A 57,671-nucleotide genomic window follows, 5' to 3' on the forward strand; every position below is an offset into this window, starting at 1 on the left:
CAGTCCACCCGACGCCAACCGGCCCGGTCTGTGGCCCCATAGCTCATCACTCGCACCAGTCGGTTCTCCGCGTCCCACGTCAACACCCACCGCTCGTCATTGGTCATGTTTCCATCTGCATCATATCCAAAATTCTCCGGGGATTTCGCCACGAAGACGTTGCCGGTAACCGTCGCCACGATGTCCGGGTTCGCGCCCCGGTTCAGCACCGCCACGTTCGTCAACGGCAGCCACACCGGTCCGCCCCCGTTGTCCACCCCCAACTCCGCCCGCCAGTATTCCCCCTGCCGCTCCGCCCGCGCCCAGCGCTCCGCCCCGCTCCACACCGTCACCGTCGCTAGGTTCGTCGCCGTGCCCAGCACGTTCACGTAGCCCGGCACCGTCCGCGACGTGTATTGGTTCAGGCTGTTCACATTGTAGGTCGCAGGCCGAAGGTTCGCGCCACGACTGTCCCCACCGCTCCGCGTGCTCTGGCGATTGCCGATCTTGTCGAACGCATACTCGAATTGTTGCCCGGGCACGGGGGTGCCGTCGGCCCAATACCGCTTGCCCGAGGTCACCTGGCCCAGGCTGTCGTAGCTGTACACCCACCGGCTGCCGTCGGCGTGGGTCACACTGGTGCGTTGGTTGGCGGCGTTGTAGGCGTAGGCGAAGCTCGTCACGGGCGTGTCCTGCCAGCCCCACCCCTCATCCCACACCTGCACCGCGCTGGTGATGTTCGTCAGCCGGTTCAACGCATCGTACTCTTTGGTGGTCGTCATCACCGTCGTGTCGTTGGTGGCGAAGGTAATTTGGGACACTTGCGGCGCGTTGGCAAGATATTCGTAGGTGGCGCTGTGGAGGCCGTCGGCCACTAAGCGCAGCCGGGCGGCGGGGTTGCTGTAGGCGTCGGCGTAGGCGTAGGCGGTGGCCGTCAAGGGCTGCGAACTGGCCGAAAGCAGGGACAGGTTGGTGCGGCGGAGGGAGGCGTCGTAGGCCTTGGTCACGGACAGGCCGTGATGGTCTCCGGCCCGGTCAAGGGCGGCAAAATGCGTTCGGTCGGCCCCGTTTCTCCTGTGCGGTCCTTTGGGTGCGGCAGACGCGTTGCCGCTCGCCGGGGACGGCCTCGACCGGATACGGGGGAACCCTCGCGGGGTGCGGTTCTCTCAGAGTTGGCCCGGACGCACCCGCCGCCACCGGTGATCTCAGGCCGGGCCCTTGCGGGGGCTGGCGCGCCACGACCGTGAAGCAACGGGGCAAACTTGCCACTGCCGGGGCGATCCTGCCCGGCGGCCAAGTTGTTCACAAGGGCGCTGCGCTCCCGGTTGCCGGGGCGTCGCTCCGCGCCCTTGCGAACAACGTTGGGAAGGGTATCAGCGCCGCTAGAGCCTTTTCTCACCGTTTTTACGGGACAACGCTCGACCTGTTAAACTCCATCACCTCCGGTGCATTTGTTCTCTCTAGCCACAGCGTAATGCCCTCCTTGGTTATACCTACTAGGTGGTTGGTGTTGCCTTGCCACAGCATCCCAAGGATGCACTCGTAATTTGTGTTCTGAATCCTGTAATGGTTCGTGAAAGGAAACACGTCAGCTACTGCTGGGTACGGGTTGGTGATTGTTCCATGAGTCCTGTAATGCTGCCAGGCTTTTTGCAAGACGACATGCGCGTTGTACCGATAAGCTCGGTTCATTGCCTTGAAGTGAATACACACACTGATTCCGAAACCGGCTAGAATCAGCACGCACAGAATACGCACGAATAGCACCACGCCGCTGGCTACTGCGCTGTTGCCTCTTTGCCTGTTTAGAGGTTGGGACCCTCCCTCGCGGGTCATTGCGTACCTCCTTCTTCCGGTTCGTCATTCAGTTCGTGTCGCGCTGATCCGCGCGACAAACAGCATGAGGAAATAACGGTATCAACGTAATGTCTGCAATTGCGAAATGCGCCATAACGCGTTCCCTCCCAAGTGGTCTTGAAGTGATCCGCGCATTGAATTATTCTCTCAAGCGTCGCATCGCAGCATTTTCCTCCAAGCTTATCCTTGAACTTCCCCGTTTTTCGGATGCTGAGATCCCACACCGTTCTGGGCTTTGCGGTGGCCTCCCAACCGCTCGTCGTTCCGATCGAGAAAAAGAGCCTGAGTTCTTTAGGGCCGAATCCATAGCCTTTTCCACCTACTTCCAGTGCCGCATGGCCCAAACCGCCATCTGATTGGTAAGCCGCCCCGACCGTTTCTCGCCCAAGGAGATCGGTTTTGTTTACTGGAGCGTTTTCAACAAAACCGTAAAGGTTTTCCCCGCCGCGTTCCCCGATGGGGTCTCTGTTTGGCCACCGCCCCGTGCTGGGCGAGTATGCGCGGTATTCGTAGAGCACCAGGTCGGTGGTGTTGTCAGTGCGCTTGGTCGAGAACCGGAACGGGTTGCTCTTGGCCAGCGGGCCGCTAACGCGAACCGGCTCGCCAAACGGGCCGTATTCGTAGCGGGTGGTTTCCGCCCCGTCGGCCGCCGCAATCAGGGCGACAATGTTCCCGTTCCCATCGTAGGCGCAGAAGTGCGCGCCGGCAGAAGGGCCGGAATGCTGGTTCACCCACAACAACCCGCCCACGCCGCCCGCGCCGTCCAACGTGCCGCTCAGGTCCAAGCCCCACACGTAGCTCCGCACCAGCGCATTGTTCGTCGCGTTCAGCTCCACAAGTGCCGGCCGAACAGCATTGGATCGCTCACGAATTTCAGGTCCTCCGTCACCACCCAAACCCCGTTGCTCAGCACGTAGCTCGTCTGCCGGATCCGCCGGCCCAGCGCATCGTACGCCCAGTCCACCCGACGCCAACTGGCGCGATCCGCCGCCCCGTAGCTCATCACGCGCACCAACCGGTTCTCCGCGTCCCAACTGTACACCCACCGCCCATCCCGTACAAGGTTCCCATCCCCGTCATAAATCAGGGTTTCGGGAGTCTGTGCCACGAAGTCCGAGCGCACCTCCGACTGTACCCGGTCCGGACTGCCCCGCACCACCCCAGGTTCGTCACCACCACCCACACCCCGCCGCTCCGATTGTTCACCTGCGCCTCCCCGTACCAGTACCTCCCCTGCCGCACCACCGGCGCCCATTCGTTCGTGCCCCACCACAGCGTCACCGTCGCATTCGTCGCTGCCTCGCCCGAGACCGCCAGGTACGGCGGCACCGTCCGACTGGTGTACTGGTTGAGCCGATTGACCGTGTTGGTGCTCCAGTGCAGGCTCTGACCCCGTTCATCCCCGCCCCAGGCCCCGGCCGTCCGGTTCCCTATCTCATCGTGCCGACAGTCCCACCGTTGCTCAGTCCCCGGGGTCCCGGCAGGTGGATGGGCGGGGGCTCGCGTTGCACAAAGTTCCCTCCCGCATGCAGGACGACGGCGCCCGGGCTGCAGGCTAGCGGGGTGTTGCTGATCCCTTTCCGGTTCAGCCAACGCAGGCTCACGCTCCCTAGCTCACCCGGCATCGTAGCGGAAGAGCGGGCCATGATTGTTGGCAAGCCACAAAGCGGTCGAATCGCGAATGGGCGGCAATAATGGCCCCTCGCATCGGCAGGCCGTCCTTTTCCATGCGACCATTTGTCGAGAGCCTCCTGCAGGCCAGCCACCGCGACACTTCCAATACACGGAAGAGCGCCGGATGTGCGAATGTTCCACCCAACGACGGGCTGATGGTTCCACCACGCGTTGTGGGACAAGCTCAAACGTGCGTGACGGCTCCGGGGCGAACAAGGCAGGCTGCTGTTCATACTCCAAGGCACATCAATGAGCATTGTTCACCACATCTCAGGGCTCATGCTCACCGTTGAGTCAGAACGATACCATACACCCGGAGCAATATGGACAAGACAGTTTCAGCCCGGACGCATTTATCCCATTATTAGCCCTCCAGCCGTGTACCCTACCTCTCCATGTTCGATGTTCATCTGACGTGGTCCCTCCCTTCTTTGCTCCTACGGCCGCACCAAGCGGAAGAATCGCGGCTGTCGATCGATCGGTATCACTGCCCGGTAACGGTCACCGTCTCGCTGCACAGGCACGGTGCTCCGGGACCAAGTCGCTTCAGCGCCCAGCGTGCGGCTCTCCCAGAGTTCGCATCCTTCACACGGCGCCGGCCATTCCAGGCTCACCTGCCACCCATCGCGGGTTGCCTGCAACCAGGGTCTGGAATTATCCAGGTCAACATAAGAAGTAACCTTATTGTTGGCCTCCGCGGATTCATGGGAGACTCCGTCGTGCTCATATGCTACCTGCCCGATATCAACTTCCACCGTTACCGCATAGGTTCCCGGTGCCGAGGCAACGAAGGACGTTCGACGTGCCACGCGTGAACCGGGCGTCAAAGGACCATGGATCACCTCGGTCTGCTCCAGAATGCCGGTCCCACCGCCGAGGTGCTGGACCAGGATGCGGGCGTGGAATTCTTGTGGGGAATCTGCAGTACCCCGGTTGACAAGGCTCCACCGGACCTCGACGTTGCCGCCCTGGTCCGGAGTCAGAACCTGGAAGTCCTCCACCCTGAGGTCACAATAATCGGCCAACCTGATGGAGACGGGCGTGGTGATCACAGTGTCGTTGTCCGCGTCCAGGAAGAATTCGTCAACGGCGTTGGTGGCATCGGCCACAACAATCAACCAGTAGGTACCCTGGATGCCGTCCGGCAGCTTCACATTGGTCGAGCCAGCATACCCGCTGCCCGGAGCAAGTGGTCCCACTCGCGTCGCAGCGCTCAACAAGATGTCTTTCGGATCCAAGCGTCGATCGGCGGAGAGGAAGACCCAATCCTCCCAGCTGTCCCTTGTTGTAGCCACCTGTCCATGATTTACAACGCTGAAAGCAACCGCGAGAACATCCCCGCTGCGCACCACCGTGGGTCCCAACCACGACGCCACGGTAACGACAAGATTCGGATACGTTGCATTTTCGACCGGTAACAGAGCGACATCCAGCAAATAGTCTGCCGTTAGCCCTAGTGTGCCTTGTCCGTGTCTGACTACCACCTCGTAGGCTGCATTGGTTCGCACCGTGATCCTAGCCACGTCATCCCCGAAATACCCACCAGCGTCTTCTGCAACGAGGGTTGAACTCCCCGCCAGTCGGACCTCCAGCCTCGGTTCCGCAGAACTTGTTTGCAGGGGCCGGACACGCAGAAACGCCGTGGTGCCGGGCGAGAGGTAGCCCAAGCCGAATGCGTCGACGTCCAAGGCAGAAGCAATGAAGCCGCCCACGGTCGCCGTCTGTACATTTTCATTGGTGATGTACGTCAGGGCATTGACGGCCAATCCCGTACCCGAATTGGGCTCTCGCTCGGCTTGAATTCCGTTCAAGAATCTCCACACGTGGAGCTGATACGTGCCAGCCGTGGGAGATCCCTGGGAAGCGACGCGCAACGCATACGCACCCGGACCCCTAATCGTGGGAGGCAGCGCAAGCGCGTTGGTGCCAGCAACGGTCCCACTGGCCCATGCCGTCACATCCTGACGATTGGAGAGGACAAACGAAAGGGAGCCACTGCTGACCTGGGCTCCGACCATCCACGCCTCTCCGGGCCGCACCTCAAAACGCCACCAGTCCTCGTCACCAGCGGGGTTCAGCGTACCGAGCGCGGTGCCTTTGAGCACCCCGGACCCGACGGACACGAATGCGATTGAATCCTCTCCAATTCCAAAATCATTGAGTTCCTGTTCGATCGTCGTCCCTGGCAACGGGGCGACTTGAAAATGCCGTCTCCAAGTGGATGCCAATTCCACGCCTTGTGCGTCCCGCAAACCCCGGATGGTGAGCCGGTAACGTCCCGGCGGCAGCGGGCCGCGCAGGATGGTGTAGGGAACGGCCATTGCCGGAGTGGGAAGGGAGGGAGGCAACACCTGCCACAGCGTGTCGTCCATGGTGTCCCAAACGCCGTCGTTTCCGATCTCGCGCAGATCATAAGCAGAGGGATTCCGCAGCGAGCTCCCATCCATAAACTCCGAGAACCGAAGTGTGAAGCCCTCCACGACATTTGTCTCGATGGCACCCTCCGGCGGAAGACTGTCCTGCACTATGGCAGGGGCGCCGGGTTTCTCCAAGGCCACCTCAAAGCCATACAGGGACATCCATGGACTGGAAACCAAGTTCGAGGGCCCGACGATATGATATTCCGCCGGGCCAAACAGAATTCCGTGCCGTGCCAAGGGGGAACTGTCCGTGACCCGCCTTTCCGCAACATCGTCGAACCGCCACAACCCGCTGAGGCCCGTCTCACCTCCCGTCAGGCGGTTGGTGGCACGAACCCGGATCTCTTCCGGGGCCAGAGCGCGATTCCAGAATGCCACTTCATCAAACATGAGACGAGGCGGTCGGGCCTGCGCATTGGTGCTCCCCTTGCCGATATATACCAGGGCGGCCCCGGGCACCGATCCAGTGATCGAGCTGCTGGTGAGCACGGGCTGTCCGTTCGTGTAAAGTCGAAGTCGGCTCCCATCCCACGTGCCGGCCACGTGCAGCCAACGGCCACCAAACTGGCGCGTCAAGGGCTTCAACACCACCAAGCTACCTGTTCCGCGGGGCACATAGCCCACCAGAGAACCGGCATCGTATCCCAGACCCCATGCGTCCGGCAGCTCTCCGCGTCCCAAGATAAGCCTCTGATCCGTCGTAGCCCCACCCCAAACCCAAGCCTCGACAGTCCATTCGGCGCCCGGCGACCATTCGCCAAGCGCTGCATAGCCTGCCGGAAGGTTGCTCTGGAGTTGAGGCGGCACCGTCATTGATTCGGGAAGGGCCTCTGGGAGCAGAAGGACCTGTTCGAAATGATCGGAGTACCCTCGTGTCACCGGCCTGACGTTCAGGAGAAGGTTGCTGGAGACATTCGGCGGCAGTGAAATCTCCATTTCCGCGCCAGCCGACAGGAAAGCGCCCAATTGGGCGGCGGTACCATCCTGAAGGTTCACTGAAAACAACGGCACGCCGCCGAGCAATTCGTATCCGGGCAATGTCATGGTGCGGATTTTCAGCCGTTGCCCAGGCGCGGCGTTCGAAATGACGAATGGATCCCAATCATCCCCGGTGATAAACCGACCCACCGCGCGTGCGCGCGTCTCCCCGCGGTCGATGAAAAAGCGCAGGGACTGCGTGGCTCGAGGTCTCATGCCATCTTCAACTTCAGCGGTCCAGCTCGGCGGCAGAACCACCACATGCAGCCGGTATTCACAGGGGGTGGATGCCGATACAGCCAGCCCATGCCGACCCGACGAAGTGGCAAGGACAGGCGGGAACACCACGGGGGACCCGGCAGCCAACGTGCCCTGATACAATTGCGCGCCGAAGGGGTCCTTGACCTGTAAGCTCAACTGAATGGAAGGGGGCGGATTCACCACATAAGCGCTCAGGATGAGGGCGCCGCCGCTCGCCATGGAGAAGCTCCACAGGTCAACATCGTTGGTGGATGAAATGCCACCGCGAGCGAACGCATAGCCGAAAGCCGCGGCGTTGGTTTGTCCATGAAGGGGCGAGACTCCGACGCCCCACCACACCCGTAGACGCCCGGCGTCCGGAAGTGTGACTGCCAGATCACGGATGCCATCTCGGTTCCAGTCGCCCGACGCGATACTCGTAGCATTGGTTCCTCCTGCATATCGATGGGCGCCTTCAAACTGGCCGTTCCGGTTAATTGAGACCATCAAGGATTCCGGCCCCAAGCCGGCTGCGGCGAGGTCGAGCCACCCGTCGCTGTTCAGATCCTCGAGAATGACCTGGTGGAAGGGGTGTGGCAGCGCGTGAAACTGGTCGAAAAACAACCCGCCACTGCTATGCGTCTGAAGAACCCACATGCGACCTCGGGCACCACTTATCCCGACAATATCCGGAAGGGTGTCGCCGGTGACATCCCCTACGGCCAACGCGCGAGGCCGATCCAGCACAGGCAGCGTCACCGGGGCAGCCAATGCGCCTGCCCCCAGCCCCCGCAGCACGGTTATCGCCATGCCGGTTTCACATGCGACGACCACGTCGCGGTTCCCATCGGCATCAAGGTCCTCACACGCAATGTTCACCGGACCTGGCGGTGTGACGAATCGACCGACCTCCCGCAAGAAACCGTTGCCATCGCCGATAAGCACGGACACGTCGCTACTGCCGGAATTCGCAACCATAACGTCCGGGTGCGCGTCTCCGTTGACATCCCCGAGGGCGAGGGAGCGGGGAGCAATTCCCACGGGATGGGTTTGTACAACTTCAAAGCTGCCGTTTGTATGCCCCCGCAAGACCATGATCGAATTGTCGCCTTCATTCGCCACGACCAAGTCCGCCAAGCCGTCCCCGTTGAGATCTCCACTGGCCAGAGCGACCGGGCGCTGTCCGACCGGCAATCGAGCGGCCTCGGTGAACCCGCCCCGTTCATCCGCCACCCACAGGCTCAAGTCGTGGCTGCCGCAGTTTGCCGTGACCAGTCGGCCCCGGCCCCGGCTGTCAGGGGACAGATCTACAACGTAACAAGGCCGGCCTTCCACGGCGATGTCGACGCCAAGCTCAAAGGTACCTGCGGCCATGGAATGGCCGCCGACGACCAGCTGGCTGGCGGTGGATAATAGATCATTCGAAGCTTGTTCCAAGGTGAAACCTGGAACCTCCAACACTCTAAAGGACCGGACATATGCCAAATCCACCGGGTTCCCCTGCAGATCGACAAGCGAGGCGGTGGGCCGAAATCTGTACGTTCCCGGTGGTAACGGCCCGTCTTGTATGACCAGGGAGACATTAGTTCCCTGGACGAACGCCGGCACGGGCCCGACGCGGAAGCGAACATCGTCCTCCGTGTCGAACTCGCCATCGGCCCCGGCGCCTCGAAGGTCATAACTGAACGAGTTGTTGACTGCTGTTGGCAACATCGGTTCCGAGAAGCTCAGGTTGAATCGGTCCACGACGTTGGTCACTGCAGCGCCCTCGCGCGGGAGAGTGTCGGACAGGATGCGAGGGGTGACCACATCCTCGGCCAGAGTCGCCTCGATATCCAACAGGTACAAACTGTCAAATCCACCCCCTTCCAGCGTATTTACCGCAACGAACCAAGGCTCCGCATTACTTATCCCTGTAACAAGGTTCGTGCCACCCCAGAGTAGGCCTCGGACATCTCCGTTGCCACGTGGTCCGGCGCCAACCTGCAGCAGCGCAGGCGTGGCCCCAAATGAGTACACTTGGAGACGGATTTCGGACCCAACCGGCAGCAACGGCATCGGATCCGGCAAGAAAGGCTGAGCCCACTGGAGCCGGTAAACATCAATATCCTGCGGCTTGACTGCCCCAAACACGCGTACGCGTTGATTCCGGAGGTCTCCCTGCAACACAGCCGAGTTGAAATCAGAGAAGTATCCGTTGTTTTCCCTCTCGGCGGCCCATGTGGGGGGAATCAGGCTTACCCGCAGCCGGTATTCGCCAACAACGCCAGAAGACGAGATCCTAATGTAGTAGGCACCATTGTTGGTCAGAGCGATCGTGCCCAGCTCCAGGAACCTGGCCGGATTGGCATAGGTCAACTGCCTGCCCTCTGAATCCTGAAGGATCACAGCGAGCTGGGCCGTTTGGTCAGCGGCGAAACTCGTATCCGCAGCCACCATCACAGAGTGTCCGGCCCGGCCTTCGAAGACCCAGTAGTCCACGTCGCCGTTTGGGGCCAGGCTACCGCGAGCACGGCCGTGGCGAAGTCCTGTGCCGGCAGGCTCTTCGGCCAGCGCGTGGATCGAGACGTCCCAAAGGACAGTTACCTGATTGGAGTCCTGACAGACGACCGCCAGGTCGAGAGCTCCGTCAGCGTTCCAATCTCCTGTGGCCACATCGGACGGCCTCCCGGGAATCGTATAGGTCAGGGAAGTTCCCCACAGGTTCGAGGTGCACGAATTGAAGAAGATGGAAAGGCGATTGTTCGAGGGCGAAACGGCCGCCACATCCAGGCAGCCATCGGTGTTGAGATCCGTCAGGAGCAAGGCGGAGGCCCCGGACATGGCCGACGTCGATCGAATCGCATCACGCCAAGAACCGTCGCCGGCGCCTCGTAAAGCGATCAGATCTTGATGCAGCGGGCGGCCGCAAACGGCGTCCGGGACATTATCTCGGTCCAAGTCGCCCAAGCTCAAGGCCTGGAGCGGGGCTACAAGATTAGTGGTGAGCGGCCGCAAGAAGAGGCCGCCCCCGGTTCCCAACAAGACACTCAAATAGCTGCTGTAAGCTCCTCCATGGGTGACCACCATGTCCAGATGACCATCCCTGTTCAAATCGGCGGAGGCGACCTCAAGCGGGTTGGGGAGAGTGGCGATGCGCCTGACCGTTCTCAGGGAGCCGTCGCCCGCGCCCAACAGGATTGTCATGTGATGAATATCGGGGTCCGCTACCATCGCATCCGGATACCCGTCGCGGTCCAAATCCCCCAAGGCCACCGACCGGGGGCTGCTGCCCACCGGGTACGATCCTCTGACCGAAAATCGTCCTCTGCCATCGCCCAATAAAACGGTCAGTGACCCCTCGTTCTGATTTACTGTCACGAGATCCGCGCGGCCATCGCGGTTGAGATCGCCGGTGGCGAGAGCCACGGGCCCGCGGCCGACCGGCAACGCCTGTGCGAGAGTGAATCCCCGCGCACCGTCACTCAGTAAAACGGTCACGTCGTCGCTGCCGAAGTTGACCACAGCGAGGTCGGTGCCCGGACGGTCATCAAACACACCGCTGGCGACCGCGCGGGGGCTGGTGCCGACGGGCCACGCGGGCCCTATGACCCACCGACTTGCGGCCGTACCCGGCACCCCGGAGCCGAGCGAAGTCGCGGAGGAGCGCACATCGTTGGGCCCCTGCTCAAGAATCAGACCCGGCGTTGGCTGGACTTCGAATATTCGCACCACCGGAGCTGCTAACGGATTCAATTCCCAGTCCTTGAGATTGGTCGTGACCACAAAACGGTAATGACCGGCCGGCAGAGGGCTGCCGGGGTTGAGCAGGGTGACATTGGTGCCCGAGAGGTAGGGTGGCCAGACTTGCAGATCGTAGCGGATGTCGTCGGACGTGTCGAAAAGACCATCGTCTCCGGCCGAACGCAGTTCGTAGTGGGCCGGATTGTTCACCGTATCGGGAATGAGCTCCTCCGAGAATGTCAGCCGGATCATGGCGTACGCATTGGTGGTGCGCTGGCCGGCCTGAGGCAGGTTGTCCTCTACAAGCACTGGAGAGGTGGTGTCGGATGGCGTCCACGTTTCCAGTCGCAACTGGTAAGCTCCAAAGATACGATCCGAAAATGCGCTGGATCGGATTGCGACGAAGTATTGTCCTGCCGCCGGAGTTCGAAAGGTCAGGTTCGTGGCCCGGGGGGCACCCATGGCGACCACCTGGTTGCTGGCGTTCAGAATCTCCAGGAGCGGCGCAAAGCCGTCAACGGGAGCGTGCAAAAGATGGACCCTGAGCTCGCTGAGAGCCGGCAACTCAATGCCCTGCGTGGTCCAATGGGGAGGCACATAATGGAGGCGAAACACGTCCCGATCGTGGTCAGCGTCGAGAAGGCCGTAAACCCACGCAGAGGATGTTCGACCCGCCAGGTGGCGGAAGGTGGGCAGAGAAGCGCTTTCTACCTGGTCATTAGGCTCCGACTCAGGACTCCGATCCTCGGGCACCAAAATCACGCGAAATCGATACTCGTTGCTTTCGCTCCGGAGGCCCGGTGGTTGGCGGTGGACGCGGAGAAAGTAACGCCCGGTTTCGGGCAATCGCACAGGTCCTGTCCGTCCGGGTGCACCCAGTTGGGCCAGCACCGTCCCGGACGGCGATTGAAGGACGAGCTGAAGACCATCATCCGTCGGTGGGGGCTGCCGGGTAGCTACCACATCAACGATCTGGCTTTTTACCCCGCTGAACACCCAGTAGTCGACATCGCCGGAGAGCTCGAGGGCTCCCCACCCGTAGGCCTCACGAAGTCCGCTGCGGAAGCTGTCTTCGGGTAATTCGTGGATTCGTGCCCCCCACATGAAGGCGAGTTGGCTCGGGCTGGCTCGGGCGGCAACCAGGTCCCCGTAGCCGTCCTGGTTCCAATCGCCATAGGCAAGGGCCAAGGGGGCACCGGTGTTCGTCCAGGCCCAAGGGGTGTTCCAATCTCTCCCGAAGTCGCTCAGGGTGATGTACACGGTCTCGTTGATTGTGCTGGCGACCGCCCAGTCTGGCCGGGCGTCTCCGTTGAGGTCAGCGACCAGAAGGTCCTGTGTGTCTGCGGGGCTGGCGGCCGGCATCCCGGAGGGTCTGAAGCTGGGCGCTGCCAAGGTTCCATCCGCCTGGCCCAGGTAAAGAGCCACTGTACCATCGCCGGCATTCAGTACCACCGCATCCGGGGATCCGTCCGAATTCAGATCTGTCACAGCCAGCCCGCTCGGCTGTACGAGGCCCCCGTGGTAAGTCGGTGAGAGGAAGGTTCCGTCCCCGTTGCCCGTGAACACCAAGAGCCGGTCCGGATCCCGCGTGATTACAAAGAGATCCGGGCGCTCATCGCGGTTCAAGTCCCCCACCCTGGCTCTCCATACCCTTGCATGGCACGGCACCAAGCGCGGGGGGCCAAACGTGGCCTGCCCCTGGTTTAACCAGACCATGACGTTGCTGCCACTGCCATTCACGGCAAGTAGATCCAGGCGCCCATCGCGATTGAGGTCAGCTATGGCCAAGTCGGGGCGTGTCCCTCCCAGGATCATCTGACCCTGGATTGCGAAGCGCCCGTCGCCCTGGCCCAACAGGATCCATGCGCCCCCTTGTGCCGTGCCTACGGCCAGGTCGGCGAGCCCATCACGATTCAAGTCGCCAGTGGCCAAGAAAGTGGGCTCTTCAGGCAGCGCAAGATTCGTCCGGGTCGTGATACTGCCCTGCCCGTCCGGTCCCATAATGTGAAGGGAGCGCAGCGCCGGGTAAGCCACCGCCAGCCCCCAGTCCCCCGTTGCAGCCCACGGGAAGGAGATAACGGCGCTCGGGCGGGAGGCCAGGGACAGAACTGGCCCGTGCTGGAAGTACTGGGCGGGAGAATCTGGTGCGCCTGCTCCCAAGGTCGTCGCCCTGGCAGGATCGTCATTGCCCGGCCGTTCTTTTCGGAAGAGAGAATCTTCCACTACATGGAAGGTACGAGAGAACGGAGTCTCCATGATGTTTCCGACCAGGTCCCGAAGCAACGGCTTGACAACAAAGCGGGTAGTACCTGCCTGCAGCGGACTCCCGATCAGGGTTACCCTAACCCGCGTTTCCTCCATCCAGGAGACTTGCAACGGGTATGGGATGTCGTCGGGGGTGTCGAAGAGACCATCCCTGCCGGCTTGGCGGAGGTCGTAGTGGTTGGCATTGGTCATGCTGTCGGGAGCCATGGGGACGCTGAAATGGACGTCAAAAGAATAAATCAAATCCGCGGTTACGGTTTCCGAGCCGGGCAGCCCCACCATGGTCACATGAGGAGGCAGACCCGAGACGAACACGGTGAGCAAGTAACGGGCAAAGGCATTGTTCGTCTGCGAGCCCGACACGTGAAAAAGACACTCCACGGTGTTTGTCAAGGTGACGTCAATATTCGTTCCAATGGCCAATGGGGTTGCAATTTGATTGAACACGCCGTACAGGCCGATCGGAGTTTGGGCCTGGCTCAGTGAGCTGTACGGACCAGTGAACAACTGGGCCGTAATGCGCACGCGGGCAGGTAACACACCCAGCCGGTACCAGTCCCCGGCAGGGTCATCGGCGGGAAGCGCACCGGCAACCTGAAAACGGGATCCTCCGGGGGCACGTGCGGGATAAAGCTCGTTGGCCGTGGGCATCGAATCGTTGGGTTCCTGTTCCAGAGCCGGGCCCCGGCTCAGGTCTACGCGCAAGTTGTACCAAGTGTAATCCTGAGGGCTGCTGATCTGTATGGAGGCCATGCCACCAGAGGCGAAAAGGATGTTCTCGAGCGCCAGGTTCCGGGGCCAGGTCCCATCGCGGGTGTAGCGCGCAACAGGGGTATCGTTGAGGAGCACCTGAAAGTCGATTTCCCACAAATTGGTGTCAGTCCGCTCCAAATAGGCCGTCAGCCGATCGCCGCTTTGAACAAGGAAAGTCCAAAAGCGAACTTCGCTCCCCGGCCCCACCACGGACCCGATGACGTTGGCCACAAAACGTCCGCTGTCTGGCGGCGATTCGAACAACTCCAAGGGACGCGTATCGGCGCGCAGTTCCCGGGAACCGAGCAGCCAAATCAGCAGGAGGTTCGTGCAGTATGACCACCACCGCAGCCGCCCGAATCGAAGATTCCGGCTGGTCATGGAACGGCCCTTGGGCGCGGCGCGGGACGGGAGACAACTCGGCGATCGCATAACCAAATCAGGTCTTGGGCTCGGCAGCACTCCTTCACAACCGCCTTCACAAAACACACCCCGGCTTGCTAGTAAACTGCCTGTAGCCCCGGCGTCGCCCTTTGGCAAGACTTTTTTGCCGCGAAAACTCGAAGTGACAGGCCTGGCGGCCGCGCCTCGCATCACGCCACGCAGATGAGCCGCCGCGTGGGAGTCAAGGTCCCGTTTCCGCGACGGGCAACTGCGGATTTGGGTAGGTCACATGACGAGATCCGCGCGGCACCCCCCGGGCCATCCCGGAGCGGCGATGGGTTTCGCCTCGCGTCTTCTGGGGTTGGACGCTTCACGCGCTGTCGCCACGGGCATTCCATGCCCTGCACCGTGGACCATGTCCGTGTGGACCTACGCTGTGCCAACCAGAGGGACTGTCGGGTCTGGGCTCGGTCCGTCAGGCAGGAGGGCCTTTGCCAAGGATCCTTTTGTACGCAAGGCGAAATCCAGCCCGCCCGGAACGATAGACCTGGGATCCATGGCCGGAGAAGAAGCCAAGCGGCCTTTCTGTCCGAGGACCCTCCGGGAGGTTTTTCGTTTTCCCTGCGGCAGGCCAGTACAGCAAGATCAGTGCATGTTGGACGTCCATCAGACCGTGGTGGTGCTGGTAGATGTGCAGGAACGGCTGGTTCGGGTCATGCACGAGCGCGAGAGGCTGGTTCAACAGCTGCAGCGCCTGGTGCGGGGTGCCCGGGTGCTGGGCCTGCCCGTGGTGTGGGCCCAACAGCACCCGGCACGACTGGGGCCGACGGTGCCGGAGTTGCGCGAGTTACTGGCCGGCCAGACTCCGGTGACGAAGATGACCTTCAATTGTTGTGCGGACGGCGGCTTTCAGCGCGTGCTCGAGGCGGGAGCTCGGCCCCAGGTGTTGATGGCCGGAATCGAAGCGCACGTGTGCGTCTATCAGACGGCGCGAGCACTCGCGGCTGCGGGGTACGAGGTGGAAGTGGTTGCGGATGCGGTCTCCTCTCGCAATCCGGAGCACAAGGCACTTGCGCTGGCCAAGCTGCAGCAACCGGGGGTGGGATGGACCTGCGTGGAGATGGCGCTGTTCGAGTTGTTGCAGACTGCGGAGGCGCCGGCGTTCAAGGCGATTCTGGAGATTGTGAAGTGACCGCGAGGCGCCGAACGTCGGCGGCTGGGAGACTCGGCCCACAGAGCACGCCGAGAGAAAAGGCCCACAGAACACACAGAACACGCAGAAGAGAAAACAACGTTGGCCCGGTCCGCCGACGATGTCGGCGGCTACGAGTCTGCGGACGGGAAGGCCGCGGTCCGGCAGGTTGGAAACCTCCACTGCGGAGGCAGCGGGTTGGTCGATGCCAGCCCACCGCCATTGCCCATGTGCGTGCTCCATGGGCCATCCAAAAGCCCTTCTGAGTGATCTGTATGATCTATGGGCTCAGGAGAAGAATCTGGTTGGCGTCCGCCGCCTCACGGCGGCGGCTACGAGGCGCAGAGCCCACAGAGCGGACAGAAAGAAAAAAGCCCACAGAGCACACAGAACACGCAGAAGAAAAAACAATCCTGACCCGATCCGCCGACGGATGTCGACGGCTGCGAACCAGTCCACAGATCAAGCGGAGTGCACAGCCATCAGGGTCCGTGGACTGCACAGAGCGCGCAGATAAGCGCCAGAGGCACAGAGGCCGAAAGACGACGGGAAAGCACAGAGTTCGGTAGCCGCCGCGGGAAAGAGGCGGATGGTCACGTCCTCCACCGACTCACGTCGGTGGCTACATGATTGGCGTCCGCCGACTCACGTCGGCGGCTACGAGACTCAGCCCACAAAGCACGCCGAGAGAAAAAACCCACAGAACACACACATCACGCAGAAGAGAAAACAACGTTGGCCCGGTCCGCCGACGATGTCGGCGGCTACGAGTCTGTGGACGGGAAGGCCGCAGCCCGCCAGGTTGGAAATCTCCGCTACGGAGGCGGCGGGATCGCGGTGGTCCAAACCATGCGAGCCGGATAGTGCTGTCGCGACCTGTCGGCCGCGTGACCGCGAGGGCTTCAAAGCCTCGGCTTCTGCAGGTGATCGAACCACGGTCCACCAGGTCGGAGTAGGTGGCTGCGGTTCTGGAAGGGAGTGCCTTTACAGATATTGGGTCCGCCGCCTTACGGCGGCGGCTACCCTTTTTCGATTCAGACCAAAACTCCGCCGCGTGACGGGGGTGGCTACTTACTGTGGGGAGTGGCGGGTTGCGGGGGCGGCAGCAATGCGCGCAGGGGGCAGAGGTGGCAGAGGGGATTGCGGGTGCGGCAATAATGTTTGCCGAGCATGACCAGCTGTGCGTGATAGTCCTGCCAGTAATCGAGTCGTGCGGCACCGTGTTTGTGATTCAGGGCGGCCGTGCACAGTTGCTGGAGGGCATCGTAACTCAGGCCGGGTTCGGACGGCGTGGGCAACGCCAGCGGCGCACCCAGGTTGCGGCTGCCGGCCTTTCCCGACGATCGGAAATCCATACCGGACCAGAGCGGACTGCCGTGATACCACCCGTGCCGGGCGAAGATGCGCCGCGTATAGGCGTCCACCACGAAGACCGCGTGTCCGCCTGCGTACAGCAGCATGCTGTCGGCTGTTTCGGGTCCGACACCCGGGATGTTCAAGAGTCGCGCCCGGACCTGCTGTGTGGGTCCGGAGAGCATGCGTTCGAGGTCGCCGCCGTACTCTTTTACCAGGACTTCGAGAAAAGCGCGCAAGCGACGGGCCTTGACGTTGAAATAGCCGGCGGGGCGCAAATGGCGGGCCAGTTGGGCCAACGGCATCGCATAGAGCCGATGGGGATCGAGGACGCCGGCGCTTTTGAGGTTGGCCAGGGCGCGTTCGACGTTGGACCAAGCGGTGTTTTGGGTGAGGATGGCGCCCACGCACACCTCGAAGGGGGTTTCGGCCGGCCACCAGTGTTGGTGGCCGAACCGGGCACGGGCCAGGCGGTAGGCTTCGCGCAGGGCGCGCCGGATCGCAGCCGGGATGGTGGGGGGTGCGCTCGAGCGGCTCACGTCCAGGGTCGGCCGTCGGCGCGGGTGCCGCAGAGATGGACCCGGATGCCGAGTGCAGCGGCCATGGCGGCCTTGGTGAGCAGGCATTGATCGGCGGCCTCGGCGTTGTGGGCGTAGGCGACCTGGATGTGGTTGGATTTGTGGCGGGCCATCATTTGGTCGCGGGTGACGCCATAGGTGACTGCGTGCATGATGGGCCATTGCGGGGTGGTGGCCTGCCAGCGTCGTTCCGTTTCGGCGCGGGGCAGGCTTACGACCTTGGCCCGGCCCAGGTCCATGTGAAGGGCGTTGTCGGCGACAAAGATGCGGGACCAGACGATTTCACCGGGTTTCGAGATGCCGCGCAGGGTGCTGCCGCCCTTGGGGAAGTACATGGGGGGCTGGCGGAAGCCCTCGGCGCCCTTCCAGCCGCCGATGAAATGGGCGGGCGGAGCGGCACCGCTGATTTCAAAGACCCAGACGTAATCGGGCACGGTGCCGAGGCGGTCCCAGTCTCCCCAGCGCACGTCGTGGAGGGTGGTTTCCACCGGCTGGGACAGGGCGGCGTGGACGCGGGCGGTCATCAGGCCGTCCAATCCCGCGCACTCGTCCACTTCGTTGAAGTGGACGATGGCTTTGCCGGGGAAGAGGACTCTGCGCCCGTCGCGGGAGCGGACCGGGGGACGTTGGGTGTTGTTGAGCGTGCCTTCGACGAGGTCGCTGGCCGGCAGCAGATCTTTGAGTCCCTGCTGGTACTGGATGCCGATGGCGTCGCAGCCGAAGTCGTCGGCGATCCGGACCGCGGCAATGTACATTTTGCACTGCCAGAGGATTTGGTCGTCCGTGAGATCGGTGGCTTCATCGGGCCCGGTGTGGAACTTCATGCCGCGGGCTTCCATCCAGGCACGGACGGCGCGGGCTTCCTCGTCTTTGACCTGGAGGGTTTCGTAGTAGAGGGCCGACTGACTGAGTCGTTCCTTGAACACGCCGGTGGCATGCAACAGGTGATCGGGCAGGATGGCGTTGTACATGCCCATGCAGCCTTCGTCGAACACCCCCAGGATGGCCTTGTTCTGGAGGAGTTCCCGTGCCAGTTTTTCGCCCAGGCGCCGGGCCTGGCTGGTGACCTTCACCCGGTCCCAAGGGACGACATGGGAAGTGTCGTGGGTGCAGCGGCCGGTGGTGAGCCAGTCGCGCAGCCGTTTGCGGAAGTAGTCGTCGGTGAAGTCCTCGCTCCAGAGGGTCGAATAGGGCACGCCGGCCTTGGTGAGGGATCCGTTGAGGTTGAGCATGCCGACCAGGCCCGGCCACTGGCCCGACCAGTTGGCCACGGTGAGGATGGGGCCGCGGTGGGTGGTCAAGCCGGGAAGCACGTGATGCGAATACTGCCAAACGGCTTCGGCGACGATCAGGGGGGCTTCCGGGTCCAGTTGGCGGAAGACCTCGATCCCTTCGCGTTGGGAGGCGATGAATCCGTGTTTCAGGTGGCGTTTGTAGGGGTGGCCGCGCATCACGCGGTAGCCTTCAGCTTCGATGGCTGCCGTGAGGGCCCGTTCCATGGCCTCTTGCGCCGGCCAACAAACCTGGTTGGCGGAGAGGCGCAGATCCCCACTGGCAACCAGGAGAACCGTTTTGGGACCGACCGATTTGGGGGTTGAGGCTGCAGATGTGTGTTTGGTTTTCATGCTTGGACAGCGAGTTTGGGAGGTTAGCGGCTGCTTTTGGAAACGGCGAAGCTACGGCAACGGATCCCCGCCCCGGTCCACGTTGCTGCGGTCATAGACGCGTGAGCCCAAAACGATTTGTTTGGGCACGGTCTCGCCGCGCAGAATGCGGAGGGCGGTCTCAATCGCCTCGGCTCCGCCGGTGGGGTACTCGAAGGTGGCATCCAGAATGCCCTGTCGGACGTAGGCGACCCCCTCGTGCGGGAGTGCGTCGATGCCGACAAAGAGCATTTCTTTCTCGCGGCCGGCGGCCCGCGCCGCCAAATAAGCCCCGTGGGCGCCCGGATCGTTGTGGGCATACACCAGATCGATTCTGGGGAAGCGGGCCAGGGCGGATTCCATCTCTTTGCGTGCTTCGGGTTCCAGCCATTTCATGTCGGCTTCGAACACCACCTCAATGTCGGTTCCGGCGATGGCTTCCCGAAATCCGCGATGCCGGTCCTGACCCGGGATGGAGGTCATGAGGCCCTTGAGCTCCACGACGCGGCCCTTGCCGCCCAAACGACGTTTGATCCATTCTCCGGCGGCGCGTCCGATCTTCACGTTGTCGGCGCCGATGAAGCAAGTGTACCGATCTCCCAGCACGGCGCGGTCCAGCACGATCACGGGGATGCCGGCCTCCATGGCACGGGCCACGGGCTCGGTGAGGGGTGCGGCTTCTTTCGGGCTGATGATCAGCAGGTCCACACGGGCGTTGATGAACTCCTCCACGTGGGCGCGTTGCCGCAGTGTGTCGTTTTGTGCGTCTTTGAAGATGACCCGCAACTCCGGATGCCGTGCCGCAGCAGCCCGGATATCGGCGTTCATTTGCACGCGCCAGGGCTCGCCCAGGTTGCACTGGCTCATTCCGATCGTGTAGGTGCGCGTGGGCCCCGGCGCCCGGGATGTCTCGGGCGCCGGCGCGTGGGGGCGGTCACATGCAGTCAGCCACAAGACCCCTGCGATCGCCGCGAGTTCGGCACACCTGATGACCGTCCGATACTGCATGGTCTCGCCTTTTCCCCCACCGTCGTCCATGCCCGCCGACGGGGTTCGATTCAACGCCGTCCGATGCCCTGAGTCAACACTGCGAGCACGATGATCACCCCGGTCAGCATGAGTCGGCCCGCCTCCGGCACGGCGTTGATGCTCAGGATCTTTTCCAGGTAACCCACGGTCAAAACACCCAGCAGCGTACGACCGATGCCGCCGGTGCCGCCCGTGAGGCTGGTACCTCCCATGACAACCATGGCGATGGCGATCAGTTCATAACCGGCACCCGTTTCGGGATCGCCCTGCTGCTCCTGGGCGGCCTGGCACAGACCGGCCACGGCTGCCAACAAGCCGCCGGCCACGTAGGCCATGGCCTTGGCCCGGCGGACGGGGACACCGGAAAGCCGGGCTGCCTCCTCGTTGCCGCCGATCGCGTACAGCCAGCGCCCCCAGCAGTGTCGCGACAACAACCAACCGCATGCCAGCGCGCAGAGACCGAACACAACCGACACGACCGAGATGTTGTCGCCGAGGATGCGCGCGTCGAGCCAGCGAAACAGTGCCGGAACGTCCACGTATTGATAGGAGCCGTCCGGCTGAGGGACCGCAGTGGAAACCTTCATCCCGCCGGAGACCCAATTGGCCAGTCCCCGGGCAAAGACCATGGTGGCCAGCGTGGCGATGAACGGTTGCATGCGCAGGCCGGCGACCAGAAACCCGTTGAGCGTGCCGACGGCGCCGCCGACGAGCAGGGCGCCGCCCACCACCACCGGGGCCGGCCAGTTCCAGTGAATGGCCATCCGCGCCGTGGTGACCGCCACCAGCGCCACCACACTGCCCACGGAAAGGTCGATCCCGCCGCTGATGATGACCAGGGTCAGGCCGCAGGCGAGGATTCCGTACACGGAGGCTTGCCGCAGCGCATCCCGGTGGGTGCCCAACTGATAGAAAGTCCCCTCGGCCGAAAACACCACTCCCAGCGCCAAGACGACAAGCAGCGCCAGCCAGGCGCGCAAAGCCGGCGAGGCCAGCCAAGTGGACACGCGCAGGCGGCCGGCCCGGAGCCGGGGCCGCTGCTCCGGGGTTTCTGGATCCGACTTCGTCATACCGTGCACTGGTTAGCTGTTCGGCCGTACGATGGCGCCTGCATCTTGGAAAGACCGCTTTTCGTTCGGCAACGGAAAAGCGATCGCGGCGCGCCCGGGGGCCAAGCGCCAACCTGAGGCCGCCCACGCTCACTCGTGCTCTGCGGGGACAAAGGCTGCGACCCACGGAGGCCCGCAAGCGCCAAGCCCCAGGGGTCCCGTGACGGGGAAGGGTCAAAGCCGTTGAGGTGCCGGATCTGTCTTCAAGCGACCCGCCGTGTTTCGAATGCCAAGCGCCGGCGGAGAGGCGCGGGTGTCACACTGCACGGCGTTGGGGGGCTCGGGGAATGGACCCTGAAGAAGGCACGGACTGACTGAAGCCGGGCATGCGAGGCTCGCCGATCAATTCTCGCCCCGCTACCAGTGCGACGCGCCTCGGCGTGGTCGTGCTCCCGGAGCCTGTTGCCCGCGCAGGGTCTTTACCGTTGTCCCACGCAGAGTCCGCAAGCCCTCATCCCCTTTCGATGTACCCGAAGTCCATTTCGGCAGTCCAACGAGGTCGGAGGGCAAGGCACACTGTCTGTTCTTGGTGCCCGCGGGAAGTGCGACAGCTGCGCTCGCGGTTCCAAGGCCCCCCGAAGGCTGGCCGGGGTGCTGCGCGCAGGGAGGAGGTTCGGCTTGAAACCACAGACCACCGACCGCGGGCCGGTCGGTGCCCGCGCCAGAGTCAGTGTTTCGTCTCGGCCAGCGTGGTCCGGTCTTTTTGGAGCGCCTGCTGAACGATTTGAAGGATCTGCGCTGCGGGAAAGGGCTTTTGCAAAAACGCGCCGTGACCGAGGCGGAAAGCTTCCTCCGCCGTTGCAGAGTCGCTGTAGCCGGACATGAAGACCAGTCGCAGCTCGGGCTTCTCTCGGCGCAGTCTTTCTGCCAGTTCCACCCCGTTCAATCCGCCGGGCAGGATCAGGTCGGTGAGTAACAACTCGATCTCGTTACGATGAGCCGCCCATAGTTCCATGGCCTGTTGAGCGTCCCTGGCCGCAACCACCCGGTAGCTGCCGCGCGCAAGCACCGCCTGCGCCAGCCGCCGTACCGGCGCTTCGTCTTCCACCAACAGGATGCAGGACTTCCCTCCCCTCTCCAGGGTTGCACCGCAGATCTCTTTGCCCTGCATTCCGTCCCATGCGGACGCACCTGCCGGAAAGTAAATCCAAAACGTGGTCCCCTCGCCCAGCCGACTTTCCACTTCGATCCAGCCGCGGTGTTGCTGGACGATACTCCACACGGTGGCAAGGCCGAGTCCGGTCCCCTTGCCCGCTTCTTTGGTGGTGAAAAAAGGTTCGAAAATGCGGCTCCGCAACTCGGGCGGGATACCCGTGCCTGTATCGCGGACGGCCATCCAAACGTAAGGGCCCGGTCGGGCTCCTGGATGAGCGGCCACGTCGGCTTCGCTGCACGAGGCTGCACCCGTTTCCACGGTGAGCCGGCCTCCTTTCGGCATGGCATCCCGTGCGTTCACCACCAGGTTCATAAGCACCTGATCGATCATCCCGGCGTCAGCTTCCAACTGGAGGGGCTCGGCAGAAAGCTTGAGGTCCAGTTCGATGTCTTCGCCGATGATCCGGCGGAGCATTTTGGCAAGGCCGCGCACCGATTCGTTCAGGTCCAATGGCCGCGTCTGGAGCACCTTCCGGCGGCTAAAGAGCAACAGTTGGCGCGTCAAGTTTGCTGCGCGCTCTGCGGCTTCCCGGATTTCCCCGAGGCTTTGGCGGACATCTTCCGGCAGGCCCTCTGTTTGGGCGGCCATCTCGGTTTGGAGCAGGATCACGGCCAGGATGTTGTTGAAATCATGCGCCACGCCGCTGGCCAGATGCCCAATGGCCTCCAGCTTTTGTGACTGGAGGAGCTGCTCCTCCAGTCGCCGCAATTCGGTGATGTCCTGCACCGTACCCACGGAACAAAGGGGCCGGCCCTGGGCGTCGTAGTGGGTTTCGCCGCGTTCGCAGACATACTTGAGCGTACCGTCAGGCAACAAAAGTCGATGGACGACCTCATACGGCACTCGGCGTTCGACGGACTCGCTGTACACGCGATTTACCAGTTCCCGGTCTTCCGGATGCACGCGTTCCATGAAACCATCGTAACTGGGCGCAAACTCGCCGGGCTGCACGCCGAAGATTCGGAACACTTCGTCGGACCATTCCAGCTGACGGGTCACGAGGTCGAGACGCCAGTGGCCGATCCGGGCAATTCGCTGGGCTTCCCGGTGCAACTGCTCGCTGCGACGCAACGCAAGTTCGGCCTGTTGGCGGGCCTGTTCTGCCCGCAGCGAGGTCAGGCCGAAGGCGAGGTTGCCCGCCAGCTCCGTCAGCAGACCCACTTCCGACGGGTCGAAGGCGTCTGGCTGCTCGCTATAAATGTTCAGGGCGCCAAAGACGCCATCTTTCTCCTTGAGAGGCAGTGCGATTGAGGAGGCATAGCCCCGCGCCAGTGCGGCGCGCCGCCAGGGTTCGTAACGGGGATCGTTCGGGATGTTGCGCATGAGCGAGGGCCGGCCGGTGCGGATGGCAGTGCCGGTGGGCCCCTGGCCCGACTCGGAGTCGTCCCATGTGATTTGCACCTGCTCCAGGTAACCATCTTCGAAACCGGCCTGGGCCACGGGGCGGACGGTCTTGCGTGAATCATGTTCGGCAAGTCCAATCCAGCACATCCGGTAGCCTCCCCGGCGTACGAGGATCTGGCAGATCTGTTGCATCAAATCCGCCTCGGTCTGAGCGTGGACTGTTGCCGCGTTGCAGTCACTGAGCGTCTGAAGTGCGCGATTCGCACGGGCCAGGGCTTGCGTCCGGTGCTGAACCTGGCTCTCGAGGAAGCGGCGGCTCTTTTGCACTTCCCCATAGGTCAGCAATACCAGCACCATTGCGAGCGCGCCGCCCGACCCGAGGGCCAGCACCGTTGCAGCCCAGCTGAAGTCGGCTTCTTTGCGCGCCCGCTCCAGGAAGCTTTCGGTCGCATGCAGGAACTCATTCAATGCGGTCTCCAGAAGGAGTCGGGCCGTGCTGGCGACGCTCGCGGCATCGGAGGCGGCGTTTGTCAGGGCGGGCCGTGCCTTCCCCGCAGGCTGCCGTTGTTCCCATTCGTGCAACCATACGGCCAACGCTGCTTCGCAGGCACGCCACCGCAGTTCTGCCGAGGAATCCGTCAGGTGCTTTCGCACCTCGGCCTGCAGGGCTTGCAGGGCAGCCTGTGCGGTATGAAGTTCCGGCGGTGGATCTGCATGGTCCGCGGACGCTGCTGGGGCAATTTGCCACCAGATCCTTTCGATTCCCGCGCGCACGGCATGGGCCGTGTTAAGAAGGCGGTGGGCTGATTCCACGTCGGCTGCCAGCTTTCTAATTCGCCATGCATGGGTGAGAGCGGCTGTGCTTGAAATGACCATCAGAATCACCGTCAATGCCATTCCCCACCGGGGGAGGTAAGGACGCACACGGCCCAACAACCCCTGCCCCGAGGTGGCGGCGCAAAGGCCGGTGGCCAAGATCAGGAATCCGACAGCAGAATGAGCGGACATCATCGACTCCGTGGGGATCACCGCCCAGCGAGGCTGGACCAGGGCCACCAGGATGCCCGGCACCAAAACCACAAGGACCATCAAGAATGCCAGACCTTGAACGAGCGTTGCTGCCTTGTTGCGCCCCACCAAAACCAAGGCGATGGCCGCCAGCACAAAATTGAACGCCGACGGAGGAGACATTCGCAAATCGAAGGGCTGCTCCGGGGGACCGAACAGCACCGGCATCCACGCCCGGTCCAATTCAAAGCTCCAACCGAACAGGTCCGCGGCCAGCGAGCTCGCGCCCAAGAGACCAGCCCCGATCGCCGCGACTCGGCCCAACCATAACAAGGGTGGGTAAAAACCGATCGTGAGGGCGAACAAACTGGTCCCTCCCAAAAGGAGCGCCACGGCGGTCGTGGGTTTCATGCTCGGCAGGCCCGGGAGCATGCTTTTCAAAAAAGCCACGTCCCACCCCCATCCTCCCAGCACCCCCAGGCCCAGGACCATGCAGAGAAGAGCCGTCCTGCGGGGCACCCGTACCTGTAACCGGGGACTTGCAAGCGTTTCTCCGGACGTCCCGTCGGCCAATTGCATCATTCCAAGTTCTCATCGGCGAAATCGCGGCTCTGGTTGAGGGCCGATTCTTTCGCACAGGGACGGGAACAGGCTCTGCACGGAAATGCTGTGCTGAAAGTCGTCGGCTTGCACCGGGGTTGGGCCCGACAGCGCGCCCTCCGGCCCGCCGACAAAAGGTGGAGAAACGACCTTCGGCTTCTTGGGCGTCGAGAATGAGCCGCTTCCGCTTTCCGGGGAGGCCCACGTCCGTGTCCACGGTTCCAAGGGCTCGACGGAACCATTGTTGCCGGACCTTGACCCGCTGCTGCGGCCAGGGAACCCATGGGACAGGTCAACCGCGCGGCCAACAAACGGGGCGCGGCAGGCCCTGGAGCAGACGTGGCCACGCCGGGTTCGCATGTCGGGCACCGGCTTGAGGTCCGCGGGCGAACAGTCCTCGAGGACATTGAATCCGCGCCCGGTGGCGTTGCTCAGATTCGCAGTCTTCCGAAGGGTCGATCAATCCCAAGAACCGGGGCTGATGAGGTGGACCGCGGGCGCTTTGATGCAGGCCTGGACTTGTTGACCCGGCCGAAGTCCCAGCTCTTCGGCCGCGGCTCGGGTCACCAGAGCCGCCAACGGAAAACCGGCGTCCAGTTCCACGCGCAGCAACGGGTGCCCGGGCTGGAGTGCCACCACGCGGGCGGGCAGACGGTTTCTCGCGCTGGTCAGGGTCTCTCCCGGACGCAGGAGCATCACGTCTTCTGCGCGAATGCTGACGAGCATCCGCCGGCCCACCTCGGCGTTTCCGACGGCCACCAATCGGGCCCGGCCGACTTCGACGGTCACCAATCCCTCTTCCACGTGGAGGACGCGGGCGGGTTGCAACGTTTCCACGCCGAGGAAATGCGCCACGGCGGGCTCAGCGGGCTGACTGTATGCGGCGGTAATCTCGCCCTGCTGCAGGATCCGGCCTTCCATGAGGATGGTGACGTGTCGGGCCAGGAAGAACGCCTCGGCGAGGTGGTGGGTCACCAACAGCACCGTCAGGCCGTGTTGTTGTTGGAGGGATCGCAGGAGCCACCACAGCTCGCGCCGCAGCGATTCGTTCAGCGCCGCGAAGGGTTCGTCGAGCAACAGCACCCGGGGTCGCGTGGCCAGGGCGCGCACCAGGCTCACGCGTTGGCGTTCTCCGCCCGAGAGCTGGTGCGGGCGACGTTCCAGCAGGCTTTCCAGGCCCGTCGCCTCGATGAGCCTCTCCAACCACGCCGTCCACTCGGGCCCGGTTTGGTTGCGCGCTCGCAAACCATAGAGGAGGTTTTGGCGCACGGTGAGGTGTGGGAACAGAGCCAGTTGCTGGGGGACGTAGCCGAGTCCGCGGCGCTCAAGGGGCCAGTGCGTGACGTCGTGACCGCCCACGCAAATGCGGCCTTCGTCGGGAATGCAGACGCCCAGGATCGCATGAAGCAAGGTGGTCTTTCCGGAACCCGAAGGTCCCAGCACGGCATGGCATTCGCCGGTTGCGACGGTCAGGGAAACGTCCCGGAGCCGGAAGCTGCCGACCTGTGCGCTCAACCGTTCTACTTCAAGCATGGGCGCCTCTGCCGAGCAACCGGCGGGTGAGCGCCAGAGCGCTGATTCCCAACACCAGCAGGAAGACGATCAAGGCCGCCGTCCCCGCCAGGTCGGCCGCCGACAAACGCAGGTAAATGGCGATGGGCAGGGTTTCCGTGCGCATGGCCATGGTTCCCGCCAGCATGATGGTGGCGCCGAACTCACCGAGGGCTTTGGCCCAGGCCAGGACAAACGCCGCCAACACGCCGCGTCGCGCCAGCGGAAAGGTGATGGTCCAAAAGACGCGTTGTGGGCCGGCGCCCAGGGTGCGCGCCACCGTCTCCAGTTCCATGGGCACTTCGTCGAATGCGGTTTTGACAAGACGCACCGCCACCCCCAACACGGTGACGAACTGGGCGAGCATGACGCCTGCCACGGTGAACACAAACGACATGAGGTGGGTCTGGATCCATTGCCCCAACGGCTGACTGAAAAACATCAGCAACATGGCCCCGAGGGCGGCAGGCGACACGATCATGGGCAGCTCCAGGATGGCGTCCACCCAGGCCCGCCCGGCGAACCGGTGCCGGGACAATGCATACGCGGCCGGCAGGGCGCACAGGACGGCAAGGCTGGCCGCCACCGTGGCCGCCCCCAAAGACAAGCGGACCGAAAACCAGGTGCGCTCGGACCGCAACACGGAGGTCAACGCCCCCGGATCCAGAAACCACAACGTGGCCAGGATCAAGCCTCCATACACGCCCAGGACTGCGTAAGCGGCCAGGATACTCGCACGGAATCGCACGCTCGGGGAGCGAGTGCGTCTCGGTGCCGCTCGCGGGTTCGCAGGGGTGGCTGCGCGGCTCATGGCATCAGCCAGGATCGGGGCACTTCGTATTCTCCCCCCACAGGACGTTGGGCCCCCAGCCATTGCAGGGCCGCCTCCGGACTTTCGAAGTAACCATGGCGCGCAAACACGGCGCGCCCCTCGGGGCCTGTGACGAAGTCGAGGAACCGCTCGGCCGCCGCGCGGTTTTGCGTGAACCGGCTGACGGCCACGGGAAGATATCCTATGCGCAACACCTGCTCGGGCGGGAGTCGCACAGTGGTCAGACGGTCCGGATACCAGTGCGCAAACACGTGCCAGCCCACGGTCACGTCCGCCTGTTTCATGGCCACCACGGCCGCCGTGCGCTCGCAGGAGTCGGTGTAGTTGACGAGGTTGCGCCGCAGCACGGCGCGTTCGTCCGGGGTGAAGGCATGCTCGAAAATCTCGACGGCATAAGCCCCGAGGCAAACAGTCTCGGGATTGGCCAGCAACACCCGCAGGCCGGGGCGCAACAAGTCCCGCAGGGTGCGAACCCGGGCCGGGTTGTCGTGCGGCACGGTCAACGTCGGAACCAGCCATGCGACCGGGCGTTCCGTTTCCGGCAGAACCAGGCCCTCGCGTCGTGCCCGGGCCATGTAATCCGACGAACCGGGGAGATAGAGATCACCGCTTCGGGCCAGGCGCATCTGGGTCAGCACGGGGCCCGAACCGCCCAAAACCAACGCGACCCCGGTGCCTGTGCGGCGTTCATACAGGCGGGCCAATTCCTCCAATGCGGGCTTGGCCGCTGCCCCGGCAAACACTTGCAGACGGGGCTGCGCTGCAAGGCCGGTCCCCATCAGGCAAAGAACCAAACCGATGGAAAGGCGGGCGGCAGCCCGGCTGGGTCTGGGCGAACGTATCGCGGTTTGCATATCCATGGACTGTTTCGGCCGTCGCCCCTTCCTGAAGATAGCCTGCAAATCCATGCTCGCGTGGTGCCGCTGCCTCCGGCATCGCGGTTGTTTCAATCCGGATGGCTACGAAGCCTCGGCTGCCGCGCGTTGACCTGCGCGGTAATGTATGACTTTGACCCGTTCCAGGGTCACCAAGCCCCCCTGCATCATGCGATCCAGTTCGGGCAGGAATGCCTGGATCTTGGCCTCGGTGTCCACGATCTCGATAACCACCGGCAGGTCCATTGAAAGCCGGAGGATCTTGGCCGTGTGCAGCCGACTCGATTTGCCGAAGCCCATCGGGCCGCGCAGCACCGTCGCGCCGGCCAGGTGCAGTTCCCGAGCCTTCAAAACAATGGCTTCATAGAGCGGCTGATGTTCCCAACGGTCGCTCTCGCCAATGAAGATCCGCAACAAGACAGCGTCTTCGGGCAGATGCATAAGCCATCAAACCTTGGGGGCCTGGACCCACAGCGCCAGGTGCCGTCCGAGCCAGACGCCGGTCAGGCAAAGCACCACGGACAAAAGAACATTGGCGCCGGCCAGAGCCCATTGGCCGTCCTCCATCAAGTTCAGGGTCTGCAGGCTGAAAGAGGAAAAGGTGGTGTACCCGCCGCACACGCCGAAGAGGAGAAACTGCCGGGTTTCCGGCGCAGCCCACCAGCGGCCTTCGGGCCCCATCAGGCCGGCCAGAAAGCCCACCAGAAACGAACCCGTGACGTTCACCGCCAACGTGCCCCAGGGAAAAACCTCGCCGAACCGCTGTGCCACCCAACCGGAAACGCCCCACCGCAGAAGGGTGCCCAGACCACCGCCCACGAACAACCAAAACCAATGCGCCTTCATGTGTTGGTGCCGCTGCCGCACTACGCCCGAGGCCGGCTCCTTGCGGCCGCATCCGAGCCATGCACGGACAGCCCGGGCCAAGTTGGCACTCGACCTGCGAGGTGGCAAGCTTGGGACCGGCCGACCGATCCGCCATGGGGTTCGGACGGGCAGCGCGCCGACTCGAACCCTGCCCTTGGCGGCTCAGCGCCAGTGGGACAGTTCCAATCGCGTTCCGCCATGAATCCGGACGGCCAGTCGTCCCCCGGTCGGCTCGTAGTCTCCGGACTCATCGATTTCCACTGGCTGGCCATTTCGCTGCACCTGAGGTCGGCGGGCGCAGCCGTTCACCAGGACCCAGCACGGATGCTTCGGCCAGGGATCGACGACGGCAACCAGCCGATTGGGTTCCTCGGCCTCGACGCGCACGGTTCCCGGCGCGTGGATTCGCAAACCGGCCCGGCGCAAGACCAGGCGCGTGTAAGGAGGGGGTTCGCCCCAGGCGCGCATGGCGGGCAGCAACACGGTGGCCGGATTGATGGCCGGACCTTCTCGCTGCTGCTCCCGCAGCAAGAAGTAATCCGGTAACAGACCGCGTCGCTCCGAATCCCCGGCTGGCCAGGTCTGCTGGACGCCGCTCCAGGCGATCCCCCGGGCCAGCCGTTGCCAGGGGCCCTCCGGATCATGCGCCGCCAACTGCCCCAGGGAATCCGCATAGACCAGTCCACACCACTGGACGGGCCGACCCAGCCAGACCGGAGCCACCCAGGCGGTCGCCCCGAGCACGGGAATGGTGGCGTACAAGCCCACAGGGCCCGGGGTGGGCTGGGTCAAATATACGAAGGGAACGCCCGTCCAGCCCCAATATCGCGCCTGCTCGAGCCACTCCCGATTCCCCGTGAGTTCGTAGCCCAACACGTAGGCTTTGACGAGGTGCGCGGCGGCCAGAATGTCCGGGGTGTGCAACGGGATTTCCCAAGTTTGCGCGCCTCGCGGGACGGTGCCGCGGAACTTGTCCATGGCCCGAAGCCTGGTGAGGGCCTGCTCGATCAGATCCGGTTCACCTGTCCACAGGGCCGCTTCCAAAAGATTCGCCACCCGCTCCGCTGTGTATCCGTTGGCCTCACGGGAGAAATGAGTCCTTGCATAATCCGGTCCTCCGGGGCGCGGCTCGTAAATCAGGGAACCGTCGGGCCGAAACGCTCGCAAGAGGGATCGGGCCTGTTCCGAGACCGAACGCGCGTTTTCGAGGACGTGGCCAAACACCAGCGCGGGCAGCGGGTACCGCACGTGGCCGATTTGGGAAAGGTTCCGCGTGTGGATGGGCACACGCGCAATGGCTGCTTGCGCCGCCTCTCGGAGCCGGTGGGCCAGCTCGTCGTCTTCGACACGGTCCGCCAGCCAGAGCATGGTCCAGGCAGCGTCTGCCGCCGGCTGCGGCGAAAATCCGGGCCACACGGCGTGACGGTACAGATCGCCCTCACGGATTTTGGATTCCAGCCAGCCGTGCGCAGCCAAGCGGTAGTAATCGCGAGCAGCGAGCTCCGGCGCGGGAGGCGCCGGCCAGCCGAGCAAGCGGAGGGTTTGTTGCACGGCGGGGACAACCGTGTCGCCAAGCCCGCCCAAAATCCAGCCCCGCAATTCGACCGGTTGTCCTGCTGGGAGTCGCACCGGAGCATACGGCACCAGACTGGATTCCGGTCGCAACCGCCCGTCCGAGCCCGGGAAGAGCCAGCCCATCAAGTGCGCGCCGGATTCGAAAAACCGGTCCGGCGAATCGAATACCGCGGCCACGGCATCCCCTGCCCTTTCCCAAGCCAGGCCGATGTAACGCGCCTCGGCGGCCACCACCATCAGGGGCAGGGTGATCTTGAGCGAGTCGGGCACCTGACGGTTCGAAGCTGGCGGGTTCAAATCGGCCGTGGAACTGCTGGGTTCGTTTTCCAGGTATTCCAAGCCGGCGAACAAGGCCTGCGCCTTGTTCGTGCCATAAGTTTGGAACCCGGGCAGCAGCCAGAGCAGCGGCAAGTGCCACACGTCCCGGTCGCGGTCGACGCGGATGCGGATGGACACGCGGATCGCGTCAGGCTCGGCGGCGACAAAGGCCTGCTCGAGTTCCCACCGGGCGCCGTCCGGATCGAGCCAGGCCGTGCGCAGCCGGAATGCCGGCCGGCTCGCGATCGTTTCGTCTCGCAATGCCACCTGCAGAGGAGCGTCCAAGGGGACCCATCGGACCCGGCCTGCTTGTTGATAGCCCAGCAGGGCACGGGGGTGGCCCACGGCCATGCGGATGCCGTCCACGAAGAGTTCGAAGTGGCCGGGCCCGGCCCGGCCGTGGACCAGCCGCAGGGCGCCACTCCGGAGCGCGAGGGCATCGTCGCCGACGGAAGGCGGCAGAGGCCGCGGCCAGTCGGGGGAAGCGGGAACGACCCGCTCGGTTACGGCCAGGCGGGCCACGAGACACCGCCCGCGGGTACCCGGCGGGTCGAAACGCAGGCGCGTCCCCTCCTCCAGCGGCGGCAGCGGCAGCCGAACCTCGTGCCACCGGCCCGCCGGGACCTCGAAGCGCACCGACTCCTCCTCGCGTGCCTGATGCCGAAAGTAAAACACCTGGGCCGTGCCCCCTTGTTCCGACCACAGCCGTATCTCCAGCCACAGCGTCACAGCACGGGGCAGACGGAGAGGCGGACCGACACAATACGGGTCGGGTCCAACAATGGACATTTCGAGCCCTTCTGCGGTCACGCGCAGCGGTTCGAGGTCGTGGAGGGTTTGCCAGCCGGCGGCCGTCTCGGACCGCCGGAAATCGAATTCAGGCCAGAACGACTCCGCTCTCAGCCACAGCGAGCAGCCGGCGAAGGCCAGTGCCCACACCACCAGGGCAGGCGCTTGCAAGACTTCCCGAGCCGGGGAAAGAGCCCGGCGCGTGCGCGGTCGAGCCGCGGTCAGCCCCATCAGTTCCCCTGCGGCATTCATGCTCAGGCACCGGAGGACATGGTGGCGTCCTGTATCCTTCGCAGCACCTCCATCGGTGCACATCGAATCTGCTCGCGCCTCTGCAGATCCTTCACCATCGCGACCTTGGTTCCGTCGGCTTCGCGCGTGAGGGAAACGGTGAAACGAGCGCCGGCATCGCGGGCGCGTTTGAACTGTTTGTCGGGCTTTTCCGGGCCAAGCGGAAGATCCACCGCCCAACCGGCGTCTCGGAGCTGCTGGGCCAGTTGCAATACTTCGCGGCGGAGCGAGGGCTCTTCCACCAGACAAAACACGTGCAAACGGAGCTGCGGAGCGGGTACCAGGCCCCGTGCCTTCAGCAGCTCTGTCAATACCACGTCGCCCATGCCGAATCCCAGGGCCGGGAGGTCCACGCGACCACCGCTGACCAGGTGAATCAAATGATCGTAGCGCCCGCCGCCCGCGATGGCACGGAACTCGCCCTTGCGGTCGAAGGCTTCGAACACCACGCCCGTGTAATACGCCAGGCCCCGGATGACCCGGTAATCGAGCTGCACGAAATCCTGGAGCCCCCGATCTCGCAATTCGTTCAGCACCACCTGCAGCTCCTGGGTAGGGCTGCACTGGTGGAGAAAGGCCTCCACCTGCTCCCAGGCAATGCCCAGTTCCCGGAGCCTTCGGCAGGTTTCTTCCCTTGGCGTCCGCTCCAGTTTGTCGATCACCTGATAGAAGGCGTATTCATGGGCAGGATCGGTTTCGGTCCGACCGAGTTGCTGCCGATAAAACGCCTGCCAGGCCTGTCGGCTGCTGATCCGCACGACCACGTCGGCCGGTCCGAGCCCGAAGGCCCGCAGGGTGTCCACCAGCAGCGCGATGATCTCGGCATCCGCCGCGGGGTCGGATTCGCCGACAATGTCGGCGTTGAATTGAAAGTGTTCGCGGAGCCGTCCTTTCTGCTGGCGTTCGTAGCGGAACAACTGCGGGATGGCGAACCATTTGAGGGGCTTCTTGTAGTGCCGCTCCTGACTGGCGACCATCCGGGCCAGGGTGGGCGTCATCTCGGGGCGCAGCGCCACCGCCCGATCGCCCTTGTCGACAAAATGGTACAATTGCTGGACGATTTCCTCGCCGCTTTTGAGGGTGTACAGCTCCAGCGGCTCCAACGGCGGTCCATCATACTCCACGAATCCGTACCGCTGCGCCACGCGGCGCCAGGTGGCCTGAATGTGCTGGCGCAACCCGGCGCTCCAGGCGAGCGCATCCCCGGACGGCACCGGATCCGGATAAAAATCTCGAAAGCCCGGTAAACGTTCCATACGGTGCGAGCAGCTTAAGCCGCACGCCGAGGGATCGAAACCGAAAAAGCGCCGGGGCACACGCCGCGGGGCCCTGTGTGAAGGATTCTGATGGGGTTGAGATGGCCGGCTCCTGACTGACGTGCAATTATTTCGCGCGGCATGCGCACCTCCGGACGGCCTCCTCGGAAGCAATTGGGAAGGCCGGGAAATGGCCCGCGAAGTGACCGGACGAAAAGCACGAATCCGGTTTTTGCGCCTCATGGCCCCGGCAACATCGGCCGAACGGCGCGCGGGAACCCGCGGAAAGCAAAAAGCAGGAGGCGGCCGGAGACCTCCAAGGCCCTTGACCAAGGGCCCCTCAGAGCTTTCGGAAGCAAGAAGAGTCCCTTCCGACTGCCTGGGGACGTGCACGGACCGGGCCGGTGTGAGGAGGGAAGGGACATGAAAGGCATGGACCCTCACGGGATCGGTTTGGCACATGGCAGAGGGCGGCCTTCGAGCTTGCAACGGGCTCACGTTTGAGCAACACCCCTGCGGCGCCGTCGAGGCAAGGGCTGAAGGCGTGGCGCCTCCTCCCACTGGACTGGTCGTACGCCGGGGGTTCCAGGAAGGGAGCCGACACCTTGGACACGCATGGACAGGCCTGTGGCGGCCAAAGGTTCGAGGCACAGGCCTGAATCAAAGTCTTGCACGAAACGAACCAGTTGGAGGTTGGGAACCCGGGTCGCAGGGACTCGTTGGGGAACGGTCCCCAGGGGCCTCGATCAGCATCAGGCCGCCGGTGCGGCGCGTGCCGGAGCTCAGAAAGACGCGGCGGCTCGAGCTTCAGGAGAACCGAGACCAACCGGCAAGGTTCTGGGCGGGCCGGATCTGCTGGAGCCGGCGGAGGTGCCAGGCGGCGCGCGTCAACTGCCCGTATTCCGCTTCCAACGCGGCGCGCTGGCGATTCAGGAGTTCCTGGTTGAACCGCTCGCGCTCGATGAGCGCGATCAAGAGTTGTCGCAGTTCCGGGTCCGGGGGTTCGGCATTGTGAGGGCCTGGCGATGGGCCCGCGCCGTTGTTCCACTGGTCCCAGCGTTGCTGAAGTTGGCTGATCCGCTGTTGACAGGTCGCCAGGCGCGACCAGTCCTGCTGCTGGATGGCCTCGGTCTCCTGCTCGGCCAGCTCGAGCCAGGCGCGGGCCAGATCCGCAGGGCGTACCGGGAGGTCCATGCTGCGCCCTTCAGGCGTTGGAGACCGCCACCGCCCCGGGGCGGACGGATTCGGCCGCCACGAGGCCCCCCTGCTGCATCAGCATCGTGGCCCACGCATCGCGGAGGGTGTTGAGATGGCGCAGCACCTCCTCGATGCCGGTGCGTTCCTTGCGGAGGTTGCTCTCGAACAGGCGGCGTTCGAAGTAGTCATAGAGTCTGCGCAGGGTGGCCGCGCATTCGCCTCCCTTCTCCATGTTCAGCGAGTAGTTGAGTTCGCGGATGATTTCGATGGCTCGCTGGGTGCCGTTGTGAATGGTGGCGTTGGCGGTCGCGGGGTCGTCACTGCCGAAGCCCCGCAGGGCCTGCTCGAGGGCGCGGATGGCGCCATCGTAGAGCATCAGGACGAGCTGGCCGGGAGGCGCGGTTTGGGTGGCGATGCGCCGGTAGGATTCCCAGGGATTGCGAGGCGGCATGGTGAGTCGGAGCTGAACGGGTTTAGACGGGGGCGGCGGTTCAGGAGGTGCCCTTCATCTTGAGGGCCAGCAAGTGCGACAAACGCTCCAGCACCTCGTCCGGTGGATACTTGACGTCCGCGGCATAGACGCGGGCGCGTTCCACTTTTTCGGGACGGACCTCTGGCGTTTCGGCCAGGGCACGTTCGACCGATTGGGACCGTTCAAAGCTGGGCGCCGCCGGGCCGACGGGCTGGGCCGCCGCGCGTCGGGTCACGCTCTGGCTCACTCCTGGCTCGCTGTAGCGGCCTGGATTGAACTCTATTTCCATACGTGCAAGCGCCTTCGTTGTGGCAGGCTCACTGCGCTCGGTTTCGTTTCGCCAATCCGTCTCATGTATCGGAACGGTCGCCAAAAACTTTAGCGGCGCGTATCGCGGGCGGGCAAGGTGGCCAGAAGACTGGCGCTCGTCATTCGCGCCAGCTCCCGCGGAGCCTGGAGCGTGCGCCAGCCATCGGGTCGGCGCTGCCACCAGGGTTGACCGATGCCTTCCCATTGAGAGGCGGCCCGGACAAGACGGGGGTCGGTGGCGTCGAAGAGCTGGTCGGCCGCCCACCAGGTCGTGGAGCTGCGAGTGTCCACCAGCCGCAACCGCCAGCCCAGAAGGGCCGGCCGGTACGGCCGAAAGGCTGTGACCTCGGCAAACAGCACGGCGTCAGCGGCCGTTTCGGCCCGGAGCCTGGCCAGGAAGTCGGGTGGCAGTGGCTCATCCGCAGCCCACACGCCGCGGCCGGTGAGGCGACGCAGGGTGTCGGGCGGGACGGGGATGATTTCCGCGAATCCACTGCGAATGCACTCTGCGTGGAGGGCCTGTTCGAGCTGAATGCGGCTTTCCGGTTCGATGGACACCCGTCCGGCAAAGAGCGGCAGGAGGGCGACACGCTGAAGATCCCACGGCAGACCCGGGGCGGCCTTGTAGACGTTCAAGGAGGGGCCGGTTTGGCGCAGGCCCCCGCCCGGTGCCGCCGGCGCCAGCGCGGCCAGACAAACCATGGCGCTGACACAAAGCGCCCATCTCGGGAAGCCGGCTCCGGGCCCGGGCCGGACTTGGGAGGACTGGAGGGCGCGCGCGGACATGAGTGTTCAGGTGGTTTGCGCGAATGTGCGCAAGAGGTACTGGAGTTGCTGGTTGATGCGTGCCTGGGCCGTTTCCATGGCGGTAAAGCTTTCGATCATCCGCTGGCGGGTGGCCTGCACGATTCGCTCCATGTCGGCGATTTGCTGGTCGATGGCGGTGGACTGGCGGTTCAGGCCGGTCTGTTTTTGGATAAGAGTGCCGTCGTCGCCGATCAGACGATCCAGGTATGCATTGAGCCGGGTCGCCACCCCGACGCTCTCGTCCGCAAAAAGGGCGCGGACGGCCCCAAGGTTGTTCTGCAGAAGCTGGTCCAGAGCCGATTCGTCCGAGAGTTTCAACTGATTGTCGTTGCCGCTCGAGCTGATGCCCAGGTCGGCCAGGTGGTCCGCGATCGACGACAGGCCGGAAACCGGGGAAAAGGCCAGGTTGCGCAGACGCGAGGCGATCTCGTTGGCATCGCTTTCGCCGGCCAGGACACCGGCGGTCACGACCCCTTTCGCGTCTGTGGTGCTGCTGGTGTAATTGTCGAGCAGCGACTGCACCCGGTTGTATGCCTCCAGGAACTGTTTGATGGCGGACTTGATGGCCTCGGTGTCGGTTGTGACGGTGACCGTGGTCGTACCGGTTTGGAGGGCGTTCAGGGTGAGCCCGGAGAGGCCGGAACTGGCTTCGGTGATGGTGTTGGACGTGCTGACCAGCGGGTCACCTCCATTGACGCGATACAACAGGTTTTGTCCGCGCTGCAGGTTGCCCGAGCTGAGACCGGCGGCGGCCAGAAAACTGCCGGTGACGTCTTCGAGGGCGATGCCGAGGTCGCCCGTGGTTTTGTTGGTCAATACGATCCGGTCATTGAGGGCATCGTAGGATGCATACACGCCGGCGGCCGAGTTGTTGATGCGTTCGAGGACCGTGGCCAGGGTGTCTGCAGTGGCGCTGTAGGTGATGGAGACGCCATTGATTTTGAATTCGCCGGTGCCGCTTCCCCCGTCGGTGACCGGGGTGGCAAAGTTGGCGCTGGCAAGGGTCGCATTGAGGCGCAGGGCGCCCAGGGCTCCGGCGCTGATGACGGTGCCGGTCCCGTTGTTGTAAAGGCGCGCGACCTGGAGGAAGTTGCTGGTGTCATTGGCGCTCCCGAGCACGATTTCCGAGGCGCTTGAAAGCTGGATGCGATCGGTCGTCGGGTCGTAACTGGCGGTCACCGCACCGCCGGTGGCCGCGGAGATTTTGTCGAAGACAGCCTGCAGGGTATCGCTCGTTTCGATGGCGATCTGGTGGCCGTTGATGGTGATGGTGCCCGCGGTTACCGCCGTGGCAAAAGGGGCGTTGGCCAGCACGAGTCCGGAAACATCGGCGGTGGCGCTGAGGGGCGCGCCTGCGTTGGCGGTGCCTTGAAGACGAGAGGCGGTGGCCAGTTGGAGAATTTCGACCGAATAGCTTCCGGGAGCGGCGCCGGCACCGGCCCGGGCGGTCAGGACGGTGGAGTCGGCAACCTGCGCGGTTCGGGACGCGTAGAGGCCGGCGTCGAGCAGGGTTTTGAGGCGGTTTTGCAGCACCTCCAGTTCGGTTTGGAGGCTGCGGTAGGCGTTGGCGCGTTCGAGGATGCGGTTCTGTTCGGACCGGAGGGCCTTCTGGGGTGCGCGCTCCACCTCCATCAACTGATCGATGAAGGTGCGCCAGTCGAAGCCGCTGGCCAGTCCTGACAATCCCAGTTCCATATACCTGCAGGCGGTTGCCTTGTCGTCGTCTGTTGCTCCGCCCTACTGCTGCCGTCCGGCAAGCGCGCCGCGCGGGGCTTGCGAGCCCCGCGCGGCCCGCAGGGTGAGCGAGCCCGGGCCGGGCTCGCTCACCGGGTCCACTCCGGCTCCCGCTGGAATCAGGCCAGCAGACGAAGCGCGGTCTGCGGATTGGCGTTTGCCTGGGCCAACATCGCCGTGCCTGCCTGGACGAGGATGTTGTACCGGGCAAAGCGTGTGCTTTCTTCGGCCACGTCAACGTCCTTGATGCGACTGTTGGCCGCCGTGAGGTTGTCGCGCAGCACGCCGAGCTGCTCGCTGTACTTGGTCAGCCGCGCAATGTTCGAACCGATCGTGGCGCGGTCGGTCGCGAGTTGTTCGATCGCCGCCTTCACTCGCGTCAATGCGGTGACGGCGGCGGTGGTGGTCGCGACGCTGGCGCCGGTCGCGTTGGTGTAGACCGCGGCACCGAGATTCACACCCGCCATGTTGAAGGTGTTGCCATCACTGTCCGTGGTGACCGCCAGGGCCGTTCCACTAAACAGGCTGACACCGTTGAAGTCCTTGGTGGCCAGATCGTTGATGTAGGAGCCCAAGGCCGCGAACTCTTTCTGGTAGAGCGCGCGGTCGGTGTCCGTCTTGGTGACGTCCTGCGCGAGGATGGCCAGCTCGCTCATGCGGTCGAGGGCCTTCGAGACCTTCTGCAGGAACCCGTCCTGCGTCTGGCTGAACGAGATGGCGTTGGCCACGTTGGTGGCGGCAGCGTTGATGCGGTTGATCTGCGCGTCGAAACGCATGGACACGGCCAATCCGGCCACGTCGTCTTCCGGCGACACGATCTTGGAGCCGGAGGAGAGACGGGCGAGGGACTTGCTGAGCAATGCGCTCGACTCGGCGAGCAACCGGGCACTGCTTTGCGCGGATACGTTTGTGTTGATGACCATACTGCTGACTCCTTCCCTGAGTCACCCCTTTGCGGGGATTTGGTTGCGCGGCATCCCTGCCGCGGGGCGAGCCTTTTCGGGGCGCCCGCCCGTTCGTTCCCTGCTGGCTGTCAGGGGCCGCCAGCCGCCCGTTGGTTCTCACAGCCCGGATATCGGCAGTTCGGCCGAACACTTGAGCTGTGAAATCGTCGCCGGGGCAGGAAGGGCGGACCGGCCGGGCCGGTCCGCCCCTGTCGGTTTACTCCTTCCCCCGGGACGGCATCGCGGTCTGAGCGGTCTGCACCGCGGCGTGGGGCGTTCGGGCCCCGGGCACGTGGTCGCCGAACGTGCTCCGGGTCGAGGACCGCCTCCGGGCTGCGGGGCCGACCGTGCGATGCGTCAAATTCGGGTTCATAATCCTGGATGGGTGCTTGCGTTGCGTGGTGATCTGCGGCGGGACCGACCGGTGCCGACCCGGTCGGCCCGCGGCGCAGCCCGTTTACGACAGCAACCGCAGTACCATCTGCGGCACGGCATTCGCCTGCGCCAGCATGGCGGTGCCGGCCTGGACCAGGATGTTGTAGCGCGCGAACTGCGTGCTTTCCTCGGCCACATCCACGTCCTTGATGCGGCTGTTGGCCGAGGTGAGGTTGTCTTTGAGCACGCCCAGCTGGTCGCTGGTGTACATCAACCGGGCCACGTTGGCGCCGACGGTGGCACGATCCGTGGACAGCTGCACAATGGCGGCCTTGACGTTGGTCAGGGCTGCCGCTGCCGTGGTGGTGGTACTGACGTCACTGCTGTTCAGCACGGTGGTGTAGGCTGCGGCGCCCAGGTTGACGCCACTCATGTTGAACGTGTTGCCATCGCTGTCGATGGTCACGCTCAGGGTTGCTCCGTCAAAGAGGCTGACCCCGTTGTAGTCCTTGGTGGCGACGTCCTTGATATAGTCCACCAGGGTTTGGAATTCCAGGTCGTAGAGGGCGCGGTCTGCGTCCGTCTTGGTGACGTCCTGGGCGAGGATGGCCAGCTCGCTCATGCGATCCAGGGCCTTGGCCACCTTCTTGAGGAAGCCGTCCTGCGTCTGGCTGAACGAGATGGCGTTGGCGATGTTTCCCTTGGCGGCGTTGATGCGGCTGATTTGCGCATCGAACCGCAGCGCGACCGCCTGGCCGGCGACGTCATCCTCCGGCGAGACGATCTTGGAGCCGGAAGACAAGCGCATGAGGGATTTGTTGAGGAGTGCGGAGGATTCCATGAGCAGCCGGGCGCTGCTCTGGGCCGACATGTTCGTGTTGATGACCATAACTCAGTCCGTGAGTCGCCCCGGGGGCGGGGCCTTGTATTTGTCGCGGCGTCCGTGCCGCGGGCGCATCGGTCTTGGGGCGACGCGCCCTCTGCCCCACCGGCTGTTGCAGGCCGCCGGTCGCCTGATTTCCGACGCCCCATACATCGGCAGGACCTTTGCGGGCTTAAATGGTTTTTGGACCCACTGATGCCGTGTTGCGTCAACCAAGGTCCTCCATGGCGCGACCGGGCACGCGGGGCCGGCGATCCCGCACGTCCGCGGCGAGGGGCATGGTCCCCGCGGGGGCAAAATGCCCCAGAGTGCCACGCGTCTCGCAGACCCGGCGGGTTGGAAGGCAACCGAGGGGCCCTGCAGCACCCCGTTCGAACGGGTCAAACGCGCGCAGCCGCGGCAGAGGCCGCCAGATCGGTTGCGCTGCGCCGGATGCGGCGATCAGGGATTGAAAGCCGGTCCGGCCCCGAGGCAGGTGTTTGCTCAACTCCGAAGTCCTGAAGAGAAGCCGCGGCATTGACGCAAGGCGCTGTTCATTTCCAAAGTGGGGTGTGGCGCACATTCACGAGCGAATCGATTTCACCGTGGCGGTCTTTGTAGTGCGGGATCGCCGAGTGTTGCTGGTGCTGCATCGACAGTTGAATCGTTGGCTGCCCCTGGGCGGGCATATCGAACTGGACGAAGACCCGGAGCAGGCGGCGTTGCGAGAAGCGCGCGAAGAAAGCGGGTTGGAGGTGGAGCTCTGGGGGGAACGGCCACCGACGACCGGAAATGGGACACGCGCCCTGATCGCGCCCCGGTTCATGGACATTCATCGAATCACGGACACCCACGAACACATCGGGTTGATCTACTGGGCGCGGCCGCGCGGCGGCGAGGTGCGACTGGCTCCGGCAGAACATGAGCAAATCCGGTGGTGCACGGCGGAAGAGTTGGACGCCCTGGAGCCCCCGGTTTCGGAGGCCGTCAAATGGTATGCCCGCAAGGCCATCGAGGAGCTGTCCGGGCTCCCGGCTGATCACGGGTCGGGCGCCTGACCCGCCGCCGAAGGCCATCCCCGCCCTCGTGCCGAACATGTCCCTGGTGTCGCCCAAGACCCTCTATTTCGGCGTCGCAGGACTGAACTCGGTCGCGACCACGCTCTTCTTCTACTACTTCTACTTTTTCGCCCAGCAGCAGTTCGGTTTCGGCAACCGCCAGAATCTCTGGCTCGCTGCGCTCCAGGGTGCGACGTATGCGGTCGGGTCATGGATTGGGGGCCGTTGCGCCCAGCGGTGGGGTTATTCACGGGCCCTCCGGCGGGGGCTGATGGCCATGGCCCTGGCCCTGGCCGCGGGGACGGCGATGTCGGGCGTCGCGGCTCACGTAGCAGTGATGATCGCGGTCACTTTGGGTACGTGTTTCACCTGGCCCTCGTTGGAGGCGTTGGTCAGTCACGGTGAAGACCGCGCCGGCACGCAATGGCATGTGGGACTCTACAACCTGGTATGGGCAGGCACGGGTGCGCTGGCCTACTTTCTGGGTGGTGCTCTTCTGGATGCGTGGGGCATGGTCGCCCTGCATTGGGTTCCTCTGGGGATTGTGCTGGTGGAATGGCTGTTGGCGAAGCAAGCGCAGCAATTGGCTGTCCAAACAGCTCATCCCGCTCGAACGGTCCCACAGGACCCGGCGATGACACCGGGGGATCGGGCGGATCAACGCCGCTTTTTGAGAATGGCCTGGATGGCCAATCCGTTTGCCTACATGGCCATTCAGACGCTGGTGGCGGTCATGCCGGGCATCGCCGCCCGGCTGGGGCTTTCCACGACATGGGCGGGCATCTGCGGTTCGCTCTGGTGTTTTGCCCGGTTGGCGGCGTTTGCCTGGCTATGGCGATGGGAGGGCTGGCATTACCGGTTCGGTTGGCTGGCGGGTTCCTTCACGGCGTTACTGGTTTCTTTTGCCGTTCTGCTGACGGTGCCTCACCTGGTCGCGATGCTGGTGGCTCAGATTGTTTTCGGTTTGGCGCTGGGGCTCATCTACTCCAGCTCGCTCTTTTATTCGATGGACGCCGGAGAGACCAAGGGCGAGCACGGGGGCATTCACGAAGCGGCCATCGGCCTGGGCAACATGAGCGGTCCGCTGGTGGGCGCGGTGGCGCTGCAATGGTGGCCCGCTCGTCCGGACAGCGGCGCCGTGGCAGTGTGCGCGTTGCTTGCGGTGGGGTGGCTGGCCCTGCTGCGCGCCGGCTGGCGGCGGAACTGCCCCCTTCCCGGGACAGAGCCGCCTCGCTCAACCTCCGATCAACCCTCCGGACCAACTGCGTGAGGTTTGCAGGTTAGCAACGACCTGGGCGCTTCGGGTCGGCATCACCGCCTCCGGGCGGCGGCGCCACGCTTCCCCGTGCCTCGAAGGAGGTGCCTCGATGCTGTCGGCTAGGCCCCCTCCTCTTCGGCTCCATTGCCCTCGCACGGTGGTGTTTCGAGGCTTTCCGCGGCGCGCGCCAGTTCCTGAATCACGCGGGCCAGATCGCGCAGGCCGGGCGCCGGGATGATGATGGCGTCGCGGCGTCCGCCGACATCCTCGGTGATGCGCAGGAAGCGGCCACGAGGATTCTCTTTCAACGACAGAATGAACGTCTTCCGTTCCACTTGAAGCCGTTCGGTGCGCAAGGTCACATCGGAAGAGGCCACCGGCCGGTTCAAGCCATCGTACGGCGGGCGCGGTCGGAACGAAGCGTGCCTGTCATTCGAGATCATACCCACTTCCCAAAGAAACCCTACAGTTCACCATTAGACGGAGCCAACTTGAACCGGGGGAGCGGGACTGTCAACTCCGCAGTTTGAACGAGGGAAGGAACCGTGGGGCGTCGGCGGGACGGGCGACGCGGTTGAGGTAGAGCAACAACCCCGCGATCACCAGCAGGTTGGCGGCCTGGGCCGTGCCGTGCCACCAGCGAAGGCGATGAGCGGCCACTTCGCGCACGGCGGCGGGCAAATTTACGGCGTGCTTGATGCGGTGCAGCCGATGAATCTCCGGCTGCCACCAGAAGGCGCCCATCAGCACTAGGGCGGTCAGAACGGCGACGCAGTACGTTTCCACGCGCCGCAGCGGGCGGCGCAACCACGCCCATTCGGCCAGCAAATGAGCCACCGCCAGGCTTGCGCACACGATCTGGAGCCGAAACAGCCGAGACACAAGCAGGCCGGCGATCGCACCGCTGAAATAGGGAAAATTGCGATCCCCCAACAGGGACCGCATTTCCTCGGAAAACACCGCCGGCCCCACCGCCACAGTAAAAAACACGCCGGCCCCCAACCACACGGCGGCATTGACGAGCCCCAGGAAGCGAAGCAGACCGCTCACGTGGCCACCCTAGAAAGGGAAGCGGGTCTTGCCAAGCATGGAGTGGTTTCTGAAGGCCGGCCGCAGCCCATACGCATTCGACGACGCGGACGGGCAGGTCGCGAGGTCAAGTGGGACAACTCATGTTCCTTTCAAAGACCCGATCAAGAGCCCCCGTGGCCACATCGTGCAGGGGCCGAGCAGGGAAGTGCCCGAGCTCCGCTTCCTTGCCCGACCTGCGGACCGTGGAGAGCGCGAAAGTGGCTGCTTGCGGTTCGCCAGCTGTGGATGATTGCCAAGGGGGCGGCGCCGGTTCCGCCCGTTACGGCATTCTGGGTGCGCCCCTCGAGAAGCCGCGCTCGGCCCAAACCCATGCTTCCCTTCTCCTTTCCGCAGGTGGATCGACGTCTCGGCAAGCGAAAGTCTGGGAGCCGAGGCATGGAGAGCGCGTCCGGCACTGCAGCCCGGCGGCCCAACAGCAATGCGGACGTTCAGTCACCCGCGGATGACCGGCGGCCTTTGTTCGGACGTCTTGAGCGGCACTCTCACCGAGCTCTGGCCGGATTGCCCCCCGAGTTCTTCCGGCCACCGAAAACGATTACAGGGCCCGGGCGGCTGGGACCGACCGGCTCCTCGAAGGTCTCCCCCGGCCGATCGGTCGCCGCAGGAGGAGGCGTGGAAGATCGGTCCCGGAGAGTCCAGGGCTTCGATCCCGGATTATCCCAACGATTCCCGGGGCGCGAGCCGGTATTGCCGTGCTTCTTGGCGCGGTGACACGCAGGAGAGTTGCCAACGCACCAGCGGGGTTGCTTAATGAGATCCGCAATGGCCAGCGTGGGTGAACAATTGCGGGCGCGTCGGGAAGCCATGGGCCTGAGCCTGCAGGATCTGGCGACCATCACCAAGATTCGTGCGGATCATCTGCGGGCATTGGAAGAGGGCCGGTATGCGGTCTTCAGCGCCCCGGTGTACATCAAGGGATCGGTACGAAGCTGCGCGCAGGCTCTCAAACTCGATCCTGCTCCCCTGCTCCGCCAACTTGACCAGGAATTGTCTCAAGACGCGAAGCTGGGACATCCTCCGGCCTTGTCTCCGGCGGAGCCGGGTTTTTGGGACCGGCTTTTATTCCATCTGGTGCGGCTGAGCTGGCGTCAAACTGCCATCATGGCGTTGTTGGTGGTGCTGGCCGCGGTGTGGTTGGGGCGGTATCTACTGTGGGAACGGCGCCCGGCCGGGGCCGGTCCACAAAGCGTTCAGCCGACGCTGTACGAGGAACCGGTCCCGCCCCATCTGGAAACGCTCAGCCTGCCTGCCCCGCAGCCCGCCCGACCGGCCGGCTGACTTGGAGAGTATTCGCGCCGCAGCGGCCGCTCTGCGGCTGCCCGTGTGAGCCGGCATCGGGCGTGGATCGGCGAGGTCGGCGACCTCTTCGAGCGAGGTTCCTTCAGCCCGGTCGCCTCATGCGGGCGGGTTGGGCGGGAACGAGGCCCATGCCGAGAGTCTGGATTGTGCCTGGGGAGAGAGACCGGTGAACACCATGGAGACGTGGTAGCCGGTGTGCCGGTTGCCGGTGCAACTCACGACCACTCCTGTGCAGGTCATGCGTCCCTTGTCCACCGGGGAACGGACGGTCAAAGTCATTTCCGTCCAGCAAGGCAGGGCCGTGGGGCTCAGGAACTCGATGCCATTGCGCCGGAACACCACGGCATCCCGAGGCAACGTCAGCTGCGTCTCCCGTGATTCCACCGTAACCTGTGAACCACCGTTGGTACGCTCCGCTTTACGCGCACTCATACAGCACCCACAACCTACCACAGCCGCGGCTGCGGTCAAAGCCTGAGTTTGACCCATGCAAGTTGCGCCGGTTTTGGCCGGCCGTCAGTTGAGGAGGATCAAGGTGCGTTGGGCTTGAGAAGGACGTGCGGCCACAGTTCCAAGCGTCCGACCCGCTGTGGAGCCGGGCCGGGAGTTGTTCGAGCTGCGAGAGCCCGTTGGTGCGGATCGGGTTCCCACCGCGCCCGCGGTGTTCGAAGCCGTGCCGGATCTCCACCTCGATGGATTTCTCGACTGCACCCGAAGAACTCTTGATGGCGGGGGTTCGGCGTGCTCGGCCCGTGTGCAGGCGGGCCGGGGGTTGACCCGGGCCTCCAAGCCGGGGCGATTGCGCCGCAGGTGGCCCCACAGCGCCTGAAACTCCAGGGGCCGCCCTATGGAGGTAGGAGGCTGGTGCGCAGCGTCACCAAGGCGGCCTGACGGCCGGCATCCTGGTTGGGACAACCTCCATGTTCAGGCCAACCACGGGGCAGTGCCCCGTGGCAATCCACCTCAATCTCAAAAGTCCCGATGTGAGCCACAAAGGTGTGGAGAAGGGCTGGTTGCTTTACAGTGCACCAGCAGCTCGGTCGATCTGTCAGTGTCATTCTCGGACCAAGATCCCGTGCAGGAAATGGCGCCATCGAGCGTTTGTGCTCCAAGCCAGGAACTCTCGCGGAGTCCAAGCCGTTCCGGCCTGCGCCACCTTGAAGCTATTTCGGGGCCCAGAGTCTTCCCGAACTTCCCGCTGCAGGTTCGATGGCAGATCTTGCCCCGGAAAGTCGTCCTCGCTGGACTCCGAGAGATCCGCTCTGGAGACAGACCTCCAAGGCTCGACGGCCGGTTACTCCCGAATCCGGACGGTGGGCCGCGACTCTTACCTTCAAGAACTCGGAGCGGTGGTGGACGTGGGGCAGGCCTTTTCAATGGCCTCCCGCAGTGTGTTCAGCATGAAGGGCTTGCTCAACACCATCGCGACTCCGGGCAACGGGACCTTGTTGGCCGCCAACACCTCGGCATGGGCCGTGATCATGAGGATGGGCATTTGGGGGTGTCGGAGGAGGATCTGTTGGGCCAGTTCGTCCCCGCGCATCTCCGGCATGGCGTAGTCTGTGATCACGAGGTCAAAGGGCTCCCGCTCCAAACAAGCCAGTGCTTCCGGACCGCTGTGGGCCGTTTGCACCTGGTGCCCGTCAAAGGAAAGCATCATCGCTACGGCGTCGCACACCAAAGGCTCGTCGTCCACCACCAGGATCCGGCGCTTGGCGATGTTAGTCTTTTTCACATGGCGCTCGGCTGGGTTTTGATTTCATACTAATCGAAACGGGCTGTCGGGCAAGCCGGCGGCTTTGCGGCAGAACGCCAGGGGCAGCCCTCCCCCTTTCGATCCGGCGGCCTTTCGTCGTGCGCACTTCCGAAGCCCCGCCTCATCCCCTGACGCATTTTGAACCTCACTATTCAGTGGCTCGGGAGCCTCTAATGGCCAATCCGGCTCCCCGCCATCGTCTGTGTCATAGAACAGCCCGCGGGCGCACGGTTCGAGGCGCTTCGGGGAGGGACCGCTTCCGACCCCGGCGCCGTTCTGCTGCCGGAGGACAATGTCAACCCAGCCGCGCCAGGACAGCCTTGATGGCCTCGAAATTGGGCAGTTCCTTGGGCGAAGGAGTCTGTTCGCTGTACTGGATGATGCCCTGCTTGTCCACCACAAAGGCCGCCCGTGCGCTCACCGAGCCCAGCCCCAGCAAATCGTCCAGCAACACTCCGTAGGCCCTGGCCACCGTCTTGTTCAGGTCGCTGGCCAGGGTGATGCCGATCTTCTCCTTCTGCGCCCAAGCCTCCTGGGCAAATGGGCTGTCCACGCTGATGCCGATAACATCCGCATTCAACTCCCGATACGCGTTCAGGCCCGCGGTCACGTCACACATCTCCTTGGTGCAGACCCCCGTAAACGCCAACGGGAAGAACAGCAGGACGGTGTTCCGTTTGCCGAAGTTGTTGCTCAGGGTGACGTCCTGCAACCCGGACGGTGTCTTGGTTTTCAACGTAAAATCCGGTGCCTTGCTGCCAACAGGTAGTGCCATGGTACGTCGTGTGTTCGGTTCCGTCGTTTGTTCAGGTTGTTCGCGTTTTTGACGGGCCCAAAGTTGTTCAGCCCCAGCGTCGTGTCAACTCGAGTTCGCAAGAGATCAGTCAGCCCCATGCCAGCCACCGCTCCTTCCTGAAGCGGGGGGCTCCGTGAGCTCTCGAGCCGAGGAAGCGCGGCGATGACCGCAGCCCGGGCAGCCGGTCCCCTGTCAGGTGGAGTCCTCCGACCGCAAAGGCCTCAGCAGGCTGTCGGACCTGGCCGGCGTGATGGATGGGAGGTCGATCGAGCCCAGAACATCCAATCCACAGGCCGGGCGGGATTGAACCTCTTCGTGAGTTGAAAACCGACATCGGTGCGGCACACGGTCAGGGCAAAGATCCCGCTGAAGACACTCGGGGCCATGCCCACGCTTTACAGTTCGGTGCGGGGACCGCATGTTGAGCGGCACATGCGATACTGGAGCCTGGTCATGTTGGGTTGGGTGCTGGCTCATTGCACCGGGAACGCCGATCCCCATTCCGACCTGTCAGCTGCCGGCGCTACTGGGCCAGCGGCCCCGCCATGGCAGGAGGTGTACGAACTGGCATTGCGCCACGTGCCCGGCCTCAGCAAAAGTGAACTCGACCGGGCACTCTTGGACGGTCTGCTGGCCCGATTGGGGTACCGCGCAGCCTTGCTGCCTCCGGACGATCCCCTGCCCCTGCCGGAGTCACCGGTCAAACAGGCCGAGGTTTTCGACGGAAACGTCGGTTACATTCGAGTGGCACGCGTCGAAGCCTCCCTGCCTAGGGAGCTGCCCAACGTCTGGCAGGCGCTCCGGGCGACCAACGCGGTTGCGGGCTGGATTCTGGATTTGCGCGAGGCCGACGGGCTGGATTATGCGGCGGCGCAGGCCACGGCAGCGTTGTTCCTGGAGCAACCGATGGCGTTGCTGGACTGGGGCGCGGGGGCAGCCACGGTCTCTCCGGCCGCTCCCCCGTGCCGTGAGTTTCTGGTGGTCCTCGTCAACGGGCAGACGCGCGGCGCGGCGGAGGCCCTGGCGGGCGCGCTGCGGCTGGGACGCGGAGCAGTCCTCGTGGGCAGCCGGACCGCAGGGGCGGCCGCGCTCACGCAGGTCTTCCGCTTGAGCAACGGACAGCGCCTGCGACTGGCCACCACCCCCGTGCGCCTCGCCAACGGCCCGTCTCTCAGCCCGACCGGCTTGGAGCCGGACATCCCCGTCGCGGTGAGCCGCGAGGCTGAACTGACGTGGCTGGCCGATCCTTTCGCTGCCGGCCACGCCCCACCCTCGCGCCCCGGCGAACGCGTCGAGACCGCCGCCCGACGATCCCGTGCCAATGAAGCGGCATTGGTGCGCGCGATGCGTCAAAACGCCGCTGCGGCGGACACGGACACCCCGGACCCTGAGGCCGCCGGGCCCAACGTGGTGCGGGACCCCGCCCTGGCGCGTGCTCTGGACCTGGTCAAAGCCATGGCCATCCTGGAGGCTTCCGGACTGGCACGCCGGCCGCCGCGGTGAGGGTTGCGCACCGATCCGGTTGGGGAAATAGTTCGCCGTTGACGAGTCGTGTTCAGGCGGCACACTGACCGCTCATTCGCGGGTAGAATCAGATGAAGACGATTCTGTTTGTTTGCACCGGCAATGTCTGTCGCAGCCCGATGGCCGAGGGGCTCTTTCGCCATATGGTGCAGGGCCGCGGCGAGTACCGCGTGTTGTCCGCCGGTCTGGGGGCCGTCGAGGGGCAACCCCCCAGCGCCCATGCGATCCAAGCCATGAAAGAGCTGGGCATCGACATCTCCGGCCAGCGAAGTCGCATGTTGACCGCCGAACTGGTGGAAGAAGCGGACTACATCTTCGGCATGACTCACGGCCACGTCGAAAGCATTCTGCTCCTCTATCCCCAGGCAGCGGAAAAGACCTTCCTCTTGCGCGAATTCGACGATTCGGTGGAAGGGTTCGACAAGGATGTCACCGACCCCATTGGCGGATCCTACGAGGTTTACGTGCAATGCCGCGACCAGATCCGCGAGGCCCTTCAGACCATCCTGCCGGTGATCGAGCAGGACGTGGCCGCGGCCGCCCAGGCCAGTTGGCGTACCGGCCCGGTGGCCGTGGGCGCCGACCACGCCGGCTACGCGTTGAAACAGGCCCTGGTGGAGGCGTTGCGTCAACGCGGCATGGAGGTGCTCGACCTGGGCACCCACTCCCCGGAGTCCACAGACTATCCGGATTACGCCCACGCGGTGGCGCGTGCCGTGGCCGATCACCGGGCCCGTTGGGGAATCCTTTGCTGCAGCACCGGCATCGGGATGAGCATTGCGGCCAACAAGGTGCCCGGCGTGCGGGCCGCCCTCGTCCACGACACGGAAGAGGCCGCCCTGGCCCGGCGCCACAATGACGCCAACGTGCTCTGTTTTTCCGGCAAGCGCACCTCGCCCGGGGACGCCCTGGCCATGATCGACGCGTTTCTCGAGGCCCAGTTCGAGGGCGGCCGGCACGAACGCCGCGTCCACAAGCTCGAAGCCTGTTGTGGCTCCGGACGCCAGTTGCGGCACGTGGACCCGGCCGTGGCCAGCCTGATCGAGCAGGAGCGACTGCGCCAGCAGGAGAACATCGAGTTGATTGCCAGCGAGAACTTTGCCAGCCCGGCCGTGCTGGAGGCGCAGGGCTCGGTGCTCACCAACAAGTACGCCGAGGGTTACCCGCGCAAACGCTGGTATGGCGGCTGTGAGTTCGTGGACAGTATCGAGCAACTGGCCATCGACCGGGCCAAGAAGCTCTTCGGCGCCGAACACGCCAACGTGCAGCCCCACTGCGGATCGGCCACCAACATGGCCGTGTACTTCGCCTTCCTCAAACCCGGCGACAAAATTCTGACCATGGACCTGAGCCACGGCGGGCATCTGACCCACGGGCATCGGGCGAATTTTTCGGGGAAGTTCTTCGAAGTGGTCCACTACGGGGTTCGCCGCGAGGACGAGCGCATCGATTATGACGAGCTCCTCCGTCTGGCCAGGGAACACCGCCCGCGGATGATCACCGTGGGGGCCAGCGCCTATCCGCGGATCATCGATTTCGCCCGCATGAGCGAGATCGCCCGAGAGGTCGGCGCCTATCTGTTGGCCGACATTGCCCACATCGCGGGTCTGGTGGCCGCCGGGTTGCATCCCAGTCCCGTGCCATATGCCGATTTTGTCACCACGACCACCCACAAAACCCTGCGAGGTCCCCGCGGAGGATTGATCCTCTGCAAGGAACGCTACGCGAAGGAAATCGACGCCATGGTCTTCCCCGGGATCCAGGGCGGCCCGCTGGAACACGTCATCGCCGCCAAGGCTGTCTGCTTCCACGAGGCGCTCCAGCCTTCGTTCCGGGCTTATCAGGAGCAGATCCTGAAAAACGCCCGTGCGCTGGCCGAAGGGCTGCTGCGCAACGGGTTCCGGCTGGTCAGCGGTGGCACGGACAATCATTTGATGCTGGTGGACGTGGGAGCGCGGGGGTTGACCGGGAAGGACTGTCAGGCCGCGTTGGACCAGGCCGGCATCACGGTCAACAAGAACACCATCCCCTTCGAGACGCGCTCGCCGTTCCTTGCCAGTGGCATTCGCATCGGTACCCCGGCCGTCACCACCCGGGGCATGAAAGAGCCCGAGATGGCCGCCATTGCGGACATGATCAGCGAAGTGCTCCTGGACCTGAACAACCGGGAGACCATCCAAAAGGTGCGCGAGCGCGTCCGCGAGCTGACGGCCCGGTTCCCGCTGCCCTACTGAGTTCGGCCCGACGGCCGGCCGCCCCGAGTGTGCCATCGCAGGGGCGGGGCCGTGGTGGTTCGGCGCAACTCCCCTGCAAGCCGGTCTGCCCTGTCCCTTCTTCGTTGGCCTTTTTGCTTGGGGGCCCGAGAACCCTAGGCCGGACCGCGCCCGCCAGTCGTAGCTTGTCCGGGCGCCCCAAGCTTTGACCGCGCCCGGACCAGTACCGGCCATGCAGTCCGGACTTTCTCGTGGTGCCGGGTTGTCGGCTGGGCTCACCCGGGCTTCGGCCTCCTGATTCGGTCCCGGCCGCGACGCTCGAATTCGTCCACGACCTCGACCTCTCGGGCGTGCGGGCAGGAACATGCGCCCGGTATGGGGCCGACCGTGTCGGTCCCTTCGGCTTGCCGGGCCCCCGCGCCGTTCGGCAGAGTGATTCTTGTGATGCGGCGGGCTCAGTTTCTGCGGCTCCTGGGGTGGGCCGGTTTCAGCCTGGCCTGTCAGGCTCTGCCGGCCAGGAGCTCGTCGGCTGCTGCCCGTTCTTCTTTGCCCTCCCCGGTTCGGGTGCGGGACTGGGCCCGCGCGCACGGGCTGACGGTGCGCTGGCTGGAGACTCATCGCCGTCTGCAACTCACGAAAGGCGGGTTGCAGCTCGTGCTGCAGGCCAACTCCCGCGAAGCCTTTATCAACGGGGTTCGGGTCTATCTGCTCTGTCCCTTCGAATACCTCAATCCCGCCGGGTATCTGGCCGAGGTGGACGTGCAGCGCACGTTCGGGCCGTTCCTGGAGCCGCCGCGCCTCCCACAAAAACAGCGGATGGAACACATTTGTCTCGACCCCGGGCATGGGGGGAAAGACACCGGTTACCGCATCGGGACGACGGAGGAAAAGCGGCTGACGCTGGCCCTGGCCCAGGAGCTGGCAGGGCTGCTGCGGCAGGCGGGGTTCCGCGTCACACTGACCCGCACGCGAGATGTCTATCTGGATTTGGAGGAGCGTCCCCGGCTGGCTCAACGCGCCGGGGCGGACCTTTTCGTGAGTTTGCACTTCAACGCAGCCGCGGCGGGTGCGGGTCAGGTTCGCGGCGTGGAAACGTATTGCCTCACGCCGGCCAATGCCAGTTCCACCGCCAATCCCGGGCGCATCTCCGTGGCGGGTCCGTTTCCGGGCAACCAGCACGACCTTTTCAACATTCGGCTCGCCTACGCGCTGCACCAGGCCATGGTTCGAGGTCTGCCCAGCGAAGATCGCGGCCTGCGGCGAGCTCGTTTTGCGGTCCTACGCGAAGCCAGTATGCCGGCCGCCCTGGTCGAGGCGGGGTTCCTTTCGCACCCGGTGGAGGGACGGCGGATCAACGACCCCGCATACCGACGTCGCATTGCGCAGGAGCTCGCGCGCGGCCTCCAGGCCTACCGAGAACTCGTTCACCGCCCATGAAGCCCTTTCCCGTGAACCCCATTCTTTGGAACCACAATCGATCCACCGTGCCACAAGGATCCCGGTTCGACCGGCGGGCAATCCTGCAATGTGGCGCGTTTCGCCGAGCCCCCGGGGTCGCATTCAGGGGGTGGCGGCGAACCACGTTTCTCGCGTTTCTCCTCGGGAGTGTCGCCGCCCTGGGGGTTGCCCAGATCTCCCTCCTTGCGCAGGAAACAGGGCCGATCCGGATCGCAACCAGCCCGTTGCCTCAGGGCCACGGCCTGGCAGCCGAGCATCCCAACGATCAAGGGCTCAAGACCCACCCGGACGTCATCTTCGCTGATGACTTCGAAACCGGCCCGTTGGAAGGACGCTGGGATGACACGCGCAACCCAGGAGGTGCCGTGTTGCGGTGGGCAGGCACCGACGCCTTCCCGGGCCTGGGCCGCCGCTGTCTGCGCGTCGAGGCTCATTTGGATCGCGATACCGGCGGTGGTTTGACCCAATGGTTCGAGTCGGCTCCCCGGATCTTCATCCGCTTCTACACCCGGTTCGTCCCGCCTTGCGACTACATCCACCACTTCGTGACCCTGAGAGCCAACCGCGGATTGCGCGGAGCCGACAAGTGGAGCGGCTTCGGCGGTGCCGGGTCCAAGCCCGCCGGAGATGAACGGTTTTCGACCGCCATTGAACCGTGGGGGAACTGGGGGCGCTGGCCCGCCCCTGGCAAATGGCACTTCTATAGTTACTGGCACGCCATGCGACCCGCCCCGGACGGCAAGTACTGGGGCAACCATTTCGACGTCCCGGAGGCCCCTCTGATCCCGCCAGGACAATGGATCTGCGTGGAATTCATGCTCCAGCACAACCGTCCGGGCCAACCCGACGGCGAACAGGCCTTTTGGATCGACGGCCGGCTGCAGGGCCACTGGACGGGCATCAACTGGCGGACCAGCGAGAAACTGCAGGCCAACGCGTTAACCCTGGAGGCGTATGTCACCGACCGCTGGGCCCGGCAGCCGACCAACATGGTCGAATTCGACAACGTGGTCATCGCCCGGCGGTACATCGGACCGGCGACAACTTCCCGCACCGCCGCGGTGCCAGCCGCGGAGTAGCACGGCGAATCTCTCACCGCCACCGGCCGCCTGTCCGCCCCTCAGGTCTGCATGGGACCCGACGCATCCGGTTCACTCAGGACGGGTGGCAGGGGGCAATCCAGGGCATCGGCCACGGCCCGTAACAGCTCCGCCTCTTCCACTCGCACCCACCCGTCCGCAGCCACCACTTCCACACACGCAGCCAACAGACGCCGTTTGAGCGCAGGCGACGCCTCCGCCCATCGGTCCAGGGCCCTGTCGATGGCCGCCAGACCGCACTCCGTCCACACCAGCAATTGGGGAGGCGGGGCGTCGATACCCAGTTGGGCCCAACCCGCCGCATACGCGCGGGCCGCTTGGTCCGGGGCGCGCTGCCCCAACCAGGCCAACGCCGAGAGCAACACCTGTGCCTCCGACTCCAGACCGCGCAGGCTGTAGTACTGGACGGGCCTGGGACGAACGCGTCCGAACCTCGCTTCCAGATCCCGCTCGATCATCCGCTCCAACGCGTACTCGAAGAGATCGATCTGGCGATCGCTCGTGATCAACCACCGCAACGCCTGGCGGAACGCGCGAAACGACTCCCCATCCATGGTGCGCAGCGCCGGCAGCGCCAGTTGTGCGACCGCCAGTCGGGCCCCGACCGGCAGCTCCAGCAAGATCGGATCCAGGGCGCTCAAGCGCGCTTCCACAGCCGCGGGCAGGCGGGTCTGTAGCCCAATCCGCTCCTGCCGCCGGCGATCCGGATTGCGACTCAACACCAGGCCGAGCACGGCAGCCTGGGCGCCGGTGTCCGTTTGTAGAGCCTGCAACAACTCGTCTGGCAGCGCCGCCCGGAGTTCGGCGGCGTACCGCACCTGGCGCGGCCCCGGCCGACCCACCTGGTCCAGGACCGCCCGGCCCCGAACGGCCCCCCCCGCCAGGCTCGCCGCCGCCGCGGCACCTGTGGCCACCCGTGCGCGCGGCGCTGCCGCCCGTGCCTCCACTACTTCCACTGTCTCGGGGCTTACCCGCGGAAAGGTGCCGTCCCAACTCGGATCCAGCCGCCGAATCCGCTCCGCCAGCGGTGGGTGCGTGGCAAACCAGTGCGCTCGCGAACCGGTGAACGCCGAGCTGAAGAACAGATGCGCGGCCTCCAGCGCGTGCGGGTTGTCCACCCGTGATCCGTAAACCAGACCCCCGATCTTGCGCAAAGCCCCGGCCAGACCCGCGGGATTCCGCGTAAACTGGACCGCCGCAGCATCTGCCAGGAACTCGCGCTGCCGACTCACCGCCGCCTGAATCAATCGTCCGAAAAAGACGCCAATCCAGCCCAGCAGCAGCAGCACCAACCCCAGCAGCGGCAACGGATTGTTCCGCCCCCGCGTTCGAAGCAGCACGCGCCCCACTTCCGCCAGACAGAGAATCCCGAAGACCCAGCCGATCAGTCGCAGGTTGAGTCGCATGTCCCCGTTGAGGATGTGACTGAACTCGTGCGCGATGACCCCCTGCAATTCGTCCCGGTTCAGCAATTCCAGACAACCCCGCGTCACCCCGATGACGGCATCATGCGGACCGAACCCGGCGGCGAAAGCGTTGATCCCCCGTTCGGCATCCAGCACGTACACCGGCGGCACCGGAAGTCCCGAGGCCAGGGCCATTTCCTCCACCACGTTCAGCAAGCGCCGTTCGTGAAAGTCCCGCGTGTCCGGCCGGACCAATCGCCCCCCTAGTGCCTCCGCCACGACACGTCCTCCGGCGCGCAACGTGGCAATTCGGTAAAGACTCCCCAGGGCCACCACTGCCAGGGTCCCCCCGGCACAGATGGCAAACAACTTCGGGTGCCACAAACGCCAGCCCGCATCCCTCCCCGGGGCGTAGGGAGAGGCGTCTCCCACGCCCAAGGTGATCAGACAGGCCAGGTACACCGCAACGGTGATCCCCGCCACCGCCAGGGCGAAGTACACAATCAGAAGCCGCGTACGTCGGCGTGCCCGGTCCTGTGCCTCGAAGAAATCCATGCTCACCCCGCGCCTCCGTCAGCCCGGTTTCACGTGCCTCGCAGGATCCCTCCGGCTCTTTCGCGAGCAGGTCGCCGGCAGACGTTGGGGCCGCCCCTCACCCTCCAGCAGCCCCTCGGCAGGACTCACGCAAACGAAACCCTGGGCGCTTCGCGTTCTTCCGGCTTTTGCACTTGGAACAGCTCGGCCGGACCAAAGTTGAACATGCCGGCCACCAAATTGCTCGGGAACCGTTCCCGTTCCGTGTTGTAGTTCATCACCGCGTCGTTGTAGGCCTGCCGGGCGAACGCGATCTTGTTCTCGGTGGAGGTGAGCTCCTCCATCAGTTGCGCCATCGTCTGATTGGCTTTCAGGTCCGGATACGCCTCCGCCAGGGCGAACAACCGGCCCAGGGTGCCGGCCAACGTCCCCTCGGCCGCGATCAACGCCTTCATGGCATCGGGATTGGTCGGATCCACTCCTACGCGGCCGCTGGCCTGCACCGCCGCATTGCGCGCGGCGATCACGGCCTCCAGCGTGCCGCGCTCATGCTGCAGGTAACCCTTGGCGGTTTCCACGAGATTGGGGATCAGGTCGTACCGCCGCTTGAGCTGCACGTCAATCTGCGCCCAGGCGTTTTTGAACCGGTTGCGCAGCGTGACCAGGCGATTGTAAACGCCCACCAGCCACAACACGGCCAGCGCGAGAACGGCCAGACCCACCAGCAACACTACGAGCGCGAGTCCCATGGCTCTTCCTTTCTCTCCGAAGTTGCCCCACTCCTAGGCCAATCCCGCCCCGGGCGCAACCGCAAATCTACAAGCGGAACCGCATGCCACGGGACGGTATCAGGCCGGCGAGGCCAAACGCCTGCGGACGCCACGCAAGCGAAGGCCCTCAGCCGCGCAGATCCCGCCCGTGTCACGCGAACGAATTCGAGGGCATCCGCGCGCTCGATCCCGGCGTCTGAGCGCGCCCCGGACCACGAACCCGCGTTGTTGGTCTCGAGTCCACCCTATCGGGGCCCGGCGCAACCACCCGGGCTGCCCTCATGTTGCAGGTGCGTTCGCAGCGTCTTCCGCATCCAGCAAACCCAGCTCCCGCAGTCGCCGCCGTGTATCCTCCGGCGACGTGTGCACCCATCCCTGCCAGCCGCGGGCCCGTCCGGCCTCCACGTTTTCCGGACGGTCATCCAGGTAGAGAATCTCTGAACCGCGTCGGCCCGAGAGACGTTCCAGGCTCTCGTACATGCCCGGGGCAGGTTTCATCGAGCGGACCTCGTAGGAGAGAATGCAGCCGTCGAACTCGTGGACAAACGGGAAATTCCGCCGGATATGTTCCATCGCCAGGTCGTTGGTGTTGGAGAACAACCAGGTGGCAAGCCCGCGCCGGCGGAGTGCTCTCAAGACCGCCACCATCGGCTCGATGGGCCAAAAAATGTCGGCGAAAAACCGGCTGAACTCCTCGAGGCTGCCCTCGAACCCGGTCTCCCTCCGGATGGCTTCGTAGAACTCGCGACGACTGATCAGGCCCGTCTCGTAGCGGATCAACCAGGGCGAGCGTTCCAGCACCGCCTGGACGCCGGCTTCGTCCAGGCGACTGCGCTCGGCAATGCGCCGGGCTGCGATGCGATAGTCGAAGTCCAACAGGACCTTCCCCAGATCGAACACCACGGTCGTGGTCGGATTCATGGTAGCAAACAGCCGGTTTCGCCGCTGCCGGACGCCGGTACGGGATCAGCTCATTTCGCGCCGCCCCTGCAAGGCATGGCCCAGCGTCAATTCGTCCGCATACTCCAACCCGGTGCCGGCCGGCAGGCCGTGAGCAATCCGGGTGAT

41 protein-coding genes (1 of these 41 running past the window's edge) are annotated in these 57,671 nt (G+C 64.4%); 9 read left to right on the forward strand and 32 right to left on the reverse strand.

The features are described from left to right. The 3 genes from ACPDIT_RS14745 to ACPDIT_RS14755 all read right to left on the reverse strand — a co-directional run. The coding region (locus ACPDIT_RS14745; protein ID WP_423444771.1) for an RHS repeat domain-containing protein at window positions 1-986 on the reverse strand (986 nt) is incomplete at its 3' end. 825 nt (window positions 987-1,811) lie between these two features. Next, complete coding sequence (locus ACPDIT_RS14750) at window positions 1,812-2,672, reverse strand: RHS repeat-associated core domain-containing protein (RefSeq protein WP_423444773.1); 861 nt, start codon at window positions 2,670-2,672, stop codon at window positions 1,812-1,814. After that, entirely contained in the window at window positions 2,663-3,091 is a 429-nt protein-coding gene (locus ACPDIT_RS14755; protein ID WP_423444775.1) for a hypothetical protein, read from the reverse strand. Before ACPDIT_RS14755 ends, ACPDIT_RS14750 begins: the two co-directional genes overlap by 10 nt. 6 nt (window positions 3,092-3,097) lie before the next feature. Between ACPDIT_RS14755 and ACPDIT_RS14760 the strand changes: the two genes are divergently transcribed. After that, complete coding sequence (locus ACPDIT_RS14760) at window positions 3,098-3,226, forward strand: hypothetical protein (protein ID WP_423444777.1); 129 nt, start codon at window positions 3,098-3,100, stop codon at window positions 3,224-3,226. Window positions 3,227-3,947: 721 nt separating this feature from the next. Here ACPDIT_RS14760 and ACPDIT_RS14765 read toward each other — a convergent pair. Beyond that, window positions 3,948-14,321: an FG-GAP-like repeat-containing protein gene (locus ACPDIT_RS14765; protein ID WP_423444779.1), complete on the reverse strand. Its 10,374-nt coding sequence runs from the start codon at window positions 14,319-14,321 to the stop codon at window positions 3,948-3,950. Window positions 14,322-14,925: 604 nt separating this feature from the next. On the opposite strand from ACPDIT_RS14765, the gene ACPDIT_RS14770 reads away from it, so the two are divergent. Beyond that, window positions 14,926-15,465 (forward strand): isochorismatase family protein, encoded by a 540-nt coding sequence (locus tag ACPDIT_RS14770; RefSeq protein WP_423444781.1) that lies wholly within the window; start codon window positions 14,926-14,928, stop codon window positions 15,463-15,465. 1,067 nt (window positions 15,466-16,532) lie between these two features. Here the strand turns inward: ACPDIT_RS14770 and ACPDIT_RS14775 are convergent. From ACPDIT_RS14775 to ACPDIT_RS14865, 19 genes are all read right to left on the reverse strand, one after another. Continuing rightward, window positions 16,533-17,357: an endonuclease III domain-containing protein gene (locus ACPDIT_RS14775; protein ID WP_423444783.1), complete on the reverse strand. Its 825-nt coding sequence runs from the start codon at window positions 17,355-17,357 to the stop codon at window positions 16,533-16,535. Beyond that, the gene (locus tag ACPDIT_RS14780) at window positions 17,354-19,021 is read right to left on the reverse strand and encodes an L-fucose/L-arabinose isomerase family protein (protein ID WP_423444785.1); all 1,668 of its coding nucleotides are present in this window, start codon (window positions 19,019-19,021) and stop codon (window positions 17,354-17,356) included. The genes ACPDIT_RS14775 and ACPDIT_RS14780 overlap by 4 nt, the downstream gene beginning before the upstream one ends. Window positions 19,022-19,072: 51 nt before the next feature. Next, entirely contained in the window at window positions 19,073-20,047 is a 975-nt protein-coding gene (locus ACPDIT_RS14785; RefSeq protein WP_423444787.1) for a substrate-binding domain-containing protein, read from the reverse strand. Window positions 20,048-20,097: 50 nt separating this feature from the next. Further along, window positions 20,098-21,138: an ABC transporter permease gene (locus ACPDIT_RS14790; RefSeq protein ID WP_423444789.1), complete on the reverse strand. Its 1,041-nt coding sequence runs from the start codon at window positions 21,136-21,138 to the stop codon at window positions 20,098-20,100. A 706-nt stretch (window positions 21,139-21,844) separates the two neighbouring features. Next, entirely contained in the window at window positions 21,845-25,096 is a 3,252-nt protein-coding gene (locus ACPDIT_RS14795) for a GAF domain-containing protein (RefSeq protein ID WP_423444791.1), read from the reverse strand. A 648-nt stretch (window positions 25,097-25,744) separates the two neighbouring features. Next, window positions 25,745-26,818: an ABC transporter ATP-binding protein gene (locus ACPDIT_RS14800; RefSeq protein WP_423444793.1), complete on the reverse strand. Its 1,074-nt coding sequence runs from the start codon at window positions 26,816-26,818 to the stop codon at window positions 25,745-25,747. Beyond that, on the reverse strand, window positions 26,811-27,584 hold the full coding sequence (locus tag ACPDIT_RS14805) for an ABC transporter permease (protein WP_423444795.1): 774 nt from the start codon (window positions 27,582-27,584) through the stop codon (window positions 26,811-26,813). Before ACPDIT_RS14805 ends, ACPDIT_RS14800 begins: the two co-directional genes overlap by 8 nt. Before the next feature lie 59 nt (window positions 27,585-27,643). After that, window positions 27,644-28,522 (reverse strand): molybdate ABC transporter substrate-binding protein, encoded by an 879-nt coding sequence (gene modA / locus ACPDIT_RS14810; protein WP_423444797.1) that lies wholly within the window; start codon window positions 28,520-28,522, stop codon window positions 27,644-27,646. A gap of 105 nt (window positions 28,523-28,627) precedes the next feature. Further along, window positions 28,628-28,984 carry a DUF190 domain-containing protein gene (locus ACPDIT_RS14815; RefSeq protein ID WP_423444799.1) on the reverse strand — a complete coding sequence of 119 codons (357 nt, stop codon included), beginning with the start codon at window positions 28,982-28,984 and terminating at the stop codon, window positions 28,628-28,630. A gap of 6 nt (window positions 28,985-28,990) precedes the next feature. Then, the gene (gene crcB / locus ACPDIT_RS14820) at window positions 28,991-29,389 is read right to left on the reverse strand and encodes a fluoride efflux transporter CrcB (protein WP_423444801.1); all 399 of its coding nucleotides are present in this window, start codon (window positions 29,387-29,389) and stop codon (window positions 28,991-28,993) included. A 183-nt stretch (window positions 29,390-29,572) separates the two neighbouring features. After that, window positions 29,573-32,344 carry a hypothetical protein gene (locus ACPDIT_RS14825; protein WP_423444803.1) on the reverse strand — a complete coding sequence of 924 codons (2,772 nt, stop codon included), beginning with the start codon at window positions 32,342-32,344 and terminating at the stop codon, window positions 29,573-29,575. Between the two features lie 2 nt (window positions 32,345-32,346). Continuing rightward, window positions 32,347-33,639 carry a histidine--tRNA ligase gene (hisS, locus tag ACPDIT_RS14830; protein ID WP_423444805.1) on the reverse strand — a complete coding sequence of 431 codons (1,293 nt, stop codon included), beginning with the start codon at window positions 33,637-33,639 and terminating at the stop codon, window positions 32,347-32,349. Window positions 33,640-34,446: 807 nt separating this feature from the next. Then, on the reverse strand, window positions 34,447-34,833 hold the full coding sequence (locus tag ACPDIT_RS14835) for a hypothetical protein (RefSeq protein WP_423444807.1): 387 nt from the start codon (window positions 34,831-34,833) through the stop codon (window positions 34,447-34,449). A gap of 10 nt (window positions 34,834-34,843) precedes the next feature. Further along, on the reverse strand, window positions 34,844-35,287 hold the full coding sequence (gene fliS, locus ACPDIT_RS14840) for a flagellar export chaperone FliS (protein ID WP_423444809.1): 444 nt from the start codon (window positions 35,285-35,287) through the stop codon (window positions 34,844-34,846). 40 nt (window positions 35,288-35,327) lie between these two features. Beyond that, entirely contained in the window at window positions 35,328-35,597 is a 270-nt protein-coding gene (locus ACPDIT_RS14845; protein ID WP_423444810.1) for a hypothetical protein, read from the reverse strand. Between the two features lie 89 nt (window positions 35,598-35,686). Further along, window positions 35,687-36,319 (reverse strand): hypothetical protein, encoded by a 633-nt coding sequence (locus ACPDIT_RS14850; protein WP_423444812.1) that lies wholly within the window; start codon window positions 36,317-36,319, stop codon window positions 35,687-35,689. A 90-nt stretch (window positions 36,320-36,409) separates the two neighbouring features. Continuing rightward, window positions 36,410-38,119 (reverse strand): flagellar filament capping protein FliD, encoded by a 1,710-nt coding sequence (gene fliD, locus ACPDIT_RS14855; protein WP_423444814.1) that lies wholly within the window; start codon window positions 38,117-38,119, stop codon window positions 36,410-36,412. A 158-nt stretch (window positions 38,120-38,277) separates the two neighbouring features. Beyond that, entirely contained in the window at window positions 38,278-39,081 is an 804-nt protein-coding gene (locus ACPDIT_RS14860; protein ID WP_423444816.1) for a flagellin, read from the reverse strand. Window positions 39,082-39,559: 478 nt separating this feature from the next. Next, entirely contained in the window at window positions 39,560-40,366 is an 807-nt protein-coding gene (locus tag ACPDIT_RS14865; protein ID WP_423444818.1) for a flagellin, read from the reverse strand. A 545-nt stretch (window positions 40,367-40,911) separates the two neighbouring features. On the opposite strand from ACPDIT_RS14865, the gene ACPDIT_RS14870 reads away from it, so the two are divergent. Continuing rightward, window positions 40,912-41,397 (forward strand): NUDIX hydrolase, encoded by a 486-nt coding sequence (locus ACPDIT_RS14870; protein ID WP_423444820.1) that lies wholly within the window; start codon window positions 40,912-40,914, stop codon window positions 41,395-41,397. Window positions 41,398-41,434: 37 nt separating this feature from the next. After that, the gene (locus ACPDIT_RS14875; protein WP_423444822.1) at window positions 41,435-42,667 is read left to right on the forward strand and encodes an MFS transporter; all 1,233 of its coding nucleotides are present in this window, start codon (window positions 41,435-41,437) and stop codon (window positions 42,665-42,667) included. A 107-nt stretch (window positions 42,668-42,774) separates the two neighbouring features. Here ACPDIT_RS14875 and ACPDIT_RS14880 read toward each other — a convergent pair whose 3' ends face one another. Further along, window positions 42,775-43,098, reverse strand: coding sequence for an RNA-binding protein (locus ACPDIT_RS14880; RefSeq protein ID WP_423444824.1), 324 nt, complete (start codon window positions 43,096-43,098; stop codon window positions 42,775-42,777). 70 nt (window positions 43,099-43,168) lie between these two features. Next, window positions 43,169-43,705 carry a DUF4149 domain-containing protein gene (locus ACPDIT_RS14885; protein ID WP_423444826.1) on the reverse strand — a complete coding sequence of 179 codons (537 nt, stop codon included), beginning with the start codon at window positions 43,703-43,705 and terminating at the stop codon, window positions 43,169-43,171. Window positions 43,706-44,509: 804 nt separating this feature from the next. Between ACPDIT_RS14885 and ACPDIT_RS14890 the strand changes: the two genes are divergently transcribed. After that, window positions 44,510-45,025, forward strand: a complete 516-nt coding sequence (locus ACPDIT_RS14890) for a helix-turn-helix domain-containing protein (protein ID WP_423444828.1) — start codon at window positions 44,510-44,512, stop codon at window positions 45,023-45,025. Window positions 45,026-45,142: 117 nt separating this feature from the next. On the opposite strand, the gene ACPDIT_RS14895 is transcribed toward ACPDIT_RS14890, so the two are convergent. From ACPDIT_RS14895 to ACPDIT_RS14905, 3 genes are all read right to left on the reverse strand, one after another. Next, window positions 45,143-45,478, reverse strand: coding sequence for a PilZ domain-containing protein (locus ACPDIT_RS14895; protein ID WP_423444830.1), 336 nt, complete (start codon window positions 45,476-45,478; stop codon window positions 45,143-45,145). A gap of 901 nt (window positions 45,479-46,379) precedes the next feature. Further along, complete coding sequence (locus tag ACPDIT_RS14900) at window positions 46,380-46,781, reverse strand: response regulator (RefSeq protein ID WP_423444832.1); 402 nt, start codon at window positions 46,779-46,781, stop codon at window positions 46,380-46,382. A 316-nt stretch (window positions 46,782-47,097) separates the two neighbouring features. Then, on the reverse strand, window positions 47,098-47,577 hold the full coding sequence (locus ACPDIT_RS14905; RefSeq protein ID WP_423444834.1) for a redoxin domain-containing protein: 480 nt from the start codon (window positions 47,575-47,577) through the stop codon (window positions 47,098-47,100). Between the two features lie 453 nt (window positions 47,578-48,030). On the opposite strand from ACPDIT_RS14905, the gene ACPDIT_RS14910 reads away from it, so the two are divergent. The 4 genes from ACPDIT_RS14910 to ACPDIT_RS14925 all read left to right on the forward strand — a co-directional run bounded on the left by ACPDIT_RS14910 (window position 48,031) and on the right by ACPDIT_RS14925 (window position 53,872). Then, complete coding sequence (locus ACPDIT_RS14910) at window positions 48,031-49,101, forward strand: S41 family peptidase (RefSeq protein WP_423444836.1); 1,071 nt, start codon at window positions 48,031-48,033, stop codon at window positions 49,099-49,101. 92 nt (window positions 49,102-49,193) lie between these two features. Beyond that, a complete protein-coding gene (rpiB, locus tag ACPDIT_RS14915) occupies window positions 49,194-51,356 on the forward strand; it encodes a ribose 5-phosphate isomerase B (protein WP_423444838.1) in 2,163 nt (720 codons plus the stop codon). Between the two features lie 423 nt (window positions 51,357-51,779). Continuing rightward, window positions 51,780-52,772, forward strand: a complete 993-nt coding sequence (locus ACPDIT_RS14920) for an N-acetylmuramoyl-L-alanine amidase (RefSeq protein ID WP_423444875.1) — start codon at window positions 51,780-51,782, stop codon at window positions 52,770-52,772. An 11-nt stretch (window positions 52,773-52,783) separates the two neighbouring features. Next, a complete protein-coding gene (locus ACPDIT_RS14925; protein WP_423444839.1) occupies window positions 52,784-53,872 on the forward strand; it encodes a hypothetical protein in 1,089 nt (362 codons plus the stop codon). Between the two features lie 41 nt (window positions 53,873-53,913). Here ACPDIT_RS14925 and ACPDIT_RS14930 read toward each other — a convergent pair whose 3' ends face one another. The 4 genes from ACPDIT_RS14930 to recR form a co-directional block, all read right to left on the reverse strand. Beyond that, window positions 53,914-55,854, reverse strand: a complete 1,941-nt coding sequence (locus ACPDIT_RS14930; RefSeq protein WP_423444876.1) for a M48 family metallopeptidase — start codon at window positions 55,852-55,854, stop codon at window positions 53,914-53,916. A gap of 125 nt (window positions 55,855-55,979) precedes the next feature. Beyond that, entirely contained in the window at window positions 55,980-56,582 is a 603-nt protein-coding gene (locus tag ACPDIT_RS14935; RefSeq protein WP_423444841.1) for a LemA family protein, read from the reverse strand. Between the two features lie 300 nt (window positions 56,583-56,882). Further along, on the reverse strand, window positions 56,883-57,524 hold the full coding sequence (locus ACPDIT_RS14940) for an HAD family hydrolase (RefSeq protein WP_423444843.1): 642 nt from the start codon (window positions 57,522-57,524) through the stop codon (window positions 56,883-56,885). Between the two features lie 45 nt (window positions 57,525-57,569). After that, window positions 57,570-57,671: the end of a recombination mediator RecR gene (gene recR, locus ACPDIT_RS14945; RefSeq protein WP_423444845.1), read on the reverse strand. It continues 501 nt past the right edge of the window; the window shows 102 of its 603 coding nt (coding positions 502-603); its start codon lies beyond the right edge, outside the window; its stop codon occupies window positions 57,570-57,572.

The organism is Limisphaera sp. VF-2 (genome assembly GCF_049537125.1).
Classification (GTDB): Bacteria; Verrucomicrobiota; Verrucomicrobiia; order Limisphaerales; family Limisphaeraceae; genus Limisphaera.

Excerpts from the sequence above, each read along its gene's own strand:
- ACPDIT_RS14935 (WP_423444841.1), bottom strand. The coding sequence starts at position 56,582 with ATGGGACTCGCGCTCGTAGTGTTGCTGGTGGGTCTGGCCGTTCTCGCG.
- ACPDIT_RS14875 (WP_423444822.1), top strand. The coding sequence starts at position 41,435 with ATGTCCCTGGTGTCGCCCAAGACCCTCTATTTCGGCGTCGCAGGACTG.
- ACPDIT_RS14800 (WP_423444793.1), bottom strand. The coding sequence starts at position 26,818 with ATGCTTGAAGTAGAACGGTTGAGCGCACAGGTCGGCAGCTTCCGGCTC.
- ACPDIT_RS14895 (WP_423444830.1), bottom strand. The coding sequence starts at position 45,478 with ATGAGTGCGCGTAAAGCGGAGCGTACCAACGGTGGTTCACAGGTTACG.
- ACPDIT_RS14795 (WP_423444791.1), bottom strand. The coding sequence starts at position 25,096 with ATGAAACCCACGACCGCCGTGGCGCTCCTTTTGGGAGGGACCAGTTTG.
- ACPDIT_RS14940 (WP_423444843.1), bottom strand. The coding sequence starts at position 57,524 with ATGAATCCGACCACGACCGTGGTGTTCGATCTGGGGAAGGTCCTGTTG.
- ACPDIT_RS14825 (WP_423444803.1), bottom strand. The coding sequence starts at position 32,344 with ATGAATGCCGCAGGGGAACTGATGGGGCTGACCGCGGCTCGACCGCGC.
- crcB (WP_423444801.1), bottom strand. The coding sequence starts at position 29,389 with ATGAAGGCGCATTGGTTTTGGTTGTTCGTGGGCGGTGGTCTGGGCACC.
- rpiB (WP_423444838.1), top strand. The coding sequence starts at position 49,194 with ATGAAGACGATTCTGTTTGTTTGCACCGGCAATGTCTGTCGCAGCCCG.
- ACPDIT_RS14785 (WP_423444787.1), bottom strand. The coding sequence starts at position 20,047 with ATGCAGTATCGGACGGTCATCAGGTGTGCCGAACTCGCGGCGATCGCA.
- ACPDIT_RS14930 (WP_423444876.1), bottom strand. The coding sequence starts at position 55,854 with ATGGATTTCTTCGAGGCACAGGACCGGGCACGCCGACGTACGCGGCTT.
- ACPDIT_RS14790 (WP_423444789.1), bottom strand. The coding sequence starts at position 21,138 with ATGACGAAGTCGGATCCAGAAACCCCGGAGCAGCGGCCCCGGCTCCGG.
- modA (WP_423444797.1), bottom strand. The coding sequence starts at position 28,522 with ATGCAAACCGCGATACGTTCGCCCAGACCCAGCCGGGCTGCCGCCCGC.
- ACPDIT_RS14880 (WP_423444824.1), bottom strand. The coding sequence starts at position 43,098 with ATGATCTCGAATGACAGGCACGCTTCGTTCCGACCGCGCCCGCCGTAC.
- ACPDIT_RS14835 (WP_423444807.1), bottom strand. The coding sequence starts at position 34,833 with ATGGACCTCCCGGTACGCCCTGCGGATCTGGCCCGCGCCTGGCTCGAG.
- ACPDIT_RS14905 (WP_423444834.1), bottom strand. The coding sequence starts at position 47,577 with ATGGCACTACCTGTTGGCAGCAAGGCACCGGATTTTACGTTGAAAACC.
- ACPDIT_RS14850 (WP_423444812.1), bottom strand. The coding sequence starts at position 36,319 with ATGGTTTGTCTGGCCGCGCTGGCGCCGGCGGCACCGGGCGGGGGCCTG.
- ACPDIT_RS14865 (WP_423444818.1), bottom strand. The coding sequence starts at position 40,366 with ATGGTCATCAACACGAACATGTCGGCCCAGAGCAGCGCCCGGCTGCTC.
- ACPDIT_RS14920 (WP_423444875.1), top strand. The coding sequence starts at position 51,780 with ATGCGGCGGGCTCAGTTTCTGCGGCTCCTGGGGTGGGCCGGTTTCAGC.
- ACPDIT_RS14770 (WP_423444781.1), top strand. The coding sequence starts at position 14,926 with ATGTTGGACGTCCATCAGACCGTGGTGGTGCTGGTAGATGTGCAGGAA.
- ACPDIT_RS14890 (WP_423444828.1), top strand. The coding sequence starts at position 44,510 with ATGGCCAGCGTGGGTGAACAATTGCGGGCGCGTCGGGAAGCCATGGGC.
- ACPDIT_RS14780 (WP_423444785.1), bottom strand. The coding sequence starts at position 19,021 with ATGAAAACCAAACACACATCTGCAGCCTCAACCCCCAAATCGGTCGGT.
- ACPDIT_RS14765 (WP_423444779.1), bottom strand. The coding sequence starts at position 14,321 with ATGCGATCGCCGAGTTGTCTCCCGTCCCGCGCCGCGCCCAAGGGCCGT.
- ACPDIT_RS14860 (WP_423444816.1), bottom strand. The coding sequence starts at position 39,081 with ATGGTCATCAACACAAACGTATCCGCGCAAAGCAGTGCCCGGTTGCTC.
- ACPDIT_RS14845 (WP_423444810.1), bottom strand. The coding sequence starts at position 35,597 with ATGGAAATAGAGTTCAATCCAGGCCGCTACAGCGAGCCAGGAGTGAGC.
- fliS (WP_423444809.1), bottom strand. The coding sequence starts at position 35,287 with ATGCCGCCTCGCAATCCCTGGGAATCCTACCGGCGCATCGCCACCCAA.
- ACPDIT_RS14910 (WP_423444836.1), top strand. The coding sequence starts at position 48,031 with ATGCGATACTGGAGCCTGGTCATGTTGGGTTGGGTGCTGGCTCATTGC.
- fliD (WP_423444814.1), bottom strand. The coding sequence starts at position 38,119 with ATGGAACTGGGATTGTCAGGACTGGCCAGCGGCTTCGACTGGCGCACC.
- ACPDIT_RS14815 (WP_423444799.1), bottom strand. The coding sequence starts at position 28,984 with ATGCATCTGCCCGAAGACGCTGTCTTGTTGCGGATCTTCATTGGCGAG.
- ACPDIT_RS14755 (WP_423444775.1), bottom strand. The coding sequence starts at position 3,091 with ATGGGCGCCGGTGGTGCGGCAGGGGAGGTACTGGTACGGGGAGGCGCA.
- hisS (WP_423444805.1), bottom strand. The coding sequence starts at position 33,639 with ATGGAACGTTTACCGGGCTTTCGAGATTTTTATCCGGATCCGGTGCCG.